General features: G+C 70.2%; 44 protein-coding genes and 3 pseudogenes. 25 read left to right on the forward strand and 22 right to left on the reverse strand.

The genetic code is table 11. From position 1 onward, the window contains the following. Positions 1–2,257 (forward strand): WD40 repeat domain-containing protein (locus ACRDSK_RS07880; RefSeq protein WP_431439289.1); only part of this gene is annotated, 2,257 nt, incomplete at its 5' end. Between the two features lie 51 nt (positions 2,258–2,308). Then, complete coding sequence (locus tag ACRDSK_RS07885) at positions 2,309–3,109, forward strand: hypothetical protein (RefSeq protein ID WP_431439290.1); 801 nt, start codon at positions 2,309–2,311, stop codon at positions 3,107–3,109. Between the two features lie 54 nt (positions 3,110–3,163). Here the strand turns inward: ACRDSK_RS07885 and ACRDSK_RS07890 are convergent, their stop codons facing one another. Beyond that, positions 3,164–4,219 carry a M48 family metallopeptidase gene (locus tag ACRDSK_RS07890; RefSeq protein ID WP_431439291.1) on the reverse strand — a complete coding sequence of 352 codons (1,056 nt, stop codon included), beginning with the start codon at positions 4,217–4,219 and terminating at the stop codon, positions 3,164–3,166. A 182-nt stretch (positions 4,220–4,401) separates the two neighbouring features. On the opposite strand from ACRDSK_RS07890, the gene ACRDSK_RS07895 reads away from it, so the two are divergent. Continuing rightward, positions 4,402–5,364: a carbon-nitrogen hydrolase family protein gene (locus ACRDSK_RS07895; RefSeq protein WP_431439292.1), complete on the forward strand. Its 963-nt coding sequence runs from the start codon at positions 4,402–4,404 to the stop codon at positions 5,362–5,364. Positions 5,365–5,565: 201 nt separating this feature from the next. Beyond that, on the forward strand, positions 5,566–6,609 hold the full coding sequence (locus ACRDSK_RS07900) for a DUF3103 family protein (protein WP_431439329.1): 1,044 nt from the start codon (positions 5,566–5,568) through the stop codon (positions 6,607–6,609). Positions 6,610–6,640: 31 nt separating this feature from the next. Here ACRDSK_RS07900 and ACRDSK_RS07905 read toward each other — a convergent pair whose 3' ends face one another. Genes ACRDSK_RS07905 through ACRDSK_RS07920 form a run of 4 tightly spaced genes read right to left on the reverse strand, consistent with a single transcriptional unit; the run spans position 6,641 to position 9,169 of the window. Further along, positions 6,641–6,898 (reverse strand): hypothetical protein, encoded by a 258-nt coding sequence (locus tag ACRDSK_RS07905; protein WP_431439293.1) that lies wholly within the window; start codon positions 6,896–6,898, stop codon positions 6,641–6,643. A gap of 48 nt (positions 6,899–6,946) precedes the next feature. Next, entirely contained in the window at positions 6,947–7,777 is an 831-nt protein-coding gene (locus tag ACRDSK_RS07910) for an SAM-dependent methyltransferase (protein ID WP_431439294.1), read from the reverse strand. Next, positions 7,770–8,669, reverse strand: coding sequence for a hypothetical protein (locus ACRDSK_RS07915; RefSeq protein ID WP_431439295.1), 900 nt, complete (start codon positions 8,667–8,669; stop codon positions 7,770–7,772). Before ACRDSK_RS07915 ends, ACRDSK_RS07910 begins: the two co-directional genes overlap by 8 nt. Further along, complete coding sequence (locus ACRDSK_RS07920) at positions 8,666–9,169, reverse strand: alpha/beta hydrolase (RefSeq protein ID WP_431439296.1); 504 nt, start codon at positions 9,167–9,169, stop codon at positions 8,666–8,668. Before ACRDSK_RS07920 ends, ACRDSK_RS07915 begins: the two co-directional genes overlap by 4 nt. A 95-nt stretch (positions 9,170–9,264) precedes the next feature. On the opposite strand from ACRDSK_RS07920, the gene ACRDSK_RS07925 reads away from it, so the two are divergent. Further along, positions 9,265–9,879 carry a TetR/AcrR family transcriptional regulator gene (locus ACRDSK_RS07925; RefSeq protein WP_431439297.1) on the forward strand — a complete coding sequence of 205 codons (615 nt, stop codon included), beginning with the start codon at positions 9,265–9,267 and terminating at the stop codon, positions 9,877–9,879. A 114-nt stretch (positions 9,880–9,993) separates the two neighbouring features. On the opposite strand, the pseudogene ACRDSK_RS07930 reads toward ACRDSK_RS07925, so the two are convergent. From ACRDSK_RS07930 to ACRDSK_RS07940, 3 genes and pseudogenes are all read right to left on the reverse strand, one after another. Further along, positions 9,994–10,179, reverse strand: a pseudogene (locus ACRDSK_RS07930) (hypothetical protein); the annotation flags it as partial. Positions 10,180–10,189: 10 nt separating this feature from the next. Beyond that, positions 10,190–11,317, reverse strand: coding sequence for a fatty acid desaturase family protein (locus ACRDSK_RS07935; RefSeq protein ID WP_431439298.1), 1,128 nt, complete (start codon positions 11,315–11,317; stop codon positions 10,190–10,192). Positions 11,318–11,341: 24 nt separating this feature from the next. Continuing rightward, positions 11,342–12,439: a ferredoxin reductase gene (locus tag ACRDSK_RS07940; protein ID WP_431439299.1), complete on the reverse strand. Its 1,098-nt coding sequence runs from the start codon at positions 12,437–12,439 to the stop codon at positions 11,342–11,344. Positions 12,440–12,544: 105 nt separating this feature from the next. Between ACRDSK_RS07940 and ACRDSK_RS07945 the strand changes: the two genes are divergently transcribed. Continuing rightward, positions 12,545–13,216, forward strand: coding sequence for a TetR family transcriptional regulator (locus tag ACRDSK_RS07945; protein ID WP_431439300.1), 672 nt, complete (start codon positions 12,545–12,547; stop codon positions 13,214–13,216). A gap of 200 nt (positions 13,217–13,416) precedes the next feature. Here the strand turns inward: ACRDSK_RS07945 and ACRDSK_RS07950 are convergent, their stop codons facing one another. The 3 genes from ACRDSK_RS07950 to ACRDSK_RS07960 form a co-directional block, all read right to left on the reverse strand. After that, complete coding sequence (locus ACRDSK_RS07950) at positions 13,417–13,845, reverse strand: NUDIX hydrolase (RefSeq protein WP_431439301.1); 429 nt, start codon at positions 13,843–13,845, stop codon at positions 13,417–13,419. Positions 13,846–13,946: 101 nt separating this feature from the next. Further along, complete coding sequence (locus ACRDSK_RS07955) at positions 13,947–14,588, reverse strand: hypothetical protein (protein WP_431439302.1); 642 nt, start codon at positions 14,586–14,588, stop codon at positions 13,947–13,949. 259 nt (positions 14,589–14,847) lie between these two features. Then, positions 14,848–16,083 carry a L,D-transpeptidase gene (locus ACRDSK_RS07960; protein ID WP_431439303.1) on the reverse strand — a complete coding sequence of 412 codons (1,236 nt, stop codon included), beginning with the start codon at positions 16,081–16,083 and terminating at the stop codon, positions 14,848–14,850. 460 nt (positions 16,084–16,543) lie between these two features. Between ACRDSK_RS07960 and ACRDSK_RS07965 the strand changes: the two genes are divergently transcribed. From ACRDSK_RS07965 to ACRDSK_RS07975, 3 genes are all read left to right on the forward strand, one after another. Then, on the forward strand, positions 16,544–16,729 hold the full coding sequence (locus ACRDSK_RS07965) for a hypothetical protein (protein WP_431439304.1): 186 nt from the start codon (positions 16,544–16,546) through the stop codon (positions 16,727–16,729). Between the two features lie 28 nt (positions 16,730–16,757). Beyond that, a complete protein-coding gene (locus ACRDSK_RS07970) occupies positions 16,758–17,213 on the forward strand; it encodes an SRPBCC family protein (protein WP_431439305.1) in 456 nt (151 codons plus the stop codon). A gap of 129 nt (positions 17,214–17,342) precedes the next feature. After that, the gene (locus tag ACRDSK_RS07975; RefSeq protein ID WP_431439306.1) at positions 17,343–17,906 is read left to right on the forward strand and encodes a DUF3455 domain-containing protein; all 564 of its coding nucleotides are present in this window, start codon (positions 17,343–17,345) and stop codon (positions 17,904–17,906) included. A 208-nt stretch (positions 17,907–18,114) separates the two neighbouring features. On the opposite strand, the gene ACRDSK_RS07980 is transcribed toward ACRDSK_RS07975, so the two are convergent. Both ACRDSK_RS07980 and ACRDSK_RS07985 read right to left on the reverse strand, forming a co-directional pair. Continuing rightward, the gene (locus ACRDSK_RS07980) at positions 18,115–20,013 is read right to left on the reverse strand and encodes a Xaa-Pro dipeptidyl-peptidase (RefSeq protein ID WP_431439307.1); all 1,899 of its coding nucleotides are present in this window, start codon (positions 20,011–20,013) and stop codon (positions 18,115–18,117) included. Between the two features lie 64 nt (positions 20,014–20,077). Next, on the reverse strand, positions 20,078–20,554 hold the full coding sequence (locus tag ACRDSK_RS07985; RefSeq protein WP_431439308.1) for a hypothetical protein: 477 nt from the start codon (positions 20,552–20,554) through the stop codon (positions 20,078–20,080). A 179-nt stretch (positions 20,555–20,733) separates the two neighbouring features. Here ACRDSK_RS07985 and ACRDSK_RS07990 point away from each other — a divergent pair, with 179 nt between their 5' ends. The 6 genes from ACRDSK_RS07990 (at position 20,734) to ACRDSK_RS08015 (ending at position 27,876) form a co-directional block, all read left to right on the forward strand. Continuing rightward, on the forward strand, positions 20,734–23,094 hold the full coding sequence (locus ACRDSK_RS07990; protein ID WP_431439309.1) for a WD40/YVTN/BNR-like repeat-containing protein: 2,361 nt from the start codon (positions 20,734–20,736) through the stop codon (positions 23,092–23,094). A gap of 88 nt (positions 23,095–23,182) precedes the next feature. Beyond that, positions 23,183–23,944 (forward strand): carbohydrate ABC transporter permease, encoded by a 762-nt coding sequence (locus tag ACRDSK_RS07995; RefSeq protein ID WP_431439310.1) that lies wholly within the window; start codon positions 23,183–23,185, stop codon positions 23,942–23,944. Continuing rightward, positions 23,941–25,197: an ABC transporter substrate-binding protein gene (locus tag ACRDSK_RS08000; protein ID WP_431439311.1), complete on the forward strand. Its 1,257-nt coding sequence runs from the start codon at positions 23,941–23,943 to the stop codon at positions 25,195–25,197. Before ACRDSK_RS07995 ends, ACRDSK_RS08000 begins: the two co-directional genes overlap by 4 nt. After that, complete coding sequence (locus tag ACRDSK_RS08005) at positions 25,194–26,201, forward strand: ABC transporter ATP-binding protein (RefSeq protein WP_431439312.1); 1,008 nt, start codon at positions 25,194–25,196, stop codon at positions 26,199–26,201. Before ACRDSK_RS08000 ends, ACRDSK_RS08005 begins: the two co-directional genes overlap by 4 nt. 38 nt (positions 26,202–26,239) lie before the next feature. Beyond that, entirely contained in the window at positions 26,240–27,085 is an 846-nt protein-coding gene (locus tag ACRDSK_RS08010) for a carbohydrate ABC transporter permease (protein ID WP_431439313.1), read from the forward strand. A gap of 44 nt (positions 27,086–27,129) precedes the next feature. Next, positions 27,130–27,876 carry an aminoglycoside phosphotransferase family protein gene (locus ACRDSK_RS08015; protein ID WP_431439314.1) on the forward strand — a complete coding sequence of 249 codons (747 nt, stop codon included), beginning with the start codon at positions 27,130–27,132 and terminating at the stop codon, positions 27,874–27,876. A 2-nt stretch (positions 27,877–27,878) separates the two neighbouring features. On the opposite strand, the gene ACRDSK_RS08020 is transcribed toward ACRDSK_RS08015, so the two are convergent. Beyond that, entirely contained in the window at positions 27,879–28,145 is a 267-nt protein-coding gene (locus ACRDSK_RS08020; RefSeq protein WP_431439315.1) for a hypothetical protein, read from the reverse strand. Positions 28,146–28,201: 56 nt separating this feature from the next. After that, positions 28,202–28,373, reverse strand: a pseudogene (locus tag ACRDSK_RS08025) (dihydrofolate reductase family protein); the annotation flags it as partial. A gap of 154 nt (positions 28,374–28,527) precedes the next feature. Between ACRDSK_RS08025 and ACRDSK_RS08030 the strand changes: the two are divergent. From ACRDSK_RS08030 to ACRDSK_RS08050, 5 genes are all read left to right on the forward strand, one after another. Beyond that, complete coding sequence (locus tag ACRDSK_RS08030; RefSeq protein WP_431439316.1) at positions 28,528–28,890, forward strand: DUF1304 domain-containing protein; 363 nt, start codon at positions 28,528–28,530, stop codon at positions 28,888–28,890. Next, on the forward strand, positions 28,887–29,456 hold the full coding sequence (locus ACRDSK_RS08035) for a TetR/AcrR family transcriptional regulator (RefSeq protein WP_431439317.1): 570 nt from the start codon (positions 28,887–28,889) through the stop codon (positions 29,454–29,456). The genes ACRDSK_RS08030 and ACRDSK_RS08035 overlap by 4 nt, the downstream gene beginning before the upstream one ends. Positions 29,457–30,104: 648 nt before the next feature. Continuing rightward, entirely contained in the window at positions 30,105–30,347 is a 243-nt protein-coding gene (locus tag ACRDSK_RS08040; RefSeq protein ID WP_431439318.1) for a hypothetical protein, read from the forward strand. 67 nt (positions 30,348–30,414) lie between these two features. Continuing rightward, positions 30,415–31,275, forward strand: coding sequence for a phytanoyl-CoA dioxygenase family protein (locus ACRDSK_RS08045; protein ID WP_431439319.1), 861 nt, complete (start codon positions 30,415–30,417; stop codon positions 31,273–31,275). 113 nt (positions 31,276–31,388) lie between these two features. Beyond that, positions 31,389–32,183: an SDR family NAD(P)-dependent oxidoreductase gene (locus tag ACRDSK_RS08050; protein ID WP_431439320.1), complete on the forward strand. Its 795-nt coding sequence runs from the start codon at positions 31,389–31,391 to the stop codon at positions 32,181–32,183. Between the two features lie 52 nt (positions 32,184–32,235). Here ACRDSK_RS08050 and ACRDSK_RS08055 read toward each other — a convergent pair whose 3' ends face one another. Continuing rightward, entirely contained in the window at positions 32,236–33,549 is a 1,314-nt protein-coding gene (locus tag ACRDSK_RS08055; RefSeq protein WP_431439321.1) for a protein kinase domain-containing protein, read from the reverse strand. A gap of 205 nt (positions 33,550–33,754) precedes the next feature. Here ACRDSK_RS08055 and ACRDSK_RS08060 point away from each other — a divergent pair, with 205 nt between their 5' ends. The 4 genes from ACRDSK_RS08060 (at position 33,755) to ACRDSK_RS08075 (ending at position 38,228) form a co-directional block, all read left to right on the forward strand. Beyond that, the gene (locus tag ACRDSK_RS08060; protein ID WP_431439322.1) at positions 33,755–34,900 is read left to right on the forward strand and encodes an aromatic ring-hydroxylating oxygenase subunit alpha; all 1,146 of its coding nucleotides are present in this window, start codon (positions 33,755–33,757) and stop codon (positions 34,898–34,900) included. Between the two features lie 42 nt (positions 34,901–34,942). Beyond that, positions 34,943–35,719, forward strand: coding sequence for a maleylpyruvate isomerase family mycothiol-dependent enzyme (locus ACRDSK_RS08065; RefSeq protein ID WP_431439323.1), 777 nt, complete (start codon positions 34,943–34,945; stop codon positions 35,717–35,719). 95 nt (positions 35,720–35,814) lie between these two features. Beyond that, positions 35,815–37,473, forward strand: a complete 1,659-nt coding sequence (locus ACRDSK_RS08070; protein WP_431439324.1) for a WXG100 family type VII secretion target — start codon at positions 35,815–35,817, stop codon at positions 37,471–37,473. 200 nt (positions 37,474–37,673) lie between these two features. Then, positions 37,674–38,228 carry a CBS domain-containing protein gene (locus tag ACRDSK_RS08075; protein ID WP_431439330.1) on the forward strand — a complete coding sequence of 185 codons (555 nt, stop codon included), beginning with the start codon at positions 37,674–37,676 and terminating at the stop codon, positions 38,226–38,228. Between the two features lie 87 nt (positions 38,229–38,315). On the opposite strand, the pseudogene ACRDSK_RS08080 reads toward ACRDSK_RS08075, so the two are convergent. From ACRDSK_RS08080 to ACRDSK_RS08100, 5 genes and pseudogenes are all read right to left on the reverse strand, one after another. After that, positions 38,316–39,059, reverse strand: a pseudogene (locus ACRDSK_RS08080) (cytochrome c oxidase assembly protein); the annotation flags it as partial. A 6-nt stretch (positions 39,060–39,065) separates the two neighbouring features. Continuing rightward, on the reverse strand, positions 39,066–39,593 hold the full coding sequence (locus tag ACRDSK_RS08085; protein ID WP_431439331.1) for a DUF2243 domain-containing protein: 528 nt from the start codon (positions 39,591–39,593) through the stop codon (positions 39,066–39,068). 22 nt (positions 39,594–39,615) lie between these two features. After that, positions 39,616–40,620, reverse strand: a complete 1,005-nt coding sequence (locus tag ACRDSK_RS08090) for an acyl-CoA desaturase (protein ID WP_431439325.1) — start codon at positions 40,618–40,620, stop codon at positions 39,616–39,618. Positions 40,621–40,807: 187 nt separating this feature from the next. Continuing rightward, complete coding sequence (locus tag ACRDSK_RS08095) at positions 40,808–41,518, reverse strand: GAF and ANTAR domain-containing protein (RefSeq protein WP_431439326.1); 711 nt, start codon at positions 41,516–41,518, stop codon at positions 40,808–40,810. 348 nt (positions 41,519–41,866) lie between these two features. Further along, complete coding sequence (locus tag ACRDSK_RS08100) at positions 41,867–42,658, reverse strand: GAF and ANTAR domain-containing protein (RefSeq protein WP_431439332.1); 792 nt, start codon at positions 42,656–42,658, stop codon at positions 41,867–41,869. A 517-nt stretch (positions 42,659–43,175) separates the two neighbouring features. On the opposite strand from ACRDSK_RS08100, the gene ACRDSK_RS08105 reads away from it, so the two are divergent. Next, positions 43,176–43,574 carry a DUF4383 domain-containing protein gene (locus ACRDSK_RS08105; protein WP_431439327.1) on the forward strand — a complete coding sequence of 133 codons (399 nt, stop codon included), beginning with the start codon at positions 43,176–43,178 and terminating at the stop codon, positions 43,572–43,574. 377 nt (positions 43,575–43,951) lie between these two features. On the opposite strand, the gene ACRDSK_RS08110 is transcribed toward ACRDSK_RS08105, so the two are convergent. Beyond that, positions 43,952–44,349, reverse strand: a 398-nt coding sequence (locus ACRDSK_RS08110) for an AfsR/SARP family transcriptional regulator (RefSeq protein ID WP_431439328.1), incomplete at its 5' end; no start/stop codon positions are given.

Raw genomic sequence — 44,349 nt, forward strand, 5'->3', positions numbered from 1 at the left:
GCGGCGGACCCGGCGGCTGCGCGGGCTCGTCGCCGGGCTCGCCACACTGCTCGCGGTCGCGCTCGTCGCGGGCGTGGTCGCCGTGGTGGCGCGCAACGACGCCGAGCAGGAGCGCCGGGACGCGCTGTCCCGCCAGCTCGCGGCCGAGTCGCTGGCCGAGGCCGACGTGGACCCGGTGGACGCCATGCGCAAGGCGGTCCAGGGCTGGCACACCAGCCCGACCGTGGAGGCGCGCGGCGCACTGCTGTCCGCACCGCTGCTCACCTACCCGGCGGCGATCTCCTCCGGCGTGCGCCACGCGTCGGTCATCGACGTCAACCCGGACGGCTCGCTGATGGCCATCGGCTCCACGGAGGGGGAGGTCGTGCTGTGGGACGTCGAGCGGCGCCGGGCGCTCGACGTCGACATCGCCGTCCAGGGAACCGTGCTCGCCGTGCGGTTCTCGCCCGACGGCCGGCAGCTCGCCACCTCCTCCCTCGTGACCGACGACCCCGAGGCGAGCGGCGTGCGCGTCTGGGAGGTCCCAAGTGGACGGCCGGTCAGCGAGGTCGCGGACGCCAACCCGGCGATCGGCCCGGTGGCGTGGCGGCCGGACGGCGCGGCCGTGGCCTCCTTGTCGGCCGACGCCGCCGGCACGGGCGGGGTGGCCGAGTGGGATCCGGTCACCGGCAAGCTGATCCGCTGGGTCGCGCGCGGCGCGTTCGACGCGACGAGCGTCGCCTACACCGCGGACGGCCGCCGGCTCGCCCTGGGCCGGGCCGACGGCAGCGTCGAGCTGTGGGACGCGCAGCGAGGCCGGCGGCTCGGCCGCCACACCGACCACGCGGACAACGCGCGCAAGGCGAGCGACCTGATCCCGGTCCAGGTGACGGCCTCGCGTGAGTTCATCGCCAGCTCCAGTGTGGTGGACAACATGATCCGGCTGTGGGACCCGCGCACTGGCGCCCCGGTGCGGGCGTTCCCGGACGTCACCCGGCACGTGTCGGATCCGGGCCAGGGGCCGAGCTCGCTCGCGTTCAACCCGGACGGCGGGGTCCTGTACACGAACAGCGACCCGGAGACGCTCACCACCTGGAGCCCGATCAACGGAACCTACCTGGGCAGTCTGCCGCACGGACCGCGGGCCGGTACCACGGTCGGCCACACGGTGATCGCGCTCGCGGTGTCGCGCGACGGGCGTACGCGGGTCGGGGTCAACAGCGACGGCACCGTGCTTCGCTGGCACACCAACGCGAGCTGGCACTCGTCACCCAACGGCTCGATCATGAGCCTCGCGTTCCGCGCCGACGGCAAGACGGTCTCGGCCGGGGACGCGGACGGCGGCCTGTACTCGTGGCACACCGCGACCGGCGACCAGACCGACGACAGCGTCGAGTCGCCGCGCGGCGTCTACGGGATCCGCTACACCCGCGACGGCACGCGGATCGTGGGCACCGGCGACGCCACGTTCACCTCGACGTCGGGGGTGTTCGAGCTCGACGAGGCGCGCAAGACCACGCTCGCCGGGCGGGTGTTCCGCGGCGCCATGGCCGTCTCGCCCGACGGCAGGTGGGTCGCCGCGGGCCATGAGCGGGCGCAGGGCGGGGACGAGCCCGACTACCGGATCCACGTCTGGGACGCGAAGAACCTCACCGAGCACGCGGTCCTCGAGCTCGACAAGCAGTGGCCGGTGACCCTGGCGTTCGCCCCCGACGGCGACCGGCTGCTCGCGCTCACCAGCTCCGGCGGTGTCGGCACGCCGGGCAGCGACCCGGACGGCGACACCGCCGCGAGCCTGCTGACCTGGCGTACGCCGGACTTCGACGACGAGAAGCGCGTGTCGCTCGGCAACGACTCGCTGCTCACCGCGGACCTCACCCCGGACGGCCGCACGTTGGTCACCGCGGGGACCGGCGGCACGCTGCAGCTGCGGGATGCGGAGACCGGGCGGCTGCGCACCGAGATCGGCCGGCACCCGTCCACCGTGCGCAAGCTCGCGGTCTCCCCGGACGGCCGCACGGTCGCGACGGTGACGACGGAGGACTCGGTCGTGCGGCTGTGGGACCTGACCGACCGGAAGCTGGTCGCGACCCTCACCGCGCACGCGGCGCCGCTCAACGACGTCGCCTTCTCACGCGACGGCAGCCGGCTCGCCACTGGCGGCACCGACACCGACGTCGCGGTGTGGCGGCTCGATCCGGACGCGGCCGCCCGCGAGGTGTGCGCCAACCTTGCCGACGCGGTCCCCGACGACCTGGCGGGCACCGGCTGCGAGTAGGACCCCACATCCGGCTCGGTACTCTCCGGCTGAGCCGGATGAGGGGGCGAGATGCTGCAGGTCATGGTGCGCGGCAGCGACCTGCATCCGGTTCGCCTGGAGTCCGGCGAACGCCTCGTGTTCGGCCGCGACCCGCACGGCGACACGCCGCGCCCGCGCCGGATCGAGCTGCGGCTGCCGCACTGCGCCCGGCACGTCTCCGGAGTGCTCGCCGAGCTGACGATCGGCACGGAGGCCGCGGCGTTGCGGTGGCTCGGCGCGGGGGAGGGGCGGCTGTCGAGCCTGCTGGACGCGCCGGGCGGGGCGCGCCGGGTGACGTTGGTGCGCGGCATGTCCGCGATGCTCGACCTCGGCAAGAACGAGCTGGTCGTGCTGGCGGGCAGGCAGGCCGGCGACGAGCTGTTCACCGACCTGCTGCTGACGTTCGTCGTCGCCGCGGCGGCCGTACCCGAGGACGACGCGCCCGAGGGCCGGCACGACACCGAGCTGAAGCCGCATCTCCGCAAGGGACAGCTGACGCGGTACTCCAAGGAGTGGTACGTCGCGCTGGCCCTGGCCGAGCCGTGGCTGGCCGGCGACGACGACTCGCCGTTCCCGCCGACCAACCGCCGGATCTACGAGCGGGTGCGCGAGTGGCGCGGCGACGCGTGGAACCTGGAACGCGCGCAGCGTGTGGACGACGCGATCCGTGTGGTCTCCCGCATCGCGTTCGGCGAGCTGGCGGACCCATACGGGGAAGCCAGGCAGGGCCGCATCCAGAACCCGCGTTTCGCCGTGGGCAAGCGGGTGGCCGAGTACCGCCTCGTCACCGCCGACGACCTCGCCGAGGTCCACACCCAGCCGAGGACGTGACGGCCGACCGCGCGCCGGGGCAGTGGGTTGAGCGGTCCACTGCCCCGGCGCTGGTCAGTTGGTGCTGTCGCTGCCCGCGGGTTCCTGCTGACCGGAGCGCCGGAAGCCGCCGAACACCTTGTCGGCCATGCCGGTGATGGCGCCGCCCACGTCGGAGACGACCTTCACCAGCGGGTCCGTGGAGTTGTCCCACGTGTCCTTGTAGGACTTCGCGGCGCCCTGGATGTCCTCGTTCAGCGGGTTGCCCTCGTCCTGCGCGTCGCGGCGCCGGTAGTCGCCGGTGAGGATCGCGCGGTACTCGTCGGACGCGGCCCACCGCTGCAGCTGCGAGGCCCGCACGACCGAGAACGGGTGCGGCTGGCTCTCCACCGCGAGCAGCTTGATGATGCTGTCGCGGATGTCGTCGATCTCCTCGTACTCCCTGGCCTGCTCGAGGAACGACGGGATGTCGATCTGCGACAGGTCGGTGGCCCCGGCCAGGTACAGGTGCGCCCGCAACGCCGCCTGCGGGTCCTGGCCGGCCAGCAGGCCCGCCCGGTCGCAGCTCAGCTCGGACTTGCGCTGCCACTCGTGCAGCGCCGCGATCACCGCGCGCAGGCCGATGACCCCGAGCGGCACCCACGCGATCGAGCGCTGCAGCCGCAGCAGCCGGTCGAGCAGCGTGAGCAGCACCGCGTGCCCGGACAGGACGTGGCCCATCTCGTGACCGATGACGAACCGCAGCGCCTCGGTGTCGAGTGCTTCCACGAGGCCCGTGGACAGCACGATGAACGGCTCGTCGATTCCCCTGGTCTGCGCGATCGCGCGCGGGTCGCGGGACACGTACAGCTTCGGCGCCTTCGGCAGGTCCAGGATCTCCGCGGACTCCAGGCGGACCTTGTCGAGGGTCGGGTACTGAGCCGGCCCGACCCGCACGTGCGAGGCCACCGCCATCAGCCGCTCGGCACGCTCGTTGAACAGCGAGTTCAACGTCTTCAGGACGTTGCCGACTCCTGGCACCGTGCGCAGTGTCGCCATCGCACCCCTGTCGGCGGGGTGTTCGTAGGCCCGCGGACTGATCCCCGGGAACTGGATGCGCGGTGCCGCCTGCTGGACATCGGATTCGGTCATGGTTGGCAAACCCCTCCTCGTGGTTGGTGGCCAACCTACGTGCGAAATCGCCCCGATCGGCCGACCCGAGCAGGATCTGGGGGCCAAGTTCAGGGTTCGCCCTGAGACGTACCAGGGAGGTCCACTATGGACCGGCCGCGCACGTGTTCCGTGCGGACGGCAGCGGCGGATACGGTCGTGGCATGCGTGCTGCGAGCACTTGTCGTGTCGCCGTGGTTCAGGCCGCGCCCAGCCTGTTCGACCTGCCGGAGACGCTCGGTCGGTTCGAGGCGTTGCTCACCGAGAGCGTCGCGGGCGGCGCGGACCTGGTGGTGTTCCCGGAGGCCTTCATCGGTGGCTACCCGAAGGGCGCCACGTTCGGGGCCACGGTCGGCGAACGCACCGACGACGGACGCGCGTTGTTCGCCCGGTACCGGAGGTCGGCCATCGACATCCCCGGCGACACGTTCGACGAGCTCCGCGCGACCGTCGCCCGCTGCCGGGCGCATGTCGTGCTCGGCGTCGTCGAACGGGCCGGGCACACGCTGTACTGCACGGCGCTGCTGATCGCGCCGGACGGCACGCTGCTCGGCCAGCACCGCAAGCTCGTGCCGACCGGAACCGAGCGGCTGATCTGGGGACAGGGAGACGCCGCCGACGTCGCGGTGGTCGACACCGACCTCGGGGTGGTCGGCATGGCGATCTGTTGGGAGAACTACATGCCGCTCTACCGAACGGCTCTCTACCAGCGAGGAGTGCAGCTCTACTGCGCACCGACGGTCGACTGCCGGGACACCTGGGCGGCCACCATGCGCCACATCGGCATCGAGGGCCGCTGCTTCGTGGTGTCCGCGACCCAGTTCGCGGTCCGTGACGACTACCCACCCGACTTCCCGCTCGGCTTGTCACTCGGCGCAGACCAGGTGGTCATCCGCGGCGGGAGCTGCGTCGTGGACCCGTTCGGTCGGTTCCTCGCCGGCCCCGTGTTCGACCGGCGGGAGGTGCTCTTCGCCGACCTCGACCTGGCCGTGCTCGATGGTGCGTATCTCGACCTCGACGTCGTCGGGCACTACGCGCGTCCGGACCTCTTCCAGCTCGCGGTCACAAGGGCGCCCGCGCGGGCCGGCTCGGCCCGACCTGACCGCCCGGCGCCGCCGGAGTCGTGACGCCGCAAGGCTTGCGGCCGATCGGCGGCTGCCGCGCGTCCCATGGGATCAACATGTCCGGTGCCCGGCCGTGATCGATTGACACGGCAGTGACGGGCCGGCCCTAATTGTCACGGACCCTGCCCACCCTGCAGCAGGGCCGCCGATCCAGGGGGTCTCGTGAACCCACGTTCCTTTCGTATCGCTCTGTCCGTGACCGCGATGGCGGTCGTCGCCGGCTCTGTCGTCGGTGCTGTCGCCATCCCGAGCGAGGCGGCGCCGCCTCCCGCGACACCGGGCGACTCGGTCGCCGCGGCCACCGACCTGCTCGCCAGAGAGCTCGCCACGGACGCTCGCGCCGGGTTGTTCTCGGCCGCCGCGGCGAAGCCGGTGAACCTCGCCGCCACGCGCGACGGCCAGGCGCTCGATGCCGCCGTCCGCCGTGCCAACCGCGAGGTGCTGGTCGCCAAGGGGTTGCCGGCCGACGGGCCGTCGCTGCTCCAGCTCCGCCTTGCCCAGCCCGGCATGCGTGCCGCCGTGCGGCGCGGCGAGGCCCCGCTGGTGGCGTCCGCGCCTTCGGACGACTCCGCCGAGGTCGTCACCGCGTACTCCCGCGACGGCGCGAAGGTCAGTCTGGCCGCGCGGAAGGCGCCCAGTCGCCCGGTGTTCGTGGTCGAGGTCGACACCGCGAAGGCGCTGCCGCTCGGCCTGTCCGTGCTGCGGCAGGTGTTCGACCAGCGTGGTGTCGCCGACGCCGAGCGAGTGCACGCGGCCGACGGGTACTGGGCGACGCAGGTCCAGTCGGTGCGGCTGAACGATGACAAGGAGCCGTGGGTCAAGGGCGACGCGGAGATCTTCGGCATCGCGGGCGGGTTCGGCATGGACGGCAAGGTGGCGGCCAGCACGCTGACGATGCCCTACCTCGACAACGACGGTTCGACCTACACTCCGGGTCAGCTGATCGTCCACTTCTCGGCGTACAAGTACAACCTCGCCGACTTCGTGATGATGGAGGACGACGGCGACACGAACTACCAGCAGCTCGCCATCGCGATCGCGGACGCCCTGCTGACCATTGTGGACGGTGGCGCGTACATCCCGCTCGTCAACGCGATCCTCAACGCCATCCCGGCGTCGTGGTGGACCGACGACCCGGACTACGTCGACTCCTGGTACACGCTGTCGACCACGTCCAGCGGGCAGCTGAACGGCGCCGCCGGCAACGGGACGATGACCGTCGCGCCGTACTGGGTCGCACCGGTCTGACCGTGCCCGAAGCGTAACGCCGGGTCCAGGTCTAGTGGTCAGCGATCTGCCGCGCGATCTCCTGGAGGGTGTCCTCCGCGCTGACGCCCTTCTCCTCGGTGCGCATGGCGAGCAGCTCGCCGCACAGGTTGATGAGTCCGGAGACGACCTCGCGGGCCTTCTCGGGGCCGTAGTCGTCGAGCAGCTTGTTGTAGTAGATGCTCATGAACGCTTCGTCTGAGCTGCTCCATGCGGTCATCACGCCGATGGCCTCGCGCAGGTGCTCGTAGCCCGCGTCCTCGTCTGACATGACAGCCATTGTCCTCCGCGAGTCGCGTCGGCCGAGGCCGAGACACGCTCACGGCGTCGGCCCCTCGTCGAGCACCGAGCGGTAGAGCGGTTGGCGGATGTACTCGGCGGGGATCGTGGCGATGGGGTCGTCGGGCTCGCGGTCGGTGCGGCGTCGGGCGATGGTTCGGACGTAGCCGAGGGTGCCGCCCTGGTCGGCGGACAGCGCGTCGATCTCGACCTGGTTGTCCGGGGCGACCGTGCGCTGCCAGTCCAACCAGAACCGCCACCCCTCGGGGAGGGTGTCCGCCAGCTCGACGTCGACGATCCCGCTGCGCTGCCAGTGCCGCCGCCACCACTTCGCCGAGTGCAGGCAGCACAGGCTCGGCTCCCACCACTGGCGCAGGTGCTCCGGGACCTCGACGTCGAGCTCGCGGGTGAGCCCGGCGCCGGCGATGCCGATCAGACCGTCCGGGCGGAGGAAGCGGGCCAGGTAGTTGAGATAGAGGTCGTCGGTTCCGTAGTAGAAGAACGAGTCGAGGCTCACCACCGCGTCGAAGAACCCCGCGGGGAACGGCAGCGCCCGGGCGTCGGCCCGAACGGGGAACACCGCGTCCGCCACGCCGGCGTCGGCGAACCGGCGCGCTCGCTCGTCGGGGCTGAACCACAGGTCCGCCGCCCACACCTGCACGCCGAACTCCTCGTGCAGGAACACCGACGAGGCGCCGCGCCCGCAGCCGAGGTCGAGCACGCGCATCCCGGCGCGCAACGGGAGGTCCTCGGTGAGCCATTCCGCCAGCCACAGCGAGTTGGCCCCACCGCTCACGCCGGACCTGATCCAGTCGGGGTGGTAGCGGGAGCTGCGCGGAAAGCGTTGCGCGATCAGGAGATCGTCAGCCACGGCGTGCTCCTTGGGGATCGAGGGCCGGGACCTTCGCGTCGCCGACCGCGGGCCGTGCCCGGTGCGCCCGGAGCAGGCCGACGCCGAGCGCGAACGGCAGGAGTGTGGACATGAACGGGATCGTAAGCACGAACGCCGACCATCCGGCGACCGTGGCGCCCACTCCCGGCAGCAGGAGCGCGCTCATGGCGCTCCCGCCGGCGACCGCGGCGAGCGCGAAGCCCGCCATGGCGATGCCCTGGCTCGCGCCGGCGGAGAGCGCTCCGGCTCGGCCGAGCGCCACCGCGAGCGCGGCGAACCCCACGTAGCCGAGCACGACGTAGGTGAGCTGGAGCAGGTCGAGCAGCACGAGCAGGAAACCGAGGAACGTGGGCGCGGAATCCAGACCCGGCAGGTAGGCATAGGCGACCCAGGACGAGGACTCGACCTCGAGCTGCAGCCCGGCCGACCCCGACAACACGACGGCCCACCGAGCGACGAGGTTGATCAGGTAGCCGCCGCTGCCGACCACCAGAGCCAGCACCGCGAGCGCCGCCGGTGCCCGCGCGCTCTCGCAACGCAGCGCCAGCCGTGTGGCCGCGACCAGCAGCGTCATCGCGACGGCGGCCAGGACGGCCGCGTTGAGCAGCATCAGCGCGGGTTCGCGGGCGGTCGGTTCGCCGGTCGCGCCGGCCAGCACGAAGATGCCCACCCCGGCGAGCACGAGTGCCGCGGCCGGGCGGTCGGCGGACCCGTCCAGCGTGCGCAGGAGCAGGAGCGCCGCGCCCACATAGGCGACCGCGAAGACGGCGAACACGGTGGTGGGGATGACCTGGCCCATCGCGTATGCGAGGGCGAGCAGCAGCCCGGCCGGCCAGGTGAGCCAGGCGGCGATCAGCACGCGCGAGCTCACGAGACGACCTGTCTCTCGATGGTGCGGCCGGCGGCCGCGGCTCGCCGGACCACGTCGGTGATCGGTTCGCGGCCGGTGATCTCGGTGAGCGCGCGCACGACGGCGGCCACGACGTCGTTGGGCGAGATCCCGACGACGACCGGGATGTCGAGGATCGCGGAGAGCAGGATCGCCTGCGCGCCGACGTAGTCCCCGGGATTCGCGGCGAGACGCGCCTGTACGGGTGCCATGACGTCGTCGCCCTGCGCCGCGGCGTCGGGGAGGAGCCCGAGGGCGGGCGGCTCCCAGGCCACGACGTGCTCGACGAGCGCGGGGTGGCGCGCCGCCAGGTCGAGGGCGATCAGCGCGCCGGAGCTGACGCCGACCACGGCGCCGCCGGGCCAGTCGTCCCGCCCCGAGCCTCCGGTCCCGCAGCGGACGTAGGTGATCACGTGGTAGCCGGCCGCGGTGACCGGACCACTCGGCGCGGTGCCGGGGACGGGCGGTGAGGCAGTACTCAACAGGTTCTCCGAATGTTCATTGGACATGTTGTCTTTCGAAATACAGCATGTCTTTCAGAAGACAGAGCGTCAAGTCAATTGCTAGGGTCGCGATCATGGCGACCCGGAAGTACGAACAGCGCCTGCGCGCCGAGAGTGCGGAGGAGACTCGGCGGCGCATCCTCGACGCGGCCCTGGGCCGGCTGCGGACGGCTCCGTCGCAGCCGGTGAGCCTCGACCAGATCGCCCGCGACGCCCGCGTGGCGCGCTCGACGATCTACCTCCTGTTCGGCTCCCGGGCCGGCCTGTTCGACGCCGTCGCCGAGGACATGGTCAACCAGGCCGGCTTCGACCGGCTCGTGGCAGCGGTACGGAACCCGGACGCACGCGAGCACCTGCGCCAGGGCATCCGTGCCGGCGTGGAGGTCTTCGCGTCGCTGCGCGACGTCGCCCGCGCTCTGTACTCCACCGCGGCGCTCGACCAGGAGGTACTCAGCGGCGCCATCGGGCGGATCGAACAGAACCGCGCCGGCGGCATGGCCCACCTCGCCCGCCGGCTCGCCGAGCAGGACGTCCTACGTCCCGACGTCACCGTCGACCAGGCCGCCGACCTGCTGTGGCTGCTGACCAGCTTCGACGGCTTCGACCTGCTCTACTCCGGCCGGCACCTCGACGTCGACGAGATCACCCGGACCCTCGTCATGGCCGCCGAGCGCACCCTCTGCCGCTGAGCCGGCCGGTCTGGGTCACTTCGGGTCGGCCGCCGGTGTGTCGGGGCCGGGTGGGTCGGCGCTCTCGGCCACGGTGGAGTCGGTCGTCGTCGAGTCGGCCTCGCGGTGCCGCTCGTCGTCGGCGCGTGCTCGGTCGGTTGCCTCGCGCATCTCGATGACGTCGGTGACCCACTCGCCGGTCTCCCGGGCGATGTCGCGGACGGCACCGGTGACGATCATGGCGATCTTCCCGATGTGCGTCGCCGCGGACTCGGTGAGCACCTGAACCGTGTCCTTGCCGCTCTCGAACCGACCGACCATGTCCGCCCCTCTACACCGCAGCGAGTCGCTTCCCGTCGTCGAGGGTAGACGGCTCCGGCGCCGGCCTGCGCGGCTCGCCGACCCACGGCAGGGCGAGGCGCACGATCTTCCTGGCCACGGACGCCAGCTGCTTCGTCAGCCCGCCGGTGTTGTAGGGCAGGCCGTACTTCTCGCAGATCGCACGCACCTCGCCGGCGATCTGCGGGTAGCGGCGGGCCGGGATGTCCGGGAACAGATGGTGCTCGATCTGGTGCGAGAGGTTGCCGGACATGATGTGGAACAGCGGCCCGCCGGTGATGTTCGCCGAGCCGAGGATCTGCCGCAGGTACCACTGCCCGCGCGACTCCTGCTCGGTCTCCTCCTCGGAGAAGCTCTCGACGTCGGCCGGGAAGTGTCCGCAAAAGATGATCGCGAACGCCCACAGGTTGCGCGTGAGGTTCGCGGTCGCGTTGCCGAGGAACGTCAGGGGCGCCAGCGGGCCGGTGAGCAGCGGGAACAGCACGTAGTCCTTGCCGACCTGCCGCGACGCCTTGCGCAGCATCCGCCGCGCGACGTCCTTGGTGTCGGCCAGCGTCCGCTCGCCCTTGACGATCCGGTCGAACTCGAGGTCGTGCAGCATCACACCCCACTGGAAGATCACCGCCAGCAGCGCCGCGTACACCGGGTTGCCCAGGTAGTACGGGTGCCACCGCTGGGCCGGGTCCATCCGCAGGATCCCGTAGCCGATGTCGCGGTCCTTGTCGAGGATGTTGGTGAAGGTGTGGTGGATGTAGTTGTGCGAGTGCCGCCAGTTCTCGGCGGGCGCCACGAGGTCCCACTCGAACCGTTGTGAGCTCAGCGCCGGGTCACGGGTCCAGTCGTACTGGCCGTGCATGACGTTGTGCCCGATCTCCATGTTGTCGAGGATCTTGGACAGCGCCAACGCGCCGACGCCCGCGACCCAGGCGGGCGGGAAGAAGCCCGCGAACAGCAGGCCGCGGCCGAGGACCTCCAGGCCACGCTGGGTCCTGATGACGTTGTGGATGTAGGCGACGTCCTCGGCGCCGAGGTCGGACACGATCCGCTGCCGCAGCTCGTCCAGCTCGCGGCCGAACTCCTCGACCTGTTCGGGGGTGAGACGGTCCTGAAGGCCGGTCATGGTCACTCCTTCACGATGGTTGTGTCAGCCCGCGATCTCGACGTCCCCGACCGGGACGGAGATGCACAGCTGGATCTCTTCGTTCTCTTCGCCGGACACCTCGCCGGACTTCGCGTTCCGAACCCGCCCCGAGGTCTTGACCTTGGTGCAGGAGAAGCAGATGCCCATCCGGCAGCCGTGCTCCGGGCGCAGCCCGGCGTCCTCGGCCTGTGCCAGCAGGGGCTTGCCGCTGTTGGCGAACTCCTTGCCGCTGTGCGCGAAGCGGATCTGCCCCGTCGCGTCCGCGGCGTCGAAGGTCAGCGCGGGTGGCGTGAACTCTTCGGTGTGCAGTCGTTCACTCAAACCCTCGGCGCCGAACAGCTCGCGCACCGAGTCCATCAGCGGCTTCGGCCCGCACAGGTAGGTCTGCGCCTCGCGATACCAGGGCGCGGCGTGGGCCAGGTGCTCGGCGGAGAAGAACCCGCGCAGGTCGGCGCCCGCGTCGGTCGCCGTGTACGCGAGCACCACCCGCAGGCCGGGGTGCCGCTCGGCGAGTCCGGCCAGCTCCGCGCGGTAGAGCACGTCCTGCGCGTCGTTGGCGTAGTGGAGGAACGTGATCTCGCCGGGGTGCCCCTCGTCGACGAGGGTGCGCAGCATCGACAGCACCGGGGTGATCCCGCTGCCGCCGCTGACCAGCAGCACGCGCTCGGGTCGCCGCTCCGGCATGGTGAACCCGCCGTCCGGTTGGGACAGTCCGAACACAGTGCCGGGCACGGTGTTCCGGTTCAGGTGGCGGGAGACCAGGCCCTGCGGGTCGGCCTTGATCGTGAGCTCGAGCAGACCGTCCGTGCGGTGCTGGGAACCGGCGGGGGAGTAGCAGCGGGTGCGCCGCACCCCGTCGATGTCCACCGAGACCCGCACGTACTGGCCCGCGGTGAAGCCACGCCAGGCCCGGCTCGGCCGCATCGTGAGCGTGACCGTGTCCCCGGTCTGCCGCCGGACGTCGGTGACCTCCCCGCGGATCTCGCCGCGGACGAGCATCGGGTTGATCAGCTCGAGGTAGCGGTCCGCGCCGTGCGGGGTGAGCAGGGCCTCGGCCAGTGCGGCCAGCCGGCGGGCCCGCCGTGGCAGGAGCGATGTCATGGCACCTCCAGAGGTGTCTCACGTCGCATCCGATTACAGTGAACAGTCGTACACTGAACAGTGCACTGCAACCACGGCGGATCGTCAACACGGCGGTGGTGTGACATGGCCGATAGTGCGGCAGCCAGTACGGTGACCGGCGTGACCGCCGAGCCAGTCAGCCGCCAGGAGCGCAAGCAGCGCACCCGGCAGGCGCTGTTGGACGCGGCACTCGAACTGCTCGCCGACCGCGGCTTCGGCAACCTCAGCCTGCGCGAGGTGACCAAGCGGGTCGGGATCGTGCCGACCGCGTTCTACCGGCACTTCACCTCGATGGACGAGCTCGGCGTGGCGCTGGTCGAGGAGGCCATGCGCACCCTCCGCCGCATGATCCGGGCGGCGCGGAGCGACCCCGCGAGCTCCCACCATCTCATCCGGGCGTCGGTCCGCACGTTGTACGAACACGTGCGGGGCAACGAGGACCACTTCCGGTTCGTCATCCGCGAGCGCTACAGCGGCACCGGTCCGGTGTCCCGTGCGATCGGCGTCGAGCTGCGCCTGTTCTCGAGCGAGCTCGCCATCGACCTGGCCCGGTTCGAGTACCTGCGCGAATGGTCCACTGAGGACCTGCACATGATGGCGGACCTGATCGTCACCGCGATGCTGGCCACCGTGACCGACCTCCTCGAGGGGGTACGGCCCGGTGACGCCGAGGCCGACGAGCGGATCGTGTCGATCGCACGGAAGCGGCTGCGGCTGATCGTGCTCGGAGTTCCCAGCTGGCGGAGCACGGTGTAGCCGGTCCACATCGGACGGGCTGTCGTCACCTCGTGCCGCTGGCGAGCGGCAGGGTGCTGAGCAGGTGCCGGCCGCGCTCGGCGGCGACGGCGGCGAGCTGCCGGGTGAACCTCAGGTCGGCCGGCTTCGACTGGGCATAGGCGAAGTAGGGACCGTACCGGCGTTCCCACTGCGGGTCGTCGACGCGGATGCGGCCGTGGTCAGGTGGTCGATGACTGGACCACGCGCCTGGCGATCTCCGCGTCCAACGGGCTCATGTCCTCGCTCACGTGTTCCGATGGCAGCCACCATCGGAAGTCCTGCGCCTCGTCGTTCACGGTCAGCCGGGGCTCGACCTGGAGTTGAACCCGGTAGATCGCCAGGAGCTCGCGGCGCTCCGGCTTCGTCAGTTCGAACTCGGCCACGGCCGCGACGGTCAGGTCGACGACGTGGATGCCGGTCTCCTCGCGCAGCTCGCGGATGGCGGTCTGGCGCGTGGTCTCACCTGGCTCTCGCGTTCCTCCTGGCAGTTCCCACTGCTTGCGCCAGCTGTCGAACATCATCAGGACGGCACCCGCGTGGGCGGCGACAACCAACGACGCGGGCACCGGCACCTGCTCGACCAGGTGCGTCAGGTCCTCTTCCGTCACGAAGCGAAAGTCGACCAAGGCGTTGCCAGAAGGATCATGGATCGGAAGCGCGACCACGCCCCGATCCAACCGCAACGCGTGGTGTCAGGTGTCGGCGACGTTCACGAGGTGGAGCGCTGTGAGCGCGGTGGCCAGCCGCGGCGTTTCGCGCGGTTGATCCGGCGGGCGACGGTCAGCTGGTTCATGTGCGCGTGCCGGGCGATGTAGGAACGGTCGATGCCCACGGTGGACAGTTCGAAACACAGCCAGTCGGTGACGTCCTCCAACTCGTTGGCGAAGGTCTCGAAGAACCAGGACATCGTCAGCAGTTCGCAGGTCCTGAAGAAGGGGTTGTTCGGGACCTGCGCGACGAGGGCGGCCAGGTCCTCGTCGATCGGTGAAGAGGCTGTGCTCTCCCTGGACTTGGTGGGTCGCGCCAGGGTGCGGACGGTTCGTTCGTCCATGTTGGTCCAGTCCGCGATCTCCTGCCAGGTGCCCCCGGCCTCCTGCAGGGCGAGGAGCTCACCGCCGATGCGGGTACGGCAGCGGTTGTGGTTGTCGCGCTGCACGGTCACGGTCTGGACGACGGTCGACAGCCTGTCCAGCCCGTTCGCGGCGGGTGCGGCCAGCACCTCGCGCGTGTGCTCGTGCACGTCCGACTCCACGAGCTGGATTCGGGACCACTCCTGAGGGCTGCGTCGTGACCAGGTGTGGTCCTTCCATTCGTCGAGCCAGTGCTCGAACTGCTCCCTGTCTCGAAGCACGGCCCTCCTTCTCATGATCGACACGTGGCTGTGCGCGACGCAACCAGATCGCGCCACTTTCGGTGCATGATTCACGAGGCGGTGCGGTTTGCCAATGGGGTTGGACGGCACATCTGTGTGTGGCACATTGTGCCGCGATTCGTTGTAGTCCGAACGTCGGTGTGCGGGTGCTCAGTTGGTCGTAGACGCTCGTCTCCACGTCGAGTACGTCGTGCGAGCCGCCACGCACGGTCCTATGTAGCCGAGCTGCGCAAGGCGGCTAGCGCAGGGCGCTGCCTTCCTGCCACTTCTCCCACGGGATGTTCCAGTCGCCGAACCCGTCGGTGGGAGCGAGCTTCGTGGCGGTGTTGTGGATCGTGACGATGTCGCCGTAGCTGAAGTTGTCGTAGAACCACCGGCCGGCCTCGGGGCTGAGGTTGACACAGCCGTGGGAGACGTTTCGGCGGCCCTGGTCGGCGACCGACCAGGGCGCGGCGTGGACGAAGATGCCGCTGTTGGACACGCGCACCGCGAGCGGGATCTTCTCGTCGTAGCCGAGCGAGGCGTCCGACGGGAGCCCGTAGCTGTCCGAGTTCATCCGCTTCACCTTGTACTTCTCCTGCGCCACGTAGGTGCCGCTCGGCGTGATGAACGAGATCTTCTTGCCGTCCTTGCCGGTGGTGGAGCCGGCGCGGCCCATGCTGACCGGGAACGTCTTGACCTTCTTGCCGTTGACCGTGACGACCATCCGGTGGGTCTTGTCGTCGATGGTCGCGATCTTCGCGGGGCCGATCGTGAGGTTGAGGGTCCGGTCGGTGTCGCCGTACATCCCGTCTCCGAGGTGCACGCCGTACACCTTCGCGTCGACGGTGACCTTGGTACCCGGCTTCCAGTAGTCCTTGGGTCGCCAGTGCACGGTCCGGTCGTCCCACCAGTACCAGGAGCCTTCGGTCTCCGGCGTGGCGGTGACCTTCAACGCGCGCTCGGCGGCGGCCTGGTCGGGCGGCGGGGAGTCGAAGATGACCGCGATCGGCTGTCCGACGCCGACCGTGGTGATCTTCGGTGGCGGCAGGAACGACGGGTACACGGTCCCCGCCGGGCTCACCGTGGTGAACGACGACTTCTCGGTGACGGTCTTCCCGTCCTTGCCGCGGATCGACGCCTCGAGCGTGTACTGGCGGTCGTAGCCCAGCGGTTCGTCCGACGCCCACGACGCCTTGTCCTTCGAGAGGCTGCCGCTGACCTCCTTGCCCGCCGGGTTGGTCAACGACACCTCGTCGATCGTGCCGCGGCTGGCCCGCACCTCGACCGGCTCGATCGGCGAGACGTCCTTCGCCGCGTCCTTGGGCACGAGCTCGAGGCGAGGCTTGTCCGCCTCCTGCTCGGCCGACGGCTCCCCGGGATCGGTGGACGAGCATGCGGTGAGCGCCAACGTGACGCCGAGCAGGGACACCAGCAGACGCGACCGAAGTTCGTTGCTGCGCAGGGATCTCACCTCCGACGATGCGTCTCGCACCTTACTCCCACCTCCCTTCGTAGGTGTGGTGATCACGGTCGTCTGGGCATGGCCGCCACGGCCCTAGAATTCGGAGGATGTAGTTCCTGGTGGCGTTCGTGGTCACGATGTTGCTCGCCACCGGGGGCGGATCGTCTGGGGCGCGCGCAACGCGCTGCGGGCGCGCGCCGAGCGGCGGCTCGCGCTCGAGATCGCGAGCGGGAGCAGACCGAACGCAAGCGGCTCGAGCTGCGCGAGCGAGAGCTCGACGACCGGATGTACCGGGACTTCACCACTCGCCGGAACGGCGGCATCCCGCCGGTCAGCTCCCCGATGCGCCACGACGACGAGTAGCCGCCCAGCCGAGCAGCGCGACGACCAGGATCGCCTCGACGACCAGTACCGCGGCGGCGCCGACGGGGCCGAACCACGGGCGCATCGTGGTGAACCACACGACGGCGAGCAGGCCGACGACGCCGAGGTGTTGCTCGGGCCGAACGCCGGCTCGCTCGCCGTCGCGTTCGGCGCCACCGCCCAGCAGGACGGGGGGACGCCCGGCGTGGTCGCCACGTCCGGCCCGCTCGCGGCGATCCTGACCCTGGCCGGGTACGTGGTCGTGCTGGCGGCGGCGTCGGTGTGGTTGTCCCGCCGGCGGGACCAGACCTGACCGGAGCATGCGGCTACCGTGCGCAGGCATGGTGCAGCTCAAGCTCGAGGCCGACATTCCCGCTTCCGCTGAGGCGGTGTTCGACACGGTCGTCGACCTGCGTGGGTACGGCCGCTGGCTCGGCACGTCGTCGGAGTACGCGGGCACGACCGAGATCACCACCGACCCGATCGCGACCGGCACGACCTACGTCGAGCGGGGCCCGAGCGGTGTCCGCCACGGCACGGTGACCGAGCTCGACCGGCCGGCCCGCGTGACGTTCCACCAGCCGATGACGATGCGGCCGCGGTTGCTCGGGGTCATGGACATCCACGTGACATACACGCTCGCGCCGACACCGGTGGGCGTGCACCTCACCAGGCTTGTCACGCTCGGGATCGGCTGGCCGCTGCGGTTCCTCCAGCCGGTTGTGGTGCGCCAGATCCGGGGGGAGAGCCGGCGCACGATGGACGCCTTGGCTGCATTCACCAGCGCCAAGTCCTGACTGTCGACGAATTTCGCGGAAATTCTCCGCTCGCCGCCTGGCTACGGACGCGTAACGACTCGAACAGTCGTCCGACATAAATGTGTGCCAGGCGCTGGCGACCGCCGGCGTTGAAACAACGAGGTGGGAATGCAGAACATGAATCAAATTCGTCGATTACGTGGGATCACCATCGGACTGGCCGTCGTGGCGATGGCGGCCGTCGGCATAGGGGGCGCCGCGTCGGCGGCCGGGGCCGTTGGGGCAGCACCCGCGCCGGTCGGCTCCGGACAGCACGGTGTTCCCGACGCGATCAAGGTTCCGGACGGTAACAAGCGGATCGCGGTCATGCCGGCTCGTGGGGTGCAGACCTACCGGTGCACCGCCGGTGCGTGGGTCTTCCTCCAGCCCGATGCGATCCTGCGCCACCACGGCCAGGCGAAGGTGCTGCACACTGTCGGTCCAGTGTGGACGTCCGTTGTAGACGGCAGCTCGGTGACCGCCGCGGCGCAGGCGAGCTCACCGGTGCCCAACGCCATTCCACAACTGCTGCTCAAGTCGACCGGCAACCGTGGTCCTGGACTGCTCAGTGCCGTGACCTACATCCAGCGACTGGACACCACCGGCGGCCTCGCCCCGACGGGCGCCTGCGCCGACGGCACCACCGCGTCGGTTCGATACACCGCCGACTACGCCTTCTGGGTCGCTGACTGACCACACGCTACGCCGCCCCGTCCGAGCAAATCGGCGCAGTTCTTGATTCCGCAGGTAATTCCTCCGTGCGGACAGCACGATTTGACCTCGGACGGGGTGAACCTTCACAGTCCGAGGATCTTCGCCGACCGACACGAATCCTGCCGACGACCTTGGCGAGGCGGTCGCTTCCAGTACTGCGCTGTTTCGGACGTCACAAACCAGCCGGTCAGCTGTCCAGCCGGCCCGGCACGATGTCCGGTTGGATCCGGGTGACCTGCGGGCCGGCCGCTGACCGGGCCGCCTGCACGGTGCCCAGTAGCGGGATCTGTACCGAGGTCTCGGCCAGGTTGATCGTCACTCGGGGGAGCCGGGTCGGGGTGCTGGTCATGCTGCGGTCGTTGCCGGCGACCACCAGCGCCAGACTGTGTCCGGCGGGCACCGTCCAGTCCGTTGTAGACAGTCGGAAGGTCATGGAGTACTTGGTGCCCGGGGTAAGTGGGCGCGGCGCGCTGAGCGAGGAGTAGTTGGCCAGATCGGCCCAGCCGCGGGCGATGATCTGGGCGTCGACGTTGGCCGTGGTGGCCACGGTGTCGCGGTAGCAGGCGTCGTCGCCGGGTCGGTTCTCGCCCCAGCACGACTCGGTGGTCAGCGTTCGGATGCCCTCGCCGGTGCTGCTCCTGGCCGTCGCCGGACCGTAGTCGACCAGGTAGGCGGACAGGTGCGCGGTGGATGTGGACGGGGTGGCGGCGACCGTGATCCGGGAGACGCCGGCCACGCGCAGGTCGGTGGTCAGTGCGCCGGTGCTGTACACGACCCGGCGGGTCGAGGTGGCGTTGGGCGAGGCGATGTAGCTCGAAGGAGTCCCGGAACCGTTGTCGGTGAAGGAGGAAGTCGCCGAACCGGGCGTAGGCCGCAGCGTGCCCACCCCCGCGACCGGCCCGGCCACTGGGTACAGGGTCTGGGACTGGGTGCCGGCCGGCGGCCAGTCGGCGGTGTCGCTCCACTGGTCCACGGAGCGCTCGACCGACACCCGCGGTTCGTTCTCGATCCCGTTCTGGACGCCCAGCAGCCACCGGTCGAACCAGCGGTGCAGGGTGTCGACCCAGGTGGCCCGCCGGAAGTCGAACGGGTCGATGTGCCCGGTCTGGGACAGCCAGAGTTTGCGCGGCACCGACGCCGGCAGTGCGTCCAGCCACTGGCCCCAGTTCACCGGTTTGACGTTCAGGTCGGCCCGTCCGTTGACCGAGAACACCGCGGCCCGCACGTTCGCCGCGCTGCGCACGTAGTCCCGCTGCTGCCACATCGCGGTGTAGTCGCCGTTGGCCGGAGCACCGGCGGTCATCTCGGCCCGCACGGCCGCGCACCGGGACCGCGCGTTGTCGTTCTCGAAGTTCGACGCCAGGCTGGTGGGTGTGCCGAAGCTCCGGAACGACACGCCGTCGGACCGGAACCAGTCGTACCAGGAGCTGATCGCCGCGACCGGCACGATCGTGCGCAGACCGTCCACTCCGGTGGCCGCCACGCCCTGCGTGACGCTGCCGTCCCAGGACTTACCGATCATCGCGGCCGCGCCGGTGGACCAGCCCGCGGTGACCACCGAGCCGCCGGAGGCCGCCGAGTAGCCGGTGGTCCGGCCGTTCAGCCAGTCGATCACGGCCTTGCCGGAGGCCACCTCGGACCGGCCGCCGGTGTCCATGCAACCGGTGGACCGGGCCGACCCGCTGAAGTCGACCAGCGCGACCGCGTAGCCGCGCGGCACGAAGTAGTTGTCGTAGACCAGCGGGAACTTGATCGGCACGCCGGCCGAGTCGTAGGTCTTGCGCTCGCCTTCGTTGCCGCGCCCGGAGGTCACGTAGTACGGGCTGGCGTCGATGATCACCGGGACCGGCTCGGCGGTGGCCGGCCGGACGATGTCGGTGGCCACCCGGTCGCCGACCCCGTTGGCGTCCAGGTCCAGCCCGATGTCCACCCAGACGGTCTCCCGCACCGCGTCGGCGAACGAGTGGATCGGCTGGCTCACCCCGTCCGCGACGACGAAGGCGGGTACGTTCGCCGACGCGGGCACGACCAGCAACCCCGACAGCACCCCGACCAGTCCGGCGACCACCGTGCCTCGACGCACCATGCCAGGCACGCTATGTCGCGGTCCGGGCCGGTCGTCAGGACCAACGGGTGATGCCAGTTGCCAACTACGGCACGGACCGGCGGGTCGTCGGCGGGGGCACCGTTTCCGGGTCGATGAGGACGAGCTCGATGTCCCACTGCCCCTCGCATTCGGCCCGGCGCACGACCGCCTGTCCCGCGGCGTACAGGCCGGACGTGAAGAAGACCTCCGCCTCGAAGCCTTCGTTGTCCATTCCCGCCGGGCGGTAGCCGGCGGCGGTCACCGCGTCCTGGATGAGCACCGTGACCTCGTCGAGATTCTTGGCCGTGACCGCTCGCACCGTGATGTGACCCTGCGTGCTCATGACGCGCGTGACCGTCCCGATCTTGTCGAACGACAACCCGTCCGGCATGAGCGCGGTCTCGGCCGGCGGCGCTGGGCGCGGTGCCTGGCATGCGCTGCCCTCGGGTCCGGCTGAGCATCCCGCCAGAACGATCAGCAGCGCAGTCGCCGCCCCCACCAGCGCGATCGAGCGCTGCCGATGGCTGCCACGTTCGACCATGACAATCACTCTAGGTTCATCATCACCCGTATGGCGGCGTCGCCAAGCCGACGATTTCGGACTTCTCGGGTGCTAAGGTGCCTCCGCATCGCAGAGCGCATATCGGGCGTAACGCTTTCGGGGGATGCATCGGCGCGGCGGAGTGGCGCGAGGGCGCCCCCTTGACTCTGGAGGCTCGCGTGTCCCTGCGTAGGAGTAGCCACCTTTCGATCCTGGCCGCGACGGCCATCACGATCCTGCTGGGCGCGGGTGCCGCGTCCGTCACCCCGCCAGAGAGCGACGGCGCGAGCGCGTCGACCGCGCAGGCGGCTGTCACGCCCAACCCGTTGGGCGCCGAGGACTGGATGCACTGGCAGCGGGCCAACGCCGACGGCACCATTCCGGACGCCGCTGTCGCCGAGGCGGTCGCCCAGTCCGGGCAGATGGGCGCGACGGCCATGCGCTCGCCGAGCACCGACCAGGTGTGGTCGGAGCTCGGCCCGAGCAACATCGGCGGCCGCATCCGCGATCTAGCCCCCGACCCCACGCGCAGGGACGTCGTCTACATCGCCACCGGCACCGGAGGTCTGTGGCGCAGCAACGACGGCGGCGCGACGTTCGACTCCGCGTGGGACGACCAGCTGCCCCAGTCGATGGGCGCCGTCGCGGTCGACTCCCGGGGTGTCGTCTGGGCGGGTACCGGTGAGCCCGACCACGGGGGCGGCTCGGCGTTCTACGGCACGGGCGTCTTCAAGTCCACCAACGGCGGCGCACGGTGGACCAACATGGGCCTGCGCAAGGGCGACACGATCGGCCAGATCGTCATCGACCCGCGCGACGACGACCGGGTGTTCGTCGCCGTCATGGGTGCGCTGCACGACACCGAGCCGACCCGCGGCCTGTTCATGACCGAGAACGGCGGACGCAGCTGGACCCGTGTCATCGTCCCGGACAGTGCCTCCACCGGCGCGATCGACGTGACGATCAACAAGACCAACCCCGACATCATGCTGGCCACGACGTGGGACAAGATCCGTGACGAGAAGTCGCGCATCTACGGCAAGAAGTCCTTCCTCTACCGTTCCACCGACGGCGGTCGCACGTGGACGAACATCCACAACCCGCCGCTCCCGCAGAGCGTCGACATCGAGGGGCAGCCGGTCACCGCGACCTACGTCGGTCGCATGGGTGTCGACTTCAGCGACAGCGACCCCAACCGCGCCTACCTCATCTCGAGCACGGCCGGCGGCAACTTCAACGGCTTCTTCACGAGCACGGACGCCGGTGCGACCTGGACCCCGGTCGGGCCAACCAGCGGCGGCACCCTGCAGACCATCAGCGGCGGGTTCGCCTGGTGGTTCGGCCGCGTCTACGTCGACCCGGTCGACCCGCAGCACGTCTTCGTCGCCGGCGTGAGCCTCGCCGAGAGCCTCGACGGCGGTCTCACCTGGACGACGTCGCAGACCGTGCATGCCGACCAGCACGGTCTCGAGTGGGATCCCTTCACCCCGCGCAAGGTGTTCCTCGGCAACGACGGTGGCTTCTACTGGTCGACCGAGAACGGCGCCGCGCGCGGACTGTGGGCCAAGACGCCTCGCCTGCCCGTGACGCAGTTCTACGCGATGGACGTCTCGGTCCAGGACGGCACGCGGGTCAACGCCGGCTCCCAGGACAACGGCTCGCTGAAGTCGTGGGCCGACGACAACACCGTCAACGGTGACTGGTTCAACTTCGTCGGTGGCGACGGGATGATGAACCGCATCGACCCGACGAACGACCGGAAGTACTACGGCTGCTTCCAGAACGGCGGCTGCCGCGGCTTCGTCGACGGCGTCGGCTTCGTCATGACGATTCCCGGTGCGCGCAAGAACTGGGTGGCCCCGCTGGAGTTCGGCGCCGATCCACGCATCATGTTCGGCGGGAGCGAGACCGTGAACCGGATCGACACCGATCCCGGACAGCGCGTGTGGCAGCCGATCAGTCCCGACATCACCGAGGGAACGGAGCCCCGCGCCCCCGGCTTCGGCACCGTCACGGCGATCGGCACGACGCCGGCCGACCCCAACCTCGTCTACGCCGGCACCGACAGCGGTCTGATGTGGGTCAGCCGCAACGCGATGGCCGCCCCGGAGGAGGTGACCTGGGAGAAGATCGAGAGCCGGGCCTTCCCGGGCCGCTGGGTCACCCGAATCACCGTCGACCCGCAGAACCCGGACGTGGCGTGGGCCAGCTTCTCGGGCTGGCGTTCCGGTGACGGATACCCGCACCTCGTCATGACCAAGAACGGTGGCAAGTCCTGGAGCGACATCACCGGCAAGCGCATCCCGCAGGCGCCCGTCAACGACGTCATCCGCCACCCGTCGAAGAAGAACTGGCTGTTCATCGCCACCGACGTCGGCGTGTTCCGCACGACCAACCTCGGCAAGTCGTGGCTCAAGGTCGGGGCGAACCTGCCGCTGGTGCCGGTCAACGACATCGACCTGCCCGCCGGCAGCGACACGCTCTACGCCGCGACCTACGGGCGCAGCGTCTGGACGACCTCGCTCGCCGACACGGACTGAGACGGGCTAGGCGCTGGCACGGCAGGAAACCACCCGATCACCCCGGCGGTCCACCACTTGGTGGACCGCCGGGGTCATCGTGTTGTCCGTGGTGTTCCTCGCGCCGCTCGTCGTGATGGTGCTCGGCTCCCTGCAGCGCCCGCTGCAACCACCGCCCAACGGGCTCGACCTCTGGCCCGACCCCGTCGAGTGGACGAACTACTCGACCGTGCCGCGGTTCATGCCCCTCGTTCGGCTGTTGCTGAACTCCCTGCTGCTGGTCGCCGTCGCGGTCCCGGTCACCGTCGTCGTCACGTCGATGGCCGGCCTCGCGATCGTCACCGCCCGCGGCCGGCCGCGCCGCTGGCTCGTCGGCGTCTCGGTGCTCATGCTGATCGTGCCCGCGGCCGCGCTCTGGGTGCCGCGGGTCGTGCTGTTGCGCGGCGTGGGCCTCGCGGACACGCCGCTCACCGTCGCGCTGCTCGCACTCGCCGGCACGACGCCGTTCTACGTCCTGCTGTTCGCGTTTGCCTACTCGCGCATCCCCGCGTCGTTGCTCGAGGCCGCCATGCTCGAGGGCCTGAGCCCGATCGCCGTGTGGCGCCGGATCGCGCTGCCGCTCGCCCGCCCCGCGGTGGTTGCCGTCGCGGCACTGTCCGGCCTGTACTACTGGTCGACGTTCATGGATCCGCTGACCCTCGTGTCGTCGCCGGGCAACTGGCCGGTGGCACTGGGCCTGCGGAGTCTCAGCGAGATGGAGGCCGCCCTGTACCCGATCTATCTCGCCGCCGCGGTCCTCGTGACTGCACCCGCCCTGCTCGCGTTCGGCATCGCCCAACGATCCTTCTTCTCCTCGGTGGAGCGCTCATGAGACCGTCCGTGCTCGCGATCTCGCTACTCCTCGTCCTGAGCGCCTGCGCCAGCGGGCCAGACGCGGGCGAGGATGCCGCGGGGAACGCGACGGCGCCGATCACCGTGCAGGTCGGGGCCGACCCGGAGGAGGCAGCGGTCTACCGGAGCCTCGTCTCGGCGTACCGGGAGGCCGGGGGCGGAGAGGTCGAGCTCGTCCCGGTGAGCCGCGACGACCACCTCACCCGGCTCTCCACCGCGTTCGCGTCCGGTGACGCGCCGGACGTCTTCCTCATCAACTACCGCGAGTACGCGCCGTTCGTCCAGCGCGGCGCCGTGGAACCGATCGGCCCACTACTCGAGCAAGAAGGCCTCGACACCGCCGACTACTACGAGCAGCCGCTGGACGCGTTCACCTACGACGGTGCGCTGCAGTGCATGCCGCAGAACATCTCCTCCCTCGTCGTCTACTGGAATCGCGCGCTGTTCGAGAAGGCCGGTGTCGCCGCACCGAAGGACGGGTGGACCTGGGCCGAGTTCGTCGCGACGGCCCGGAAACTGACGACCGGAGGAGTCAAGGGAGTCGGCGTCGACGCGTCGATCACCCGGATGGCGCCGTTCATCTGGAGCAGCGGCGGCACCATCGTCGACGACGAGGAAATTCCCACCCGCACGACCCTCCACGAGCCCGGCGCCCGCGCCGCGCTCGACGCCGTCGTCGACCTCATCGGCACCGGTGCGACGCCGACCAAGGAGCAGCTCGCCTCTCAGGGAGTGGAAGAGCAGTTCATGACACAGAAGCTGGCGATGTTCCTGAGCTCGCGGGTCGAGGTGCCGGCGCTTCGGGAGCAGCGCGGCCTCGACTTCGACGTCGCCGCGCTGCCGGTCATGGGCGAACCCGCGTCGGTTCTGCACTCCGACGCCTACTGCGTCGCGAGCCGCGCCGAGAGCAAGGCGGCCGCGGCGAAGTTCGTCGCGTTCGCCGTGGGCCGGCAGGGCCAGACCCTCACCGCCCTCGCCGGACGCACGGTGCCGTCGCTGCGCTCGGTCGCGACGTCGCCGGCGTTCCTCAGCCCGGCCAGGGCACCGGCGTCGTCGCAGGTGTTCCTCGACGCCATCCCGTTTCTGAAGCACACGCCGGTGACGCCGTCGTGGCCCGAGATCGAGGACGTGATCGGCACTCAGCTGCAGCGGGCCTTCGAGGACGGCGTCCCGCTCGACGAGATCCTCGCAGAGGTCCGAAGGCAGGCGGACCCGCTGTTGCAGCGCCCATGAGTCTGCGGGTCGAGGCCGCGCACAAGGTCTTCCGCGCGCGCCGGGGGGCACGCGTCGTGGCCCTCGACGGGGTCGACATCGAGGCGAAGTCCGGCGAGCTTCTCGTCATCGTCGGGCCGTCCGGGTCGGGCAAGTCGACGCTGCTGCGCGCGGTCGCCGGCCTGGAGGCGCTCGACGGCGGGCGCGTCGTGATCGACGACCGGGACGTCACCCACCTGCCGGCCGGCCGGCGGGACGTCGCCATGGTGTTCCAGGAGGCCGCGCTCTTTCCCCACCTGGGTGTCGCCGCCAACATCGGGATCGGGGAACGGGCCCGAGGATCCCGGCGGCGCGATGTCGAGGCTCGCGTCGGGGAGGTGGCTCGCCTCCTCGACATCGAGGACCTCCTGCCGCGGATGCCGAGCGAGCTCAGCGGCGGGGAGCGGCAGCGGGTGGCGCTCGCCCGGGCGATGATCCGCTCACCTCGCGTGTGCCTGCTCGACGAGCCGCTCGCCTCCGTCGACGCCGAGCTGCGGCTGCGGATGCGCGGCGAGATCCGAACGGTGCAGCGCTCGCTGGGCGTGCCGATGGTGCACGTCACCCACGACCAGGTCGAGGCCATGGCGATGGGCGACCGGGTCGCGGTCCTGGGTGCCGGTCGGGTGCTCCAGTGCGACACCCCGGCCGACCTCTACGCGCGGCCCGCGACGACGGCCGTGGCACGCATGTTCGGCCCGCTGCCGATGAACCTCCTGCCCGCCGTCGACGGGGTCGTCGTCGGTGTCCGGCCCGAGCGGGTGCGGGTGTGCCGGACCGAGGACGGCGCCGGCCGAGGAGGTTCGGTGGTCGCGGTGGAACCCGCGGGGGAGGACTGCCTCGTCCGGGTGCTGCCCGACGAGGCCTCCGGTGACCTGCTCGCACGGCTGCCGTGGGCCGACGCGCCACACGTCGGGGAGCGAGTGGCCGTGGCCTGGCGGGCCGAGGACGAGCACCGCTTCGACGCCACGACGGGGAAGCGCCGGTGAGACGGCAACGGGCCGCCTTGGGGCGATGGCCGCTCGCCATGCCCTACCTCCTGGGGTCGCTGCTGCTCGTCCTCGCCCCACTCGCCGTGGCCGCCGCCCTCGCGTTCACGGACTACTTCGGCTTCCGGGCGCCGGAGTTCACCGGCGTCGACAACCTCGCCCGCCTGGCCGGCGACCGCATGTTCTGGGATGCCGTCGGCATCAGCGCGCTCGTCGCGGTCGTCGTCGTGCCGCTCCGCCTGCTGCTCGCGGTCGGTGCGGCGTTGCTCCTGGCGCGGCGCCGCGGTGCGCGAACGGCGGTCGGCCGGGCCGCGGCGTACCTGCCGTCGGCCATCCCGGATGCGGCATGGGCGTTGCTGTGGCTGTGGATCCTCAACCCGCTCTACGGGCCGCTGCCGGCACTGCTCGGCGCGTTGGGCGTCCCGGATCCTGGGTTCCTCACCACGCCATGGGGGGCGCGGCTCGGGCTGGTGCTCGTGCTGGCGTTCCAGGTGGGGGAGGCGTTCATCGTCGCCCTCGCCGCACGCATCGCCATCCCGGTACGCCTCCACGAGGCGATCGAGGTCGAGGGCGGATCCGCCTGGTTCGCGATGACCCGGGTGACGCTGCCTCTCATGGCGCCCATCGTGATCGTCCTCGCGGTGCGGGACGTGGTCGTCGTCATGCAGAACTCGTTCGTGCCGGCGCTGTTGGTGACCGGCGGCGACCCGGCGAACGCGACCCTCACCGCGCCGCTGCTGATCTACCGCCGCGCGTTCGAGTACGGCGAGCTCGGCTACGCGAGCACGCTGTCGGTCACCCTGCTCGTGCTTACCGGCGTCGCCGCGGCACTCCCGCTGTGGCTCGCCTCCCGTCTCGCCGCACGCCAGCGAACCCGCGCCTGACCCCGCCGATAACCCGTGGCGACGTCGGTGATCATCTCGCGATAATGGCCGGCGTGGAGGAGGTCGAGGTCGTAGTCGCCCATCACGAGTGCGCGACCCTGCGCGTCGGCGACGTGTTCCTCAAGATCGACGCTGACCAGACGCGCACCGACGTCGAGGTCGAGGCGATGGCCATGGCGCCGATCCCGACTCCGGAAGTCCTGTGGCGCAAGCCGCCCGTGCTCGCGCTCGCCGCCCTTCCCGGTACGGCACTCGGCCGCCTCGGCGAGCCGTCGACCACGTCGCCGGCGGCGTGGGCCGCGGCGGGTGCCGCCGTCCGGACGCTGCACGACGCGCCGCTGCCGCTCTGGCCCGGCCGAAGCGTCGACGAGATCGCCGCGCACCTCGACGGCGAATGCGAGTGGCTCCTCACGAACGGCGTGCTGCCCACGGATCTGGTCACGCGCAACCGCCAGGTCGCCGAGGCCGCACTGCGGCCGTGGACCCCGGCGTTCACGCACGGCGACCTGCAGGTCGCCCACGTGTTCGTCGACGGTGACGAGGTCACCGGCGTGCTCGACTGGACCGAGGCCGCCCCGGGTGATGCCCTGTTCGACCTCGCCACCCTGACGCTCGGACACGAGGAACACCTCGGCGATGTCATCGCCGGCTACGGCACCGATGTCGACCTCGAGGTGATCCGCGCGTGGTGGTCGTTGCGCAGCCTGCGGGGGATCCGCTGGCTGGTCGAGCACGGCTTCGACCCCGCTGCCCCAGGCTGCGAGATCGACGTGCTGAGATCCCAGCTGTGAGCTCAGGGACCTTGCTGACGGCGGGTTTCGTCCGCCCGTTCGTCGTCGAGCGGGCGGGCTGCCGCGGGGTGTTCGACGAGCGCGAGGACTTTGCTGGCCATGAACCGTGCCGTGCGCACCGGTACGCCGGTGCGCGTGACTTCCACGACCTCGACCACACCGCGGCCGATGCTGACCTCTACTCGCCGACCGGCTCGGGTCGCCACCACCTCGTAGGCCCGGGTCGTGTCGCCGGCATCGACGACGATCTCGACCCGATCACCCTTCATGCCTCGATCATATCGAATTCATGTTCGATTGTAACGCGTTGACGACGCCCGACCGCTCAGCGCCTCGTCTCGTCTCTGGTCAGCACTACGCCGCCGGAGAACGTCCGCGTCTCCACCAGGTTCAGGTTCACCCAGCTGTCCAGCACGGTGAAGCCCGGTCCGCATGGCTGCCCCGGCCAGCGTCGCGCCGCCGGTGACCAGGCGGGTGTTCCAGTCGACCATTGGAACAGCTCATCGCTCGGTCCGCTCCGTGAGTCGGTCTCACGCGTACAGACCGGCGCGGAGCCGGAAACTCATCGAGACGTGGCAGCGATCACGGTGACTTTCTGGACGTCTGTCCATAAATTATAGACAGCTGTCCACGAAACTCGAGGAGATCAAGATGGCTGTGCTCGCGACCGTGCTAGTGATCCTTGTGGCCGTACTGCACGCGTACTTCCTGGTGCTGGAGATGTTCCTGTGGGACCGCGGACCGGGGCTTCGGCTCTCGGGGTTCGACGCGAAAACGGCCTCGGTGACCAAGCCGTTGGCGGCCAACCAGGGCCTGTACAACGGTTTCCTGGCCGCCGGGCTGGTGTGGGGTCTGGTCGCCGGCGACCCGGTGGGCCCGGCCGCCCAGGTCTTCTTCCTGGTGTGTGTGGTCGTCGCGGGCGTGTACGGCGGCGTGACCACGAACCGGAGGATCCTGGTCGCTCAGGCGGCGCCCGCCGCGCTGGCCCTGGCCGCCGTCCTCGCTGCTGGATGACCGCCTCGGCCGGTGATCCCCGCGCGGCACGCACCCGGACCAAGCTGCGCGGGGCGTTGCTCGAGGAGTGTGCGGACCGACCGCTGGAGGAGGTGAGCGTCTCCGCGCTGGTGCGCCGGGCGGGCGTTAGCCGGGCGACGTTCTACCTGCACTACGGGGATCTGCGGGCGGTGGCCGTCGATGCCTGCGCCGAGGTGGTCCGCGACGCGGTGGACGCGTTGCACGCCTGGCGCGGCGCACCCGACCCCGCCGTCCCGCCCCCGGCGCTGACCGCGTTCTTCGTCGACATCACCCCGCACGTCCCGCTGTACCGCACGCTGCTGGGGCCTGGGGGCAGCGGGCCGCTCGGCGAGCTCCTGCACCGGGAGCTGCGTGAGCGCAGCGTTGCCGAGCGCACGCTGGCCGGCGCACCGGATCCGGAGCTGGTCGCCTCCGCGGTGGCCGCCGCCTTCGCGGGCGTGCTGGCCGACTGGCTGCACGCGCAGATCGAGGGCGATCCGCGGCACATCGCCGCCCGGCTCTGGCGGCTGCTCGTGGCGCTGCACCGCACTCCGCTCGAGCCGTGACTCTGTCGGGTGACCGAGGTTCCGGGATCTGCGTTTGGTTAACAGTCGGCCCGACCAGCTGAGAACGCGGACGCCGCCCCGGCGGTAACCGAAGTGCGCCGATGCTGCGCTGCTGAACACCCCGCGAGGCTGTCGCCGCTTCGAGCTGGGCTTCGTGTTGGACGCCGACGAGCGCGATGGCGGCATGGCTGGCGAACAACCGGCCTTCGTTCATCGCGGGTGTGGTGAACGCGTCCTGGTGGGATGAGTAGAGGTTGAGCGCGCCCATCGTCGTCTCGGTGACGAACCGGCGGTAGGACAACATGGACCGGATGCCGTGCCGTACGGCTTCGGGTGCGAACCGTGGCCACCGCTTCTCGGCGGCCAGGTCACCGGTCGTGAAGGTCTCGTGCTGAGATCCCGGCCCGCTCCGCACCGGTGATGTGGTCGAGCGGGTACCCCCAGCGGTAGCCGGTTCAATCCTGCAAGCCATCACGGCCCCGCGTATGGCACGGTGGCGGAGGTTCGTCCACCAAGGGGTGCTCGTGGCCGCGACTCGGCTCGCCGATGGCGTCTACCTCTTCCGCGACACGTGCAACGTGTACGTGCTGGTGCGTGACCGGGAGGCCGTACTGATCGACTTCGGTGACGGCAGGGTGCTCGAGCTGGGTGCCGCCCGCCGAGCGGGAGCTGTTCGACGAAGTCGACGCGCACTGGCAGCAGCGGGCGATCTACAACTACTACGACCTGCGTCAGGACCGGTTCTCGCTGCTGGAATCCGTGTCGGTCACCGGAACCGTGCTCGAGTACCGAACCCGTCGGTTCGGCGGGTTCGACGTGACCACGCTGCCCACCCCGGGCCACACGCTCGGCTCGGAGTCCTACCTGGTCGACGTCGACGTAAGCAGTTGATCCGCCGGGCACATGGGACGCACCCGCGAGCCATGCGAGCCGGGTCGGTGGTTTGTACGCTGGTCTCGTGATCGCGGATGCCGACGGGTCGACGGAACGGGCTGACACGAGTCCCCTCTCCGCCGATCAGGCCGACCGGTTGGTCGAGACGCTCTACGCCGATGGCATCGTCGCCCGCCGGGGTGCGTTCACGGCCGCGTGGGCGGACCGGCTCGGCGAGGACGTCATGGCGCTGTTCGAGGAGGCGCGCTCCCAGGGCAGCGCGGTCGGCCGCGGTCCGGAACGGTTCTACGTGGAGGTTCACCCCGAGCGGCTGCGCGGGTTCGTCGACCTGGTGACGCATCCGTGGGTGACCGGTGTGTGCGAGGCGGTCCTGGGGCAGGACTACGAGATCGTCGAGGTGGGCTTCGACATCCCGTTCCCCGGAGCGGTGAAACAGCCATGGCATCGTGACTTCCCGGCACCCGTGGAGACCACCGAACACCGCCGGTTGACCTCGTTGGCAGTCAACCTGACCACGGTCGACGTCGAGCCGGAAATGGGTCCGTTCGAGATCGCGCCGGGGACCCAGTGGGATCACCATCCTGACTTCGCGCACGGCATGTTCCCGCCGCGGAGCCGCTGGCCGCGGTACGAGTCGCTGAGCCGTCGCAAGCTCACGAAGCGGGGCGACGTCTCCGCGCGAAGCGCGCTCACGATCCACCGCGGCACGGCCAACCGGTCGGACAAGCCGCGCCCGACCCTCGTACTCGGGGTCGACGCGCCCGGCGCGGGCAACGCCGCGCACCACGACCTCAGCGTCACCCGGGACTACTACGCCGGGCTGCCGGAGTACGTACGCGCGCACCTGCCGGCGCGGCTGGTCGACCGCCTGGAACCGATCGAGCAGAAGCACACGATCGAGGGCCTCGTGATGGGCGCGCCGTAGAGAGCTCACCGCGAACCGACGAGCATGCCCGTCCTCGCAGCGCACGGCCTCCCCATGCGTGCCCCGGCCAACCGTGGGTAATCCGCGACCGGCCGGGACGAGAGGAGCGACCGATGAGCACACGATCACTTGCCGTCGTGACCGGTGCGTCCAGCGGGATCGGCTACGAGTTGGCGCGCGAGCTCGCGCAACGGGGGCACGACCTGGTCATCACCGCCGAGAACGCCGAGATCTCCGAGGCGGCCGGACCCGTCGAACGGCTCGGGGCACAGGTGCACGCCGTCCGCGCGGACCTGCGTGACCCGAAGGAGGTCGAACGGTTCGCCGAGGAGGTTCGGCACCTCGGCCGCCCGGTGGACGTGCTGGCGATCAACGCCGGCGTCGGGGTGAGCGGCGACTTCGCGACCGGCCCGGCGCTCGCCGACCAGCTCGCCGTGGTGGACCTCAACGTCCGCTCGGCGGTCCACCTGGCGAAGCTGCTGTTGCCGGCCATGGTGGACCGGGGTCGCGGCCGGATCCTGTTCACCTCCTCGATCGCGGCCGCCTCGCCGGGGCCTTTCCAGACCGTCTACCACGCGTCGAAGGCCTTCCTGCAGTCGTTCGCGCAGGGGCTGCGCGAGGAGCTGCGGGGCCGCGGCATCTCCGTCACCGCGCTGATGCCGGGACCGACCGCGACCCGTTTCTTCGAGCGTGCCGGCATGACCGACACCAGGGTGGGAGCGGGCGCGAAGGACTCCGCCGAGGAGGTGGCCCGGCAGGCCGTGGACGCGCTGCTCGCCGGCAAGGATCACGTCGTCGCGGGGTCGCTGCGGAACAAGGTGCTGTCGGTGGCCGGCCGGGTGTTGCCCGACCGCTTGTTGACCGCGGTGCAACGCAGGGCGACCGCGCCGGGCACCGCGAAGGAGTGACACCAGCTACGTCGGGTCGGCCCTCGCGTAGTGCGAGTCCCGCATGTGTGGCTCAGCCAGGCGCCGTGTTCGGTGCCGTGGTTTCCGGTTCGCTGCTGGTCGGAGGATCGGTGGGGACGCTCGTCGTCGGCTCGTCCACGATGTTCGTCGTGGTGATCGGTGGCGCGGGCGCGTCGTTCGTCGCCGCCGGTGCCTCCGCCTCGGAGGTCGTCTTCTTCTGCGCTGGGCGGGATGTCGGTGCCGAGTTCGAACGCGTCTCGCGGATGTCGATGGGCTCTCCCACCGGTGAAATCGGTGCGGGACCCGAGGTCCGAGTGGAATGGTTGGGCACCTTCCCGTCCGCCGGTTCGCGCTCCTGGAACGGCGTCAGGCCGTGGTTGCTGCCCAGGAGCCACAGGCCGACAGCGGCCAGCGCGACGACGAGGACTCCGGCTGCGGCGAGTGGCTTCTGTGCACGACCGGCGGCGGGCGCGGTCGGTGCCTGGGCGGCGGGTAGAGGCCGGACCAGCTCGGTGGGCGCGGCATCCGTCGGGTTGCCGTCGTCGGGTGTGGTCGCGGCGGCAGCGAGGAGGTCGTGTGCCTGCGTCGCGGTGGGGCGGGCGTGCGGGTCGACCGTGAGCAGAGCGAGCAGCACGTCGGTGAGCGGGCCGGATCGCTGCGGCGGGTTGATCTCTCCACCGGCCACCGTGTGCAGCAGTGCGAGAATGTTCGACGCCCGTCCGAACGGGGGCGCTCCCTCGATCGCGGCGTAGAGCGTCGCGCCCAGCGAGAAGACGTCCGAGGCCGGGGTGGGCTCGCTGCCGTGTGCCACCTCGGGCGCCAGGTATGCGGGGGTGCCGGCGAAGCGACCCGTCGTCGTGGCGGCGACGTCGTCGGCCGCTCGGGAGATGCCGAAGTCGGTGAGCTTCACCGAGCCGTCCTCGCCGAGCAGGATGTTGCCCGGCGTGATGTCGCGGTGGACGATGCCGGCGTCGTGCGCCGCGGTGAGCGCGGTGGCTATCTGGGCCCCGATGGCGGCCACCTCGCGCGGCGCCAGAGACCCGTCCTCGGCGACGGCCTTCGCCAAGCTGCGCGAGGGCATGTACTCCATGACGAGGTTGGGCACGTTGTCCTCGTCGACCACGTCGAACACCGTGATCGCGTTGGGGTGGTGCAGCCGGGCGGCGATGCGGCCCTCACGCAGGCAGCGAGCCACCGCCTCAGTGGTCTTGTCTTGGGGGAGTCCGGGCCGAAGCCGCAGCTGCTTGATGGCCACGGTCCGGTCCAGCCGCTCGTCGTGGCCCTCCCAGACGACACCCATCGCGCCTGCCCCGAGCCGCCGGACCAACCGGTAGCGCCCAGCGAGAAGCTGTCCCTCGTCGGTCATGCCACGACCTTCCGACGAGACTGGTCGCGGCAGCGAGCGGATCGGCTCTCACGGACGGCGTGATGGAGAGGCACCTGAGCCTCGGCTGACACAGTGACCTCGCTCTCGCCGATGTCCGGTGCGGGGGAGTTACCCATTTGCCGCGATGTCAAACATCATGTCAGGTCCCGCCGTCGGGCTGTCCCGGGCGCGCTACGGTCGGGTTGTGTCCCCCTCCGCCGGCTGGCCGCCGGCGCCGGTGCCGGCCGGCGAGCTCGAGCGTGCCTTGCGTCCGTTCGGTGAGTCGACCATGTTGCCGGCGCGTGCCTACACCGCCCCGGAGGTGCTGGCCTGGGAACTGCGCCAGGTCTTCGCCGGCACGTGGAGCTGCGTGGGTCGCGTGGACGAGCTGTTCGGTGCGGGCGTCACCCAGCGTGGCGCGCTGGCCGGCGACATCCCGGTACTGCTGACCCGCGACGATGCGGGTGTCACGGCTCTTGCCAACACCTGCCGGCACCGTGGGCACGAGCTGCTGTCCGAGGGCGGCACCTCGGCTCGGCCGGTGGTCGTGTGTCCGTACCACGCGTGGACGTACGGGCTGGACGGAGCGCTGCGGGGTGCGCCCCGGTTCCACGACGTGGCGGGGTTCGAGGCGGGCGACCACGGGTTGGTGCCGCTACCGGTCGAGGTGTGGCATGGCTGGGTGTTCGTCAACGGCACCGGCGACGCCGCGCCGTTCGCCGAGCACCTCGGGGCGCTCGGCGGGTTGGTCGCGCCGTACTCACCGCAGGACCTGCACCCGGCCGCCCGGCACGAATATCTGGTGCACGCCAACTGGAAGGTGATCGTCGAGAACTACCACGAGTGCTACCACTGCCCGCACATCCATCCGGAGCTCTGCGCGGTGTCCCCGCCGACCAGCGGCGACAACTACGACCTGCCAGGGGCGTGGGTCGGCGGCGCGATGGACCTGCGGGACGGTGCCGAGACGATGTCGCTCGACGGCCGGTCCCGCGGGATCTTCCTGCCCGATGTGGACAGACGGCGAGTGCTGTACCTGGCGCTGTTTCCCGACCTGCTGCTGTCACTGCACCCGGACTACGTGATGACGCACCGGTTGCGCCCGGTCGACCCGGACACCACGCGCGTCGAGTGCACCTGGCTGGCGCCGGAACAGGCCGGCGACGCCGGCCATGCCGTGGCGTTCTGGGACCGCACCAACCGGCAGGACTGGGCGGCGTGCGAGTCGGTGCAACGCGGGCTCGCCTCACCGCACTTCCGGCCGGGCCCGTTCGCGCCGAACGAGGACGCGGTACACCGCTGGGTCACGATGATCGGCCGGGCATACCAGGGCACGCCGCCCTGGCACTGAGCGTTGAGCAGAAATCTGACGGAACACTTGGAGGGGAAGCGAATGGACACGTCCACGTACTTGGAAGCTGTCGTCGAACAGACGAGCACCTTCGCCGACTGGGTGCACGGCGGGAATGCGACGGCGCCGGTGCCGACATGCCCGAAGTGGACACTGGCCGATCTCGTCGACCATGTCGGCTCGACACAGCGCATGGTGACGATGCTCGTGGGTGAGCGAATGACAGAGCCGAGCGGGGCGTTCGCCCGCTACGTTCCGGGTCCGACCGACTCGGCCCGGTGGCGCGCCTGGCTGACCGACGGCGCGGCCGAGGCGAAGCAGGCGTTCGAGTCGGTCGCCGACGACACGCCGGTGTGGGATCCGTCCGGCGCCGCCGCGGGCGTGCCGTTCTGGTCACGTCGGCTGCTCGGCGAGGCTTGCGTGCATCGCGCGGACGCGGCTGCGACGCTCGGCATGCGCTACGAGCTGGCGCCGGAGCCTGCCGTTGCGGCCGTCGAGGACTGGCTGGACACGATGACCTCCCGCGGCTACTGGGAGAACAGGTCCGGCTTCGCCGACGCGATGCGCGGTGACGGCCAGACCCTGCATTTCCACGCGACCGACGCGCCCGGGGAGTGGCTGGCCCGCAGGGAAGCGGACCGGGTCGCCCTGGAACGCACGCACACCAGGGCGGACGTCGCGGTCCGCGGCCCAGCGGCCGATCTGCTGCTCGTGCTCAGCCGGCGTCGCCCGCTGAATGCGGCTCCCACGCTGGAGATCTTCGGGGATCGGGCACTGCTCGACCACTGGATCGAGCACATGGACTGGGTCACCGACTGACCCGCGCCTGGATCAAACGCCCGACGCGGAACTCGAGCCTCTGGTAGGCAGACTCCCTGTCAACGGATGTTCACCGGACCGTGGAGGAGATGCCGATGACGTTCCTGGATCCCGAGGTGCTCCATGGCCGGCTCACGTCCGGCGACTCGGACGGGGTCGCCGCTGTCGGGGCGGCTCTCGATGACGTGCGGCCGGGGGTGCGTGACGCCGCGCGCGGGATCTCCGACGGCGCGGGGGCCGCGGTGTCGGACTGGCGCGGCTCCGCTGCGGTGGAGTTCGTCACGGCGGCGCAGGACACCACGACGACGGCCACGGCCGCGGATCGCCGGCTGCGCGTCGCGGTCGTCGCCATCCGGCGTGCCGCTCGCGCTTACGCGGACCTGCACGATGCCGCGGACACGGCGATCCAGCCATGGCGGAGCACGCCGGAGACCGAGCGACAGGGGCTCGCGCTCTGGGTGATCGGGATGCTGCTGGACGCCAGCGACACCTACGAGAGCGCGCTCACCGCCGCCGCGGCCGCCTTCGACGAGAGCATCGACCTCGACCATGTCGGTCGCGGCCAACCATGGGTGCCGCAGGGGCTGGCCTACCTGGAGGGCCGGGACGAACTTCTGGTCAGCTCCTACGACCCGTACTCCGAGGACCCGAGCAGCCGGCTCACCGTGGTGGACAACCAGACAGGGGACGAGCTCAAGCACGTCGACCTCGGTGGTCAGCTGTACGAGGGGCCGGTCGGTCAGGTGGGCGTCGGCGCCGCGCCGAACCACGTCGGCGGTGTCGAGGCGCACGGCGACAACGTCTGGGTCACCTCGACCGTCGGTGACCCGCCGGACCAGACCTCGCAGATCTACCGGTACTCCCAGCAGGACATCGACGACGCCCGCCCCGGCGAGACCGTCCACCCCAAGGAGGTCGTCGACACGGACGCGAGCAGCTACGTCACCTACGCGGACGGCAAGCTGTGGGTGGGTCAGTACCGAACGGATCCGGATGACGAGCCCAAGCTGTACGGCTACGACGTCGCAGGCGACGGGTCGGTCGACACGGAGAACCCGGAGGTCCACCCGACCCCGACGAACATTCAGGGGGCCGTGGTGCGCGACGGCGAGTTCGTCTTCGCGCAGTCCGGTGGCAAGGACTCCAGCGCGCTGATCACCCAGCAGCGGGACTGGCAGCTCGATCCGAGCGATCCGTTCGAGTGGTTGTCTTTCAGAGAGGAGCACGACCTCGGCGAGACCCGCCACGGTGTCGAGGAGATCGAGGAGATCGGCGGCGACATCGTCGTCCTGCACGAGTCCAACGCGGGCAAGTACCTGGCGGAGGAAGACGAAGAGGGGCTGAGCGACGACGAGGAACACCGGGACCACCAAGGCGCCGACATCACGCGACTCTCGCTCGAGGAGCTCGGGTTGGCACCCGACGGTGCCGGTGACGGCTACACGACGGACCCGGAGTCGCTCCGCCGCGCGGCAGGCCCTCTCGACGAGTCGGCTGCCACTCTGCGGCACGCGGCCGGCGCCGTGTCGAGGCTGCAGCTCGTGGCCCATCTGCTCGGAGAGGTACCTGCCGCCGAGACGTTCAGCGCTGCGGCCACCCGGTACATCGCCGAGAGCGGGCAACGGCTCGACGACAGCGCCACGGCCGTCCACGAGCTGTCGGAGAGCCTGGTCGCCAGCGCCGAGACCTACCAGCGGCTCGAAGACGTGACCGGCTCCATGTTCCGGACAGGTGTCATGCCGGAACGAAGGTGACGAGCCAGTCGATCAGCGACATCCCCGAGCTGTGGGTCGCGGTGCTCGTGAAGCCGCTGTCATTGCCAACGACGTCTTGTGGGTCCTAGGTCCCTGCCGCGAAGGGCCTTGGTGCCCTGGTCTTTGGTCCCCGAAGAGGCTTTCCTCGTAGCGAGTCGAGGGAGGTTGCGGTGGTGGGCGAGTTGGCCGTCGCGTCGGTGATGACGACGCGAGTCGTCACCGTCGGACCGGAGACCCCGTTTCGAGAGCTAATCGCCAAGATGACCGAGGCGCGGGTCCGCGCCGTGCCGGTCGTCGATCGTCGTGGCCAGCCGATCGGTGTCGTGGCACGCGCGGACCTGCCGTCTCAGCATGGGTGGTACCGCTCACCGGAGAGGACCGCGGCGGAGTTGATGACCACCCCGGTGCGCGCGGTCCATGCCGACGAACCAGTGAGCTTCGCGGCGCGGCAGCTCGCGAAGTGTCGGCTGCGTCGCCTGTTCGTCGTCGACTGGGACGGCCGTCTCGTCGGAGTGGTGGCACGACGCGATCTGCTGCGCGTGTTCCCGCGTGGCGACGACGAGCTGCGTACTCAGCTCGTGGGTCTGCTCCGCGCGGCCGAGGTCATGCCCGGAGGGGTCGACGCGCAACGGGTCATCGCCGCGCGACCGGGCGTTCGACTCCCACTGCCGGCGGCGCGAGCGGCGTACCGGGGCGGGATTTTCGAGTGCGGCGATGGACCGGCGACCCTGGTGCCAGCGCAGCGTCGTCCGTGACGACTGCCTTGCGGGACCGGAATTGCAGCCCGCACGGCGTCGGACGGCGGCGTCAGGGCGGTTGGGTCGCGGCTGCCATGTCGTGATGAGGGCGAGCGCGAGTGCCAGCTCGGCGAGGTCGCCGCCGTAGTACATCAGTGTGGCGGCGCCGCGTAGCTGTTCGGGCGGTATATCGGCGCTGCCCAAGAGTCCTGCGTACATCAGTTGGGACAGCACGGCGTGTGTCGCGATCGCGACGCCCAGCAGTACCAGTCGGATCGGCACGGAGGGACGTCGTGGCATGGGGTCGCGGCCCGCGATGAGCCACGCGAACAGGTACCCGGAGATGAGGAAATGCAGGTGCACCAGATGATGCGCGGCCGGGTTGGCGTCGATGAGGGCGTAGAGGGGCGTGGCGTACAGGGCCACCAGGCCGCCGATGTTCAGCGTCAGGACGGTGGCGGCGTTGGTGAGGACGTGGACGACGCGGCTGCGCAGGACAGTCGCGACGAAGCGCCGCCTGCGGACCGGCACGCTACGCAGCAGCAACGAGGCCGGCGCGCCCAGTGCCAGCCCGGTGGGTGCGACCATGCCGATGAGCAGGTGCTGGAGCATGTGCCCACGAAAGTCGCCATCGGGGAAGGGCGACATGGCCGGTAACACGGCCAGGACGACGACACCGCACCCGGTGAGGAAGCTCGCCGTGCGCCAACGGCTCCACATCACCGCGTTCCGGCGTTGGTGGGCGACGAGCGCCACGTAGCCGCCGGCAACGAGCGAGACGGCGAGCAACGGCAGCAGGAACGTTGCGGGCGCGGCGAGTGCTTCGTGTGCGAACCCGGGTGTCGCCATCGGCCGTCACCGCGGCGGGTCGTCGCGCATGGCCGCCTGTGGGCGCCGGAGGAGCCATCCCGCGGCGACGAGGACGGCACCCAAGGCCAGGAACCCGAGGTCCCACCACAGCTGGTTCGGGCCGGACCGGACGTGGTGAATGGCGAGGACGTGGTGATCGAGGACTCCCTCGACCAGATTGAACAGCCCCCACCCGACGAGCACCCATCCCCACAACACGCGCGAGCGCCACATTCGCCCGCGCGCGGAGGTCACCCGCGCGTACAGCAACCCCAGTCCGGCCAGCACGGCGAGCCACGTGAACGTGTGGAACACCCCATCCCACACGGTGTTCATCCGCAGCCCGGGCACGGTGTCGACCGAATAGGCCGGCACGCCCGCGTTGTCGGTGCCGGTACTGCTGAGCATGTGGTGCCACTGGAGCAGCTGGTGCAACAGGATTCCGTCGACGAACCCACCCAGACCGACCCCCAGAATCGTTCCCGGCAAGGCGATCCGTGGTGGTGCATCGCTAATCGGCGACGCGGTGTTCACGCTGTTGTCCATGGTCTCCCTGTTATCGTTCGAAGCCGGGTTGCGAGACGTTCTCGTTCGTAGCGGATCGGCGGGTCTTGAGTTTGCGGGCGAGGCGTTCGGGCGTGGGCCAGCGGACGTTGTGGACCCAGCCGAGTTTCTCGAACGCCCAGATCAGCCGAGCGGAGATGTCGATCTGTCCACGGCGGACGCCATGTCGGGCACAGGTGGGATCGGCGTGGTGGGAGTTGTGCCAGGACTCGCCCATGGATGCGATGGCCAGTGGCCAGAAGTTCGCGGACTTGTCCCGCGCCTCGAACGGCCGGTCGCCGATCAGGTGACAGATCGAGTTCACCGACCAGGTCACGTGGTGCAGCAGGGCAAGACGGACCAGGCTGGCCCAGAAGAACGCGGTCACCGCGCCCCACCACGACATCGTGATCAACCCGCCCAACACGGCGGGCGCCACCAACGTGACAACGGTCAGCAACGGGAACAGTCGGTCCACTCGCCGAATGTCGCGGTCGGCGAGCAGGTCGGGGGCGAACCGCTGGGAGTTTGTCCGCTCTCGTTGGAACATCCAACCCATGTGCGCGTGCCAGAAACCCTTGACCAGCGCCGCGGGCGTGGTGCCGAACCGCCAGGGGGAGTGCGGGTCGCCCTCCTTGTCGGCGTAGGCGTGGTGGCGGCGGTGGTCGGCCACCCAGCCGATGACCGGTCCCTGCATGGCCGTGCTGCCCACCACCGCCAGCACGATCCGCAGCCAACGCTTCGCCTTGAACGCGCCGTGGGTGAAGTAGCGGTGGAAGCCGACGGTCACACCCAGGCAGGTGACGGTGTAGAAGAACGCGGCCAGGCCGACGTCGACCCAACTAAGCCCCCAGCCCCAGGCGAACGGCACCGCCGCCATGAGGGCGAGCAGGGGCACGATCGCGAACGCCTTCACCAACCACGCCTGTGTCGCCGTCTTCTCACCCGCCAAAATCGGCTCCGGGCCGTCGGCGGAGACTCTTCGCGGGTATGGCCGATGTTCTCTGATCGTGGTCATAGCGCTACCTCCGGCAGCTCGGTGGGAAAAGCTGTACCGGGGGTCCCAGGAACGGCTTCGGGCGAGAATTGCCCCTTCGGGTGCGGCTAAACGTGCGCTGTGCGGCCGTGGTCGACCAGTACACCCAGCGGGATCCGCGCGATCCGGATTTGGCATCGGCCTGGACCGGCATGAGGTGGTTCGGTCGTCACCGGTCAGCGTGGGGGCGCGGCTCGGCGGCCAACCACCGAGCCACGTCAGCGACTCTCATATTGGTGTCCTGGGAGCTGTGCACCAGCATCGCGAACGCCGCGATGGCGTCGATGCTGAACCGCTCCATCAGGATCCCCTTGGCCTGCCCGATCACATCACGGGTCGCCAGTGCCTGGTGCAGCTGCTCCATTTGCTGTGCACGACCGAGCGCGAGCGCCGCGTGCGAGGCGAACAACTCGCCCAGCGTCAGGGACTCGTCATCGAACGCGCCTACCCGGCTGGAGTAGAGGGCGAGCGCGCCCAGGGAATCGTCGCTGGCGAACAGCTGGAAGCACAGCATGCTCACCGCCCCGCACGCCATGCCCGCTGGCGCGAAGTTCGGCCACCGCTGTGCCTCGATGGCCAGGTTGTCGACCAGCACGGTGTGCTGTTCTCGCAACGCGGCGATACACGGCCCTTCTCGGTACGTCGACTGCAGCTCGTCCAGTCGGCGAACGAGATCGCTACTCGGTGCCTGCGATGTGATGACTCCGTTCGCTGCCAACAGCGACACTCCGGCGTGTTCGGCGCCGGGCACGGTGTGCACCGCGCCGGACACGATCAGCGCCAGGACCTGGTCCTGCGAAGACGAAGGCGCACTCAGCTCATGTGCCGCCGCGGACAGGGCCTTGACCAGCTGGGCGCTCGACTCGCGCCTAGTTTCCACCCGCTCACCCCGCCTTCCGGCCTGGCACGCGTTGCGCACCGAGCTTCGAGTCGGCGCCGCACGCTGCTGAACGGCCGTGCCCGATCGGGCATTCGGCCGCCACTGTAGGTGGAAAACTGGCAACGTCTCAGAGCCCAAAGTCCCGACGTGAACACCCGCCGATCACGGAGTGGTCTACCCAGGGTGGCACCGTGGACACGGTCGTAGTGTTGAGGCGGAGAGTCAGCGGTAGAATAGAAAGCAGCGGGCTGGCCAATGGCTGCTTCAGAAGCCGGACCGCGAGGTGGCCGGGCGTGGCGCGGCCCTGGCCTTCAGAAGCGAAGGGTCAGCACCCCGGTTACCGTCTCATCATTTCTTGACGTCTTCACATTGGTCTGCGTGGTCGAGTTCGGCGTTGCGTTCGGTCACGACGCGGGCGAGTTCCCGCAGCTTGATGTTGAGCTCCTGTGAAGTGCGGCGCAGCAAGGCGAACGCCTGCTCGGCGGTGATTCCTCGCCGAGCCATGAGAACGCCCTTGGCCTGGCCGATGGCGTCGCGGCTGTCCAGTGCCTGGTGTAGCTGTTCGGCCTTCAGGTCACCGCGGGACACGGCGCTGGTCGTGGCCAGGGCCAGCGAAGCATGGGTGGCCAGCAGCAGGAGGATGTCCCGGTCGGCTGACGCGAGACCGTGCGGGGCGCGCGAGTACACGTTGAGCGCACCGGAGAGTTGCGGGCTCTTGGCGTCGGGCAGCAGAGCGGTGGAGACCAGTGATCGGAACCCGAAGGCAGCCGCGGCCGGCCCGAACCGTGGCCAGCGCGGGTCGGTGGCCAGGTCGTCGCTGATCGCGATCGCGGGCCCGGACGGCCGTGCCGCCTCGACGCAGGCGCCCTCCCCGAATCGGTACTGGAGCTGATCGAGGTCGCTGGCAACCTGGCTGGTCTCGACTGGGGTGTGAAACTCGCCGTCAGGGCTGCGCAGGGTCACGCTCACCAGGTCGGCGCCCGGCACGATGTCCCGCGCCGCGAACACGACCCGATCCAGAACGGCGGCCACGGAGCCGGAGTCCAACAACTCACGTGTCAGCCTCACGAACTCTTGCGCGAGGGATTCGGCGCTGGGTGCGGTGACCACGCCGGCTCTCTTCTCCTGTTGGCGATTCAATTGGCTCACGTCGCACTCCTGCCCGTTCCGAAAACCGTCGCGCACCAGGAGGACTCGCTGTGAGGGGCCGCTCCGAGCACGCCACGGACGACCATCGCCGCCCGACGGGGGCGATGGGTCCGGCGCTGGCTTCTCAACGCGCGGGGCCGCTACGAGCGTAACCATACGCGTCGCCGGGTGGAGTGGGTCGGAACGCGGCTGGTCGCGGCCGCGATCTCTACGGCGCCACCGACCTGCCGGGTCGGCTCGAGATGGTTCTGTCGCATGGACGACCGCCGGCGCGGCGGGCACCGCGTCGGGTCGGGCGGGAACGGTTCGTCGGCATCGCCGACCTCCGGTGCTGCCTGTGGCCGGCACAAACAGCGTGCCCCTCGTGTGTGTCCAGGAATCGGCGGGGTATTCGCCCGAGCGGTCGCGAGAAGCGGTTCTCGGGCCGAGGTCGTTCCATCGGAATGCGGAGGAGGAAAAGGTGGCCAGGACGAGTTCAGTCGGTACGCATCCGGCGCGGTTGGCGGCCATGGTGGTTGCCGTGGTGTTCCTGCTGGTGGGAATTCTCGGGTTCATCCCCGGAGCCACGACCGACTACGACGGCATGACCTTCGCGGGGCATGAGTCGACGGCGATGCTGCTCGGCGTGTTCCACGTGTCGATCCTGCACAACATCGTGCACCTGCTCTTCGGCGTCGTCGGGCTGGTGATGGCCCGCACGGTGCCCGGGGCGACGAGCTTCCTGATCGGTGGCGGCGTGGTGTACCTGGTGTTGTGGCTCTACGGCTTGGTGATCGACCACGACAGCGCGGCCAACTTCGTGCCGGTCAACGGTGCGGACAACTGGTTGCACCTGTTCCTGGGTGTCGGCATGGTCGGCCTCGGGGTGGCCCTGCGCCGCACCCCGGCCACCCGTCGGACCGCCTGAGGGGACCGAGGGACAGGGGATCGGCGGTCGAGGCCGTCGCGGGTCTCGACGTCGAGACTCGGGTGACGGCGGCGCTGGGCAGTCGGGGCACGGAGGCGGCGGCCAGGCCGCGTTCCGGCCCCGGCGGGCCCGTCTGCCGAGGGGCCGCAAGGATCCGCGGCAGGAGGTTCGGCGAGCACTGCGGGAGATGAGGTCGAGACATGTGCGGTGGTGCGGCCCACGCGCCGACCACCGGCAAGCGCTGGCGCGGCAGCCAAGCCGAGCGAGGACGGTGCGAAGGGCTACACCTGTCAAGCACAGGAAGCATGGCTGTGTCCGAGCGGTGTTCGACCCGTCCCGACCGATGTGACTCGCACTCGGGCAGCCGTCTGGGGTACCTAGCGATCGGCGAGCACTTGCTGGACGAGCTGGCGGATCTCCGATGACGGGCTGACGCCGAGTTCGGCGCGTAGCAACGATTGGTAGGCCGTGTACTGACGCATCGCCGCCGCCGGGTTCCCGTCGGCCAGGTGCAGCTCGATGAGCCGCCGGCGCGCGCTCTCCCGCAGCGGGTCGCCCCGCACCGCGGCCATCGCCGTCTCATACGCGTGGAAGTGGTCTCCGCGCACCCGGAAACGCTCACTCAGCACTTCCAGGACACGCAGGCGCATCTCCCGGAACCATTCGCGCTCCGCCACCACCCATTCGTCGGTCCACCCCGGGAGCAGGTCCGCAGTCAGCCACCCCACCGGCACCGGCACCGACACCGACGGCGCGCGGCCGAGCTCGCCGGATC

It is taken from the genome of Actinophytocola sp. (genome assembly GCF_050699915.1).
In the GTDB taxonomy this organism is placed as follows: domain Bacteria; phylum Actinomycetota; class Actinomycetes; order Mycobacteriales; family Pseudonocardiaceae; genus Actinophytocola.

Excerpts from the sequence above, each read along its gene's own strand:
- ACRDSK_RS07885 (WP_431439290.1), top strand. The coding sequence starts at position 2,309 with ATGCTGCAGGTCATGGTGCGCGGCAGCGACCTGCATCCGGTTCGCCTG.
- ACRDSK_RS07890 (WP_431439291.1), bottom strand. The coding sequence starts at position 4,219 with ATGACCGAATCCGATGTCCAGCAGGCGGCACCGCGCATCCAGTTCCCG.
- ACRDSK_RS07895 (WP_431439292.1), top strand. The coding sequence starts at position 4,402 with ATGCGTGCTGCGAGCACTTGTCGTGTCGCCGTGGTTCAGGCCGCGCCC.
- ACRDSK_RS07900 (WP_431439329.1), top strand. The coding sequence starts at position 5,566 with ATGGCGGTCGTCGCCGGCTCTGTCGTCGGTGCTGTCGCCATCCCGAGC.
- ACRDSK_RS07905 (WP_431439293.1), bottom strand. The coding sequence starts at position 6,898 with ATGTCAGACGAGGACGCGGGCTACGAGCACCTGCGCGAGGCCATCGGC.
- ACRDSK_RS07925 (WP_431439297.1), top strand. The coding sequence starts at position 9,265 with ATGGCGACCCGGAAGTACGAACAGCGCCTGCGCGCCGAGAGTGCGGAG.
- ACRDSK_RS07935 (WP_431439298.1), bottom strand. The coding sequence starts at position 11,317 with ATGACCGGCCTTCAGGACCGTCTCACCCCCGAACAGGTCGAGGAGTTC.
- ACRDSK_RS07940 (WP_431439299.1), bottom strand. The coding sequence starts at position 12,439 with ATGACATCGCTCCTGCCACGGCGGGCCCGCCGGCTGGCCGCACTGGCC.
- ACRDSK_RS07945 (WP_431439300.1), top strand. The coding sequence starts at position 12,545 with ATGGCCGATAGTGCGGCAGCCAGTACGGTGACCGGCGTGACCGCCGAG.
- ACRDSK_RS07970 (WP_431439305.1), top strand. The coding sequence starts at position 16,758 with ATGGTGCAGCTCAAGCTCGAGGCCGACATTCCCGCTTCCGCTGAGGCG.
- ACRDSK_RS07975 (WP_431439306.1), top strand. The coding sequence starts at position 17,343 with ATGCAGAACATGAATCAAATTCGTCGATTACGTGGGATCACCATCGGA.
- ACRDSK_RS07980 (WP_431439307.1), bottom strand. The coding sequence starts at position 20,013 with ATGGTGCGTCGAGGCACGGTGGTCGCCGGACTGGTCGGGGTGCTGTCG.
- ACRDSK_RS07985 (WP_431439308.1), bottom strand. The coding sequence starts at position 20,554 with ATGGTCGAACGTGGCAGCCATCGGCAGCGCTCGATCGCGCTGGTGGGG.
- ACRDSK_RS08000 (WP_431439311.1), top strand. The coding sequence starts at position 23,941 with ATGAGACCGTCCGTGCTCGCGATCTCGCTACTCCTCGTCCTGAGCGCC.
- ACRDSK_RS08005 (WP_431439312.1), top strand. The coding sequence starts at position 25,194 with ATGAGTCTGCGGGTCGAGGCCGCGCACAAGGTCTTCCGCGCGCGCCGG.
- ACRDSK_RS08010 (WP_431439313.1), top strand. The coding sequence starts at position 26,240 with ATGCCCTACCTCCTGGGGTCGCTGCTGCTCGTCCTCGCCCCACTCGCC.
- ACRDSK_RS08015 (WP_431439314.1), top strand. The coding sequence starts at position 27,130 with ATGGCCGGCGTGGAGGAGGTCGAGGTCGTAGTCGCCCATCACGAGTGC.
- ACRDSK_RS08020 (WP_431439315.1), bottom strand. The coding sequence starts at position 28,145 with ATGAAGGGTGATCGGGTCGAGATCGTCGTCGATGCCGGCGACACGACC.
- ACRDSK_RS08030 (WP_431439316.1), top strand. The coding sequence starts at position 28,528 with ATGGCTGTGCTCGCGACCGTGCTAGTGATCCTTGTGGCCGTACTGCAC.
- ACRDSK_RS08035 (WP_431439317.1), top strand. The coding sequence starts at position 28,887 with ATGACCGCCTCGGCCGGTGATCCCCGCGCGGCACGCACCCGGACCAAG.
- ACRDSK_RS08050 (WP_431439320.1), top strand. The coding sequence starts at position 31,389 with ATGAGCACACGATCACTTGCCGTCGTGACCGGTGCGTCCAGCGGGATC.
- ACRDSK_RS08055 (WP_431439321.1), bottom strand. The coding sequence starts at position 33,549 with ATGACCGACGAGGGACAGCTTCTCGCTGGGCGCTACCGGTTGGTCCGG.
- ACRDSK_RS08065 (WP_431439323.1), top strand. The coding sequence starts at position 34,943 with ATGGACACGTCCACGTACTTGGAAGCTGTCGTCGAACAGACGAGCACC.
- ACRDSK_RS08070 (WP_431439324.1), top strand. The coding sequence starts at position 35,815 with ATGACGTTCCTGGATCCCGAGGTGCTCCATGGCCGGCTCACGTCCGGC.
- ACRDSK_RS08075 (WP_431439330.1), top strand. The coding sequence starts at position 37,674 with ATGACGACGCGAGTCGTCACCGTCGGACCGGAGACCCCGTTTCGAGAG.
- ACRDSK_RS08090 (WP_431439325.1), bottom strand. The coding sequence starts at position 40,620 with ATGACCACGATCAGAGAACATCGGCCATACCCGCGAAGAGTCTCCGCC.
- ACRDSK_RS08105 (WP_431439327.1), top strand. The coding sequence starts at position 43,176 with ATGGTGGTTGCCGTGGTGTTCCTGCTGGTGGGAATTCTCGGGTTCATC.